This window comes from Radiobacillus sp. PE A8.2 (genome assembly GCF_045635475.1).
Classification (GTDB): Bacteria; Bacillota; Bacilli; order Bacillales; family Amphibacillaceae; genus JBJGXI01.
In genome coordinates this window covers 1-47887 of record NZ_JBJGXI010000042.1, presented here as the reverse complement: position 1 = coordinate 47887, position 47887 = coordinate 1, and the positions used below count along the sequence as shown (strand labels likewise).

Genomic DNA, 47887 nt, shown 5'->3' with positions numbered 1-47887 from the left:
ATACTTCCGTCATTAACTTTCTCTAGCATATCCGCTATAAATCGGTTATCATCCGCCCAAATCTGTACATTATTCCAAACCTTAGAAGATGTGAAATTGCAAAAAAAGTCTGTTACAACCGGAATAATTTCTTCATCCGTATACTGTTCTTTTTTAATTCTTTTAAATTTTTTTTGCATTTTGGAGTTCATTGCATTTTTAAAATCCTTTAATAATAAATCGCTAAACTCTACAAGATTACCATCTGGATATTGAAGTACATTTGCTTCATAAGGATGTCCCACAGATACTACTATGTAGCCTTTACTTGCTAAATCTGAACATAAAACTGTATTTTGCATCGGATAACCAAAATAACCATGATTGAAAAAAATCGCAGGAAAACTTTTTTGTTTTGAAGAAACCGTCACATCTTGATAACAATGCGTTTTTATTTTCCGTACCCTTGTAGAACCAAGTGTGAACTTTTTCAAATGTTTTATTTGTTTTGTAAAGGTATAAGGATACGGGGATTTTTCATCCGAGCTATCGGCAGGATAAAAAACTGTAATAGGAATATTTCTAGGTTCATCCTTTGCAAATTCAAATACCCCCTTTCTATCTTCATCCATAAAAGCCATTTCAGTTATCCCAACTGAATATTTGCCTAGTGGTTTGGGGAATTCTTTAACATTTTTAAACACGTTCATTCCTCCATTGTTAGTTATTTAAATATTTAGAAAATATAAATTTCAAGTACAATTATAACATCTATTATGATTAATAGCGGTATTATTAATTTAGAGTATAATCTAAAGTGGAATTCCTTTATTTCCCCGCCCATAATAACATCAGTACCATATAAAAGAGGCATAACCAGCTGTTTTTAGCCGATCATGCCTTTGTATCATTTGGTCTTTTCTAGTTTATTGTCCCTCATTAGTCAACTTACACTCTATACTCTCAGTTCGCACCACTTGTCAAATAAGTGTTCTTTAATTCAATTATTCTTTTAACACTTTCGTTAATTCGCTCTTCCGTTATCTCGTTGTTCTGCACAGCCTTTTTAATATGCTCTATCACTTCAACAACATTATTATAATCGTGTGCAACGATAGCAACGTCACTTCCAGCTTTAATTGATTGAACGGCAGCCTCTCCAATACCGAAATTATTCATGATTGCTCCCATCGTCAAGTCGTCGGTCATCACAACCCCTTGAAATCCTAACTGCTGACGTAGGATATTTGTAATAACGTTTTTGGACATAGATGCTGGATATACTTCGTCTAGGTTGGGATTTAAAATATGTGCAACCATAACTACATCAGCCCCATGATCAATCGCCGCTTTAAATGGAACTAATTCCATTTTATTTAGCTCTTGAAGGGTCTTCGTAACTTTAGGAAGTTCCACATGAGAATCTACAGACGTATCCCCATGACCTGGAAAATGTTTTACAACGGAAATAATATTTTGTGATTGTATACCAAGCATCGTTTGAATCCCAAGTTTACTAACTAGACTAGCATTTGCGCCATATGATCGATCACCGATAACAGGATTATTCGGATTACTATTAATGTCTAGCACTGGTGCAAAATCAACGTTAAAACCTACAGATTTTACTTGTTGCCCTAATTTCTGACCAATGTTATACGCATAGTCCGGGTCTCCTTTTTCACCGATCTGTTGATTAGTCGGGGTAGCTTCAACACCAGGTATCCTTGTTATCCTTCCACCTTCTTGATCAACACTAACAAAAAGCGGCAAAGGATTCGCACTGTTTTGATTCTTATAATCCTGAATTAATGCCCTTGTCTGTTCATGCGTCACCAAATTGTTAGCATAAAATATTATTCCACCAACATAATATTCCTTTATTAACTTTTCATCATTTGGTTGAAGTGAAGTCCCTTCAACACCGGCAATGACCATCTGTCCTATCTTTTCGCTTAAACTCATGTTAGCAATTATATTAGATTGTGATTGTTCGTCATCATCATTACCATCTTCTTGAATACTAACAATAGAAATATGATCGACCACAGGATTCTGTGATTCATCTGTCGGCTTCGGTAAAATCCACTTTAACTGATAATCTGAATTAACGGCATATTGAAGTATAATTTGGTCGTTTACATCGTCATGGTAATAATTCGTTTCATCCGCATCACCAAGCGTTTCCGTGATTTCCTGATAATGAACCTTTTTTAAATCAGATGTAAAAGACCGCAAATCTACAATTACATCATTTGTGATACCGATCGTTGTTTTCCGCTCTGGAAAATCCTCATAAACCGTATCATCCAGTTCTGTCTTATGTTCAGGGTTTCCCCACGCTTTGGTTACTTCACTTTCCATCGTTTTCCCTGCGATAAAAGGAGAGTTATCTATTTTTCCTTTTTTCGATAACGAAACAATATGATCGATGATATTTTCTCCAGTTTGACTATTTCCATTAGCAAACGGATTATCTTTTTTAACTATTTCATGATGAGACGCTACATGATTATTTCCGAATAGATTCATTTCATCTTTATTGTTAATCGCATAGATGCCTAAAACCGTGACCACACTTAAGACTATTACTGAAAAAATAACTAAAACACGCTTTTTACCTTTTGGTTTATGTCTTCTATTTATTCTATTATCGTTAACCAATGATTTCCACCACCCTTTCGAGGTATATTTAGGCAGCTGAATGAGCCGTCTACTAAATAAAACAAACATCGGATTTTAATCATAGTTTGATTAAAAATCGATGTTTTACTCTTGAATTTTAATGCTCTCTCTAAAATGGTCTGCCACCAACAATGAAGTCTACGTATCTAATCCGAATGGTACCATAGCGATTAAAGAGTAGAATATTAATAAGTATCTGTGTAACGGATTAATTTGCTACTATGGGCAGCTTTTTGAAATAGTACATTTCATGAATTCATTGAATATCAACAAGGTTAACTACTAGTATAGCATTATTTTATAGGAGGGATAGATTATATGTCCATTCGAGTAATAACTATTCACGGACTCAATAAGCTTTTCTTTTGTTTCTTAATGTTATAGCTTCACCCCATATCAATTGTGTACAGCTTTGTATCCTTTTATTTCGGACATTCTAATTTTTGATTACCTTTCATTTGTTTACCATAATCAGCTACAAATGAATGATATAGCGCCTTAACAGCTAATTTTTTTCTCTAAGTTCACCTCGACTTTAGACAAATTATATAATTCGCAGTGTTGGTTACGTATTTTCTTCTTGCGTGTTTTTATTGTATCTCAACCTTCGTTCAGCCAATTTCATAATACTGATTTTCATCTATTCTTATCCACATAAAGTTGAATTAACCTGTTTCCGAACTAGATGTGGATATCAATAGCAATGTAAGTCAATTATGAAATTGACTCAGTTCATTACTTTTATAAATACTACTTTTAAATAATTAAATTCCGGATAGTTATGTGGTACAGTAAAATCTTCAGGCAATTGGTACTCTTCTAAAATTTTGTAGCGTATGTTAGCGTCAGAAAATGCTTTATCAATAAATATTTTAAACTTTTTCATATTAAAGCTTGCATTATTTGTAGATGCAATTATTATTCCACCATCATTGGTAATTTTAAGGGTATCTTTTAGTAGCTTTGGATAATCTTTTGCAGTACTAAATGTCATTTTCTTTGTCCGTGCAAAGCTTGGTGGATCCAATACGACAACATCGAATTTCAAACCATGGCGTGCTGCATAGCGAAAATAATCAAAGACATTCATCACTTTAATGTCCTGGGCTTCATAGTCAATTCCGTTGACTGCAAATTGTTCAATTGTCTTTGGTAGGCTACGTTTTGCCAAGTCCACACTAGTTGTTCCTTTCGCCCCCCCAAGAACTGCTGCTACTGAAAACGCACCTGTATAAGAAAATGTATTGAGAACCGTTTTCCCTTCTGAATAGTGATCGCGTAATGCTTTTCGTACCTTACGTTGATCTAGGAATATCCCCGTCATTGCCCCATCATTTAAATCTACGGCATATTTCATCCCATTTTCTGAAACAATTAGAGGAAATTCCCCCTTTTCACCTAACACGTAATCATCCTGTTCTAGGTATTGTCCATTATGATTAAAACGTAACTTCTCATAAAGGCCACGAGCATCTATCACTTCACTCAAAACTTGGTATATATCATCACGGAAAGAATAAATACCTTCACTATACCAACTCACCATATAAAAGCCGTTAAAGAAATCAATAATCAATCCTCCAATACCGTCTCCTTCCCCATTAAACACACGGAAAGCAGTTGTATCTTCTGTTTCATAAAAACTAGCTCGCTTTGCAACTGCTTCACTAATTTTCTTACCAAAAAACTTCTTATCGATCTTTTCCTGTTCCTTAAGAGTTAACACCCAACCTATTCCTTTATTTTGCAAACCATAATATGCTGTTGCAATATACCTACCATTGGAATCAATTAAGCGCAAGATACTCCCCTCTTTCATCGATACTCCTGAAATTTCAATAGCTTCTTTTGAGAGTAACGGATAACCATTTGTTATCTCTTTAACCACCTTCGATTTTAACTTTACATCTAATAACTGTCTCATATAGTCCTCCTTACTTTTAATATTTGAGTAAATTTCATAATTAACTTACACGTGCTATTCAAATCCTCTTATAGTTTTGGAATCGGGTTGTTCCAACTGTATGTGGATTTGAATAGTTGAAAATCAGTATTATGATATTGACTAATTTATTTTAATTATGACATTATTTTATAAAATAGGCGAAAGTAGTATTATATCCATCTATTTGGCTAAGCGCTTCCCTAAAAATCACAACAACAATGAGTATGGTGAATCTAGACCGATTAAGGCGGAGAAGCGAAATTACGTAATAGAAGTGTTACTCTAATTTAGGAAAACTGATCATATTGAAAATCATTAATTGTGGTACATGTCATAGGCTGCATCCAAGATCGATAAAACAAACAATAGATTAACCATTACCGGTTTGAAATTAACCAGAATTAGCAATAAGAATAGATCATGGGCTAGAAACGTAGATTATTATGCCATTATTATTAATTTTCATCACTTTAAATCAAATCCAGTAAAAGAAAAAGGCTTCTCAAAAGTTTAATCAACTAATGAGAAGCCTCTTTTAAATATCTAATATTAAGCAATTGCTTCAATAAACTGCACATAATCCTTATATATCAAGGGTTGGGAGCACTTATTACATCATGCCGCCCCTATGGTGGGAGTGTGTAATATCGTTAACTAGGTGTGCGCAGAGTGCGTAATATCAAGGTTTTGTTAAATTTTCACTGTAACATCTTTAACGCGGTTTAACCGTTTTTTACCGGATTGCGTTAGCAAAATGTTAGCATTACTTAGTTTGTTGCCAAATTTTTATGTCTGTAATGTATTAACTGGCATTATACTCGATTTATTAATGTCCCTATTTTGTCCCTATTTTGTCCTTATTTTCCTATTAGAACCTTATAAAGCAAGGGATTTATTCCAGTATTTCCCCCTTTTGTCCCTATTTTTAAGGAGAATAAATATATTTGGTTCCGGCCCCCTTGCCGACAATCTTAACACCATCTGGCTCCAATTCTTTAATCAAACGTTGTACTTGCTTTTGGTTCATCCCTGTCAATTTCCTTATCTCCTTATTAGTTAAGCTTCGATCTGTTTTTAATATTGATAAAATGCGAATTTTTACTGCTTCCTTATCCAAAATTTGTTGGCGCTCATATTGTAATTCGCCTTTTAATAACTCATATGCAGTTCGGGAAAGAGTAAAGTATCTCCCTTTACCACGACCAATTGATTCTAATAAATTGAACTCATTTTGCATCTTACTAAGCAATTCACGCGCTTGCTCCATACTCCTTTGCGCAACTTCCGCAGCTATTGAGGTGTCAATTTCTTCATGTCTAATTAAATATTGCAATATAAGTAGGTGATCAACATCAATGTGATTATTTTCATGCGATAAATGATTAATTAAGTTTTTAAAATCCTTGTTTAATGGAGAAGAGATAAAGGTTAGCTCCACGTTACTACCAACTTCTCGATAAATCGGAGGTTCTTTCCCCTCAATTAAAAGTGATCGAAATATCCTTGATACACCGAGATTAGATCGGTTCACTAATTTTAATCTATCTAACAGATCCATCAAGTGATTATTTCTTGCCACTGGGGGATGGTGTAGAATATTTTTAGGTGTAATTCCACCAACAAACTCTCCAGGATTGGTTAGTATTAACTTATCTTTATATTGCTTCAACATGATAGTACCATTCATTCGATAATCCCTATGACCAAATGCATTCAACAAAGCTTCTCTTAAAGCAATTGTCGGATATGTACTAAACTCTGGATGTACCAGTCCAGATTCTACAGTTACCATTGGATTATCCACAGCTATGTACCGTTCCAATTCATACAATGCTACTGGAATAGCATGAGTTCCATCATCTCTATGAGAATAGTCAGTATCACTGATCATCTTTCTAAACGACCACTTATATTGTGGGATAAATTTAGAAATAGCTTCAGGCTTTCCAACAAGTAACAGTGAGCCTTTAGTAAAAAAATCTCCCTTTAACGCTCCAATAGACCTCAATAAATCTTCATCAGATAAAGTTAAAAGACTTTCATCAACTCTTTCTCTAGACATAATTTCACGGACCCGCTCCATGGCCGAATGCGAGAATAGATTTTGCCAGTCCTCATGGATTATTTCAGCAGTAAAGTCCAACTGTGATGAAGTATCCATCATTTTACGTCTTAACGACCCGGTATAAGGAATACAATCCTTCCCCTGTCTTATCGTTGCAGAGCCATCAGTAGTAGTATAAGGCGGCATACCCGGAAACACATTCATCAACAGTAGACGTGTTGAGCCTTCTAGTACGGTTATATCCTCGAAAACTGGTGTTAGATGCGGATCAGTTTTTTCGTATATCCTTTTTTGAAGTAGCGCAGTATCAACCTCTTTTGGAACACCTAATATAGCATTAGACCTTCCTTTGACTTTATCTGCAACACCAAATATAACACTTCCGCCTCCACCGTTTGCCATACATACTGCCATTTTTAACATTAACTTTATGTTGTCATCAAAACTTCTGGTTATCCACTGCTTAAAATCTAATTGTTGTGATTCCAGTTCATCAGCTACACTTGTTTCTAACTTATTTAGCAGTATCTGTACCTCTTCTTTAGATATCATAAAATTTCACCTCCATAAATAAATGAGATTTGACCCTTATCATTTAAAGAAATTATAACTCATTACTTACTAAGAATAATACCATCGTTGCCTCAATTACCTTCTAGACAAAATTATAATCAAGTATTTGTTAAATTGTGTATATCGCTTTATATATTTTCAAACTACTAGAATAATTGAATTTGTTGGCTTTTCTCTTTATTTTCACCATTTAGACTATAACCAATATTTTTATATCCCTTTAACCGCTTCTGAAACATTTTCTGTAAAACTTCCACATTCGAGTCTACATAATCAAACACTTTTACTTCATCCTTATTAAGATGGTCCCGGTGGAGACGCCCAACATATTGCTGCAACGTTCCTTTCCATGAGATTGGCATTGTTAGAAAGAGTGTATCTAATCTAGAATCATCAAACCCTTCTCCAACATATTTTCCAGTTGCAATCAACAATCTCTCCTCACTATCCGGGAGTTCGATTAACTTTTGTATTTTTTGTTGTCGTTCTTTCTTTTTCATAGCTCCAGTTAAAATAATTATATTTTTAGCAAAGCCTTTAAAAAGTTCATATAGCTCATCAATATGATCTAAGCGCTCCGTTAACACTATAGGCGATCTCTTTTCATCTAGCGCTTGTAAAACATCGTTAAAAATCATACCATTTCGTTCTTTATTATTAGCTAACATAGAATATATAGCTTGTATGTCCGTTTCATTCGTTTTTAAGTCTGTTTCTCTTTGTACGAGTGTTTGTTTAAACGAGCGAATACTCGCTTGTATTTTTTTATTGGTTTTATACCTTATTGGTCCACACTGCATAAATATGATCGGGTGCAAACCGTCTTTTCTAACTGGGGTTGCTGTTAAACCGTAAACTTTTTTTGCTCGAATTGCTTTTAATACCTTTTCAAAGCTAACGGCTGAAATGTGATGACATTCATCCACGATAATTTGCCCATAATGATGTAACTCAGGTTTGATTTCACCATTATGATTAAGTGATTGAATCGTAGCTATATCTATATGATAGCTTGGTTTGTTTTTTCCACCACCAATTTGGCCAATTTCTTTTACTGGGATGTTTAGAAAAGTGGATAATCGCTCTTTCCATTGTTCAACCAACTGTGTTCGATGCACAATGATGAGTGTATTGGTTTTACTTCTACTAATTAATGCTGCAGCCGTCACCGTTTTCCCAAATCCTGTATCTGCTGCTAATACTCCATTATCATAATTAGCCATTGATGTAACAGCATCCTCTTGTTGGATAGAAAGCTGACCGTGAAAATTTCCATCAATTACTTTTCCTATATTTTGTTTGTTAAGTGTTTTAAGAGATATTTTATATTTCAAAAAAATATCCTCTACTTTTTCTATTAATCCCCTTGGTAATAGAAGCTTATTGCCATTTATTTGTGTACAATCAATCATTCTAGGAATCCGATGTGTAGAAAACCGTTTTGCTTGGGCTTTGAAAAATTCTGGATTTCCAAATGTCGCAAGTTTTTGTAACTCAATTAGTATCTTACTAGGTAATAAATCCTTAGGAATTTCAATACCATGATTTAATTCGATAGTAATTTCTTTTGGCAAGTTAATATTCTCAACTTGCTCTTTTACCATAATAGGATTCTCTTCAATGGATAAGTTTTTCACTATTTGTAAGATATCTTTTTCAGATATCTTTTTAACCGTAGATAAATATTGCCATTGATCGTCGTATTCCTGAAATGAATCGTTTACGAATACACTATTACCTTTCATTTTTGCTTGTTTTTGTAATGGGAGGGCAATTAAATTGCCAAAACCACCTTTAGGTAATATGTCTTGGTTAGGGAACATTCTATCAAAGGAATCCATACCAACTTCAAAGCGTTTTTCACTTGTTTTGGATAATAGAATCCTCCCAAACTTCCTAGCTAATGAAGCACTTATTGCCTTCTCGAAAAACAACCATACATGAGCCCCTTCTCCTGATCGGGAACGTTCGATGTGATATGGTAGCCCTAATATTTTACAAGTTTCACTAAATGCTTGTACGTCATCTTGCCAATGTTTTTTATCAAAGTCCATTGCTAGAAAATAACACGTATTGTCTTTAAGTAACGGATATACCCCTACCGTTTTACTCCCACTTAAATGTTCGTAAATAACTTGGGGGATTAAGGTATGAAATGATTGATTAGAGCAATCCTGACATTTGATTTTAGGTTTTCGACAAAGCTCTTTATCCCACTCGTTAGCACATACAGGTGAATAACCAGATTTGCCAGTAGTGCTCGATTCCCACCTTTTTGCAAAAACGTCTGATCTTCCACGAAAAAGGTTCATGAATAGCAAAATAGCCGCTTTTTCCTTAGGAGAAAAAGCAGTCTTTGTTTTCGGTTGAGATGTTCGAGTGTAAGAGTTACTAAGACCTTCTGCTTTATAGAGATCCTTTTTTAATTGCGCATTCTCTTTTTTTAATCTATCAATTTCTTTTAAAGCAGACCTAAGTTGTTCTTGAATATCCATAAGGGTACTCCAATCACTAAAAACTTTAACTCTAGTTTAGCCAAATGGACTTGTTTAACAGTGAAAGCCAAAACTATATTATGAGAGTCTAGATTACTCATTGTGATTCTTTTCTGTCGACTGAACAACGTTCTCCATATCTCAACTTGTTTTTTACTTTAAAGAGAATAATGAGAGACCAACACAATTGTGTAGCAATAACTCTTTTATATATGTCTCCTCTACTACCGGCAGAAATAACATAAATTATTAATTCCTTGTCCTTAACTTCGTAAATTATTCTAAAACCTCCAATACGCAAACGAAAAGCACTGTCTACACCTTTTATGAACTAATGTCTAAAATCCCTATATGATAGAGGTCTTCAGCTAAGGTGAGCAGTGCTTCTCTTATTCGTTTTCTAGTTGGCTTATCTTGTTTTTTTATATGTTTTGCCGCCTGCTTAGAATATAGCATTTCCTACATAATCATCTTCTTCAAAAACATCTTCATGCGTATAAGATTCACCATTTTGGAATTCTTTTTTCGCTTTTTTAATAGCTCTCAAAACCTCATCAGTAGGATCTATAGATGGAAAAGAGTCTTTATTAGGTCTTTTATTATGCTTCTTTATATAGAGCATTTTTTGGATGACTTCTGGTATTTCCTCTTCCTCCAACTCATCTAACATTTCATGTGCTAGCTTACGAATATCCTGCATCGCCATTCATTACACCTCCAAAAAACACATCTTGTTTCCTTCATTGTATAATATTGTTCTTACTATAGTCACTCTCACATAATATGCAACATTCTATCATTAAGAATAACCCTTAACGACTATAAAAGGAAAAAGGCTTCTCAAAAGTTTGATTAACTAATGAGAAGCCTTTTCTATATATCTGATGTTAGCATTTTGTTAGCAAATCATTACATGAACCCTTATATATCAAGGATTTGGGGCGATATTACATCATGCCGCCCCTATGGTGGGAGTGTGTAATATCTTTAACCTGGTGTGCGTAGAGTGCGGTATTTTAAGGTTTTGCTAAATTTTGTCTGTAACATCTTTAACAGGGATTTACCATTTTTCACTGGATTGCGTTAGCAAAATGTTACCATTGGTTAATGAGTGATTTTAATAATATCTTACCCAGTTGGGCTGATAGCTTTTTGTTGTTTTCTCTAAAGCATTAATCCAATCACCTATATCCTGTAGCTTAATTTTCAATTCCTTAAAACAGATACTAGTAGAGTCCGCCGTTTTCCACAAAGTTTCTAGTGCATACCTCCATTATAAGGATATTGAATCATGGGCTAATATGCTATAAAATCCGTCCTTCTTCACTCTAATTCATGTGCCATCTTTGGAACAATCAACATCATATGATAAATGCTTGAAATTCCATCCTTATATAGTTCTTTTTACATAGTAGGTATCAAATTGCCCCCATCTAGAAGAGAAATCCCTCATTTTCAGTGGGGAATTTAAGTTATAATTTTTTCTATACTATTCAATTTCTCCATTTTCAAATGTTACTCTGTACAAATACTCAATAGTATGAAAATGATTATCAACAGTGTTACACAATTTTAGCAATAGAATTTGCACCACATTGTATAAAGGTGAACGCGATTATCCAAGGATTCTTTCCAGCAGAACAAACACGCAAAATCTTAAGTGAAGAACGCATCGAATCCATCATGGGACATAGCCCATTGGAATGGCAGGGAACTTTCAATCAGGTGATATACCTGGTAAGGTTCAAATAGGAACAGTTTGGTGGTTCAATGATCATATCGATGGCATGGAAGAGCAAATGAAGACTTTAGCAAACATCGGCCTAATTAGTAACTTTATTGGAATGTTAATGGACTCAAGAAGTTTTCTGTCCTTTTCACGTCATGAGTACTTATCTCTAGCGTTAAGCGAATACAGAACCGTTTTCGGTAACGCGTCTTTCTTATCTAATGCATCAAGGAAAAGTGCTAACGGTTCCGCTAAAAGAGGATCTCCAATGGAATCAAAACCACTATCAGAGCCAAGTATTTCAAACATGCGAGAATTATTATTGCGCAATGGACTCAAGTGCAATTGCATAACCCAACCTTTTACTGCATACAGTTCACCCAATTTAATTAACGTATAAGTTTTAAATTGATTCATTTCTTTATTCGTTAGGTTACCACCTTTTAAACGCTTTTCAAATACTTTTGTTACCTCCTCTTTTGAGGTATCTTCAAAAAACATAACATTTATACCATGGTCTGAACTTCGGCACCCCTGTTCGTCAAAATAGTCTATTCTATCAGCAAGAGCGGCAAAAAAATCATCATAAGTGGTTATTTCTTTATTAGAAATCTTGGCAAGCTTTTCTATCCAGGAAAGGAAATTGCTTGATTTAATATCCAATCCTTTATCCGGTCGAAAAGATGGTGAAACAGTAGTAGAAAAATCTTCCTTATCTAATAAAGAATGATATGCCAAATTATCTGTTGGATCATCAGTTGTTCCCACAAACACAACATTATTCTTTTTTAAAATAGACCTTACTGACAATTCAGATGATGCGAGTTTTTGATTTGCCTCTTCCCAAATTGCTGGGGCAGTTTCTTCATTTAATTGATAATTAATATCGAAATACCGTAACAATTCCAGATGTGTCTAATGATATAACGGATTTCCAATTGTGTTAGGAACCGTTCTAGCCCAAGCTAGAAATTTGTCATAGTCACTTTTGCTCCCTGTTATATATTCTTCGCTTATTCCGTTAGCTCTTAATGCTCGTCACTTATAGTGGTCCCCACTAAGCCATATCTCCGATAGATTGCTAAAATTTTTATACTGAAGAATTTCTATTTGATTCAAATGACCATGGTAATCGATAATTGGTAATTGCTTCGCGACATCATGATAAAGTTCTCTCGCTGTGTCATTATAAAGAAGAAAGTCTTCAGTCATAAATGTTGTACTGATTGCCTTCATATTTATCTCCCTTAGATCTTATAATTCAATTTAAATTTTCAATAAGTATCATAATTTTTTTCTTCAGTTAAAGCTTATTAAGTCGTTTACCCTTATTAAAGCATTCCTTTTTTCAATTTATAAGGTTATCACTGTGCAAACTCCTATAATTCAGACTATATAAACCGTCTAATCTTACCAATCTAGTAATTTGTAACTTGGTTTATTAACCAAAAGCTGCCCAGTTACTCACGATGGTTTTTTACCATACTACTTCCCAATGCTAAACTCTAAACTGCATTAAAGTAATGTTTATATAGCCCTTGTATTTTTCATATGGTAGATAGCTTGTAAACAAGCACAAATATTTATATAGGAGTAGTCAATATATCCTGCCAAAACGTCCGTATTATTTGCCTAAACTTAGATCCGGTCTGGAACTCACCTGGTCAACATTCTTATAGGTATCCATTGCTTCCTTTCTACTCATACCTTTAGAAATAGCCTTTTTACGGACCGCATTGATTGACTGAATTTCTTCCATTCGTTTACCGTTAAGTGTATAAAATTTCATTGCAATAAGAGAAGCTATCCATGCCAGCATAGGCACGACACAGAACAAGATGATAACGGCAGTTTTCATTCCATCTACATAAGCTGTATCCACATCCGGCAAATTTTGCATACTTAAGACCACTAAAACGACAACGCCCACAATTGTTGATGACAGACTGGATACCATCTTGTCAGCAAGACTGAGTAGCGTACCAACCATACCGGGGACATACCTTCCACTCCGATAAACTTCATAGTCTGAGCAATCGGCAACCATAGGAATGGACATATCAGCAGTAGAATAGAAGGCACCGAAACCAATCATATAGAATAAGATGAATAGAATCGTGTATAAATTAATGTTGGTTAATGACAAGGTTGTAGATGGATCGCCCTGCTGCCATAGCACAAGAAGGCTTAGAACACCTGTGTACATAATCACGGCTATTGCATTACAGGTAATCATACCAAGTTTCTGCCCATGCTTTTGAGACAATTTCAAGTTGAGTAGGAAAAACGGCGCCGCACCCACAAAACCAATGATATATATTGGAAGATATAACTCATTGAAATCACCCATCATAATTCCAAACAGCATTATACTTATAGCAGAATTCTGAGCAATTGAACTAGCCAGTTTACTTCCTCCGGCAGCAATGATAAGCATATTCAAATTCTTGTTGTGTCTTATAATATCAATGTAATCTCGAACCTTGTATTTCTGTGGTTCACCTCCATCTCCAAAGTACTCTGGCTGATCTTTATCCTTGATCCCAATTACTGCAAGTATCGCCAATAACATGGAGACTATAATAACCATAGGTACGACAAGGTTGAAAAACGCTACCGTTCCAAATCCGACACGACCACCCCAGAGACTGGCGACACCCATTATTAGACCCATTCCTATAAATGAGGCAACAGTGTTGAAAATATTGAACATCGGACGTTGTTTCGGATCATTTGTAATACATGTCTGGCCACCACGTGTACAAGAAGTTTGGAATGTATATCCAATAACGAATATGGCATAAAACAGGATAAATAACCCATATCGAAGTCCCATCATGCTCTCTGGGATATACCGTGTACCAAAGAACATCAATAATGCGCTCACCGCAAGAATAATGTTTCCCCCTAGCATAAATGGACGAAACTTACCAAATTTTGTCTGTGTTTTATCAATCAATGCACCAATTATTGGATCGGTTACCGCATCAAAAATACGCATAATAGTTACAATCATCGTTGCAAACAATAATGTAAGACTCAACACACCATTAGCATAGTATGCGATATAATTCATAGTTAAAATAAAATATGCGTTAGTAGAACCATTATTTAAAGCAAAAAGAAGCATCTGCCAGGACTTAGCTTTATGTACAGCATTTGATGCATTTAATTCCTCACTCATCTGTAACTATCCTCCTTAATCATTCATTTACCTATATTTCTACTTCATTGAATGGTAATTACAAGCACTGGAATGAACACCTAAAAATTCCGGACAAATCTCTTCAGAACAATCAAGATAAGGTGGCCAGAGAAAGGATTTTTTTAGATACAGGATCCTCGGAAGTAATTATTAACTCCATCCTGTCCAGTTAGTTAAAGCCCACAATTTTTTGTGACAACTTATATGCTGCTACAGTTACCATTTTTCCGACTCTTCCCGGAATATTGGTTAATAAGCCCAATAAACTGATACGCAGTTTCCAAAATAGTATAAAATCTTTTTTTCTAATAAACTTCCATAACTCACTTTTTTTCTTATAGTTTTCTTTCATCCCAGAACGGATTAAAAAAACTGAAGAAATCACCGTTGTTATTTCCAAATGATTGAACATGTATTTGCGTAACTTTTTATTATCTAGTTCACTTAAATCTACCAATTCCATCATTAGTTTATTTACTTTAATCTGCTGATCTATTCTGTCAATCATCATTAATTCATTTACAGATTGATCCTGTCTGCCAATATAATATCTATAAAAATCAACATTTAAATAGAAGATTTTCTTAACATAAGGTAATGGTAGATATACAAACAAGTTGTCAACATAAAATGTATGCTTGGGTAATACCAAATTCGATTCACGAAGTATTTTAGTTCTATATATAATGGAATGCATCAAAATATATTTACCTTTTCGAAAACTGCCAACATCATCCCATGTAAATATTTCGTTTTCGGGCAATATATTTTCATAATTCATAATTGTTGATTTACTGATGCCCACTTTTTCATAAACATAATTGCTGATAAACATATCAACAGGTTTATTTGAATTAGTTAATTCGAGAAGTTTTTCAAGAACTTTGGAATATGCCTCTGGTTCTACCCAATCATCACTATCAATCACTTTGAAATAAAAGCCAGATGCATTACGTAAACCAGTATTGATAGCATCTCCATGTCCACCGTTTTTTTGATGAATAATCTTCACAATATGTGGATGGCAATTCGCATATTCATCTGCAATTCTTGCGGTATTGTCTGAAGAACCATCATTAACAATTATGATTTCTATTTTCGCTCCACCTAGCAGAAGAGAATCTATACATTTCCTCATATATTCTTGAGAATTATAACAAGGAATAACAATAGTCAATAATTTCATAGCTGCAATCCCCCTCATATAATTGGAGAGTTATAGTCATTTGCTAAGTGCCAAAATGCGTTTTCTATACATCAATTTAAAGCCTCACAGGATATAGTAAAAGTAAATCATCTAGAAATAAATCCACCAATCTGAAAGGAATTGTATATGATTTTGATACCACATAAATAGCTTTCTCCAGGAGAAATTAATTCCAATTGCTCTTATCATATTGCATATGAAAAGCATCTTTTTGTGCATTCGCTTAACCGATATTCCAAAGCACTAGCCAACATGAAGATCCCTTTATCATTTTGGTATCGAAGCTTTAATCACCGCGAATAAACCACAATATGCCAACAAGTTCATCAAGCAACTCAAAAATTTAAAAAAGCACATAATATTGCGACTCCTATGACGCTTACAATGTAGTTTCTAGGCCATCACCTTTCCGTCTTCCTATAATTTTACATTTGTATATCAGTGAGCATTTCTAGTTGTTCTTCTATATCGGTATGGTTAAAAATGGCCTTGGCAACGTTCGAAATATTTCCTTCGTTAATTAAGATTTCATGGATTCTCATCCAGATATTACAGTGGATAAGAAAACGGATTCTCTAGACGAAAATAAATCGGTTCACGATACCAAAGCTCTTATACTTGCGTTGAAGTTTTTTAAGAAACATCTTCTGATTATTAAGAAAAATTTAGTTGGTGACACTACTGAAAATGCCACCACCATCTATAAAACATCTTTGCAGAATTAGCATTTAAAAGGCTTACATCTCACTTATAGTTGTATAGGAATCCACCAAAGACTTCAAGTAAAGTTTCCGTATCCACAACCACAAGGCACAGAATGCTACATTGCATCATGCTGATTTACTGGTTGTTTTTTACGTTGAATATTAATTAATGTAATTATCGTCCAAACAATTGAAGCAGCAAGTAAAATGCCAAGTATAATATCGGTCCATTTTAGTAAAGATTGCCACCATGGTGTCACGTTTATTATCTCAGCATCCGGCGAAATACCGTTCATAGCATTGGAATGAACAGTAGTATAAAGAATACGATGCATTGCTTCTCTCATCGCCCATGCAACATCGGCATGACCCGTACCAGGCTTAGCTCCGTCAAGGTGCTCTGGATACATTATTCCATCTACCAAGTTACCTCCAGCAACCAACAATGCCGGCAAATTCATATAAGGAGACGCGGTACCATACCACATGTCGGTTACAATGATCCCGTCCATGCCTAATTCCTTGCGAAGAAAATTGGTGCTAAGACCTTCATTCATGCCGCTCCAGTATAGACCCATACGGTTGAAAGCAAGCATTACGCCACTTGCGCCATCAAGGGTAACAGTATCTCCGTTATAATTGTACTGAGTTCCTTCAATTGTTATCGGTAATTCAAACGCGCGCATATAGATTTCTCTTATACTTTGCTCGTTTGCCCATACGGAGATACCACGGCGTAAATCTTCCTGGTCATTAAGTCCAATATGTTTATTGTATAAATATAAGCCATGACCTTCCATAGCGGCCGCTTCATATGCAACCATCTTACCGGTGAGGAACCCGTCTTCACTGTAATATTCAAAGTTTCGTCCAGAATAAGGAGTGCGTTGTATGTTAGAGCCCGGTCCGTACAATCCGTTATAACCTGCCCAAAGTGCATCTTCACCTATCATATTTCCAACTTCATACATCAAGTCAATGTTGAACGTTGCCGCTAAAATGCCATTCGAAGGATAATTCATTGGTTTGGAATTTTTATCTGGATCTTCTAATCTCGTAGCTAATCCGGATGGTCCAGCACTATATGGCTCTGTCAATCCTGTAGGTCCATTATGATCAAGAGTTTCAGGTTTGCTTATCGAGTTAATTTGTCCCGTTCTGCGCATACCTGTAGGAATTAGGTTGGCATAATCTTCCCAAGAAAGCTGATCGAGCAGCTGCTCCCAACGTTGATCATCATATTCAATCTTGTTGCCATCTGAGTCTACACGTAAATCCATCAGTTTCAGTTTGGTCTTTTTGCCATTTTCGTTTAAATCATAAGTTTCATATGCAGGATATTCTGTATCTACAGTAGGAAGTTTGATTTCACCTTGTCTACCTAAAGCATCCAGATCCTCTTGCATGTGTTCGTTCCAATGAAGAACAACGCCATCACCCCAACTTTCAGGTGTTGTACCAACCCAATTACTACGCGTTATATAGGTTACGCTTTCGTTACCCCTATTTTCATACTTATTGTAATCTGCAAAATCGAATTGATTTGTAATTTCTGCATTAGTAGCAACTGAATGCGTATATTTTGTAGTGTCTAAATCATATTGAAGCGCTGATGATACCAAGTCTTTATTTCCATCTGCATCCATTCTGTTCGATGTATTTGACTTTGTATATCCTTTCTGGGCCAGAATATTATTTATTGCATCGTGAGAATCCCTAGCAGCAGTTAGATAATAATCACCTTCCGTTAGGATATAAGTTTTAGCATTCTTAGAATCATAAGAAGCAAACTGTCTTTCATCAACAACAACATGCACAGTTTCCTTTTCATTAACATCTAAATTTGTAGTTTTAGCGAATCCTACAAGTTCTACGGACGCTGCTTCGACTCCATTTTGCTTATTATAAGTACCGTATGGCTTCTGGAGATAAATTTGTACTGTTTCTTTACCAGAATATGGTCCATTATTTGTAACATCAACACTGACAGTGTATTTGGCATCCGAACCTGTACCACTTTTTTCTGTTTTAAAATTCGAATACTCAAAATCAGAATATGACTTTCCATAACCGAATGGATAAGAAACTGTGTTAGTATAGTCATATTCCCCAGAATTTTCAACACCCATAGCATAGTCTTCATACCTGGTTTCCGTATACTTATAGCCGAGATAAATACCCTCTTGATATACAACATAAGCCGTATCCTGATTAGGTGAACCATCGTTATTCACTGCATTAGGAGCACCTTCATAAGCAGTTACACCGAAATTAGCAAGCACAGGGTTTTTATCATGTGACTTCCAGAATGTAGTTGATAATTTGCCTGAAGGATTAATATTTCCGGCAAGAATTTCGGCGACGCCGTAAAGACCTGTTTGTCCTGGCATGCCAATCCATAGCGCTGCATCTATACCATATTCCGAATCGTCAATAAATCCAGCTTCTACTTGATTAGCATAGTTAAGCAAGACAATTATTTTTTTGAATATACCAGCGTCTTTTTTCATCTTTAGCCCTGAAAGCAACTCTCTTTCCTTCGGTGACAGTTTTAAATAATCCCCGTCAGTTGAATCGCCAGCAGATCCGTCAGAGTCATCAAGCGTGCTAAGGGACAGAGTGCCGCGTGGCAAATCTGAACCTTCTCCGCCAACACGGGTAAGTACGACTATCGCAGCATCGCCAAATTGAGTAAATGAAGAACCATTTGCCTCATCGACTTCTGACCAAGGTGCTTCACCAATAACTTTTATCCCAGTTACACCTGGACCGGTGGAGCCAGACTGTCTCTTGTATTGTGCTTGTTCTGAAGCTGAATACCAATCCCACAGCGTATCATTTACATCTAATAAATTTTCTCTTTCAAATGCTTGTTTAAATGTAGGAGCACTAGATGCATCAACATGTCCCGAACCCGATCCACCGTATGCCGGATCAACAGATGAAATACTAAACAGACTAACCGAGCGTTCATCAGAATTTAAAGGAAGTGCATTATTTTGGTTCTTTAAAAGCACGGCCCCTTCACCCATAACTTTTTCAACGAGTTCTTGTCCGGCTTTCTTTAAATCTGCAATATTTTTGAATTTTGAAGGATAATATTCGTAATCTTTCCCAGAATCACCATCGTTAGTCCATTTAAAAGTTGGAGTATTCAACGAACTGTTTATTGCTGGAGCGTTCTCAGTAGCAATAGTTGTTCCAACCAACATGATACCAAGCAACACAGCTGTAACAGGTACAGATGCTTTTACTAGAAACTTTTTGATAGATGATACCCTAAATACACCAACCAAGTTAACAATCAATCCCACCACAAATAAAATGAGGGTGATAAAGAAAGATGCTTGCCAAGTAGAATCAATACCTACAAACGCAGCAGAAATATATGGGTACATGGCGTACAAGAAATACAAGAATGCCAAGAAATGGAACAGCGACATGATCACTGGTACTAAAACCCGCTTAATATAAAGAAATGCACCAGCTAATACAATACCTACGATTAACAGCCAAAACGCTATCCACGACATGCTATCCATACTAGTATTGGCCCTGCCATAATAAGAGGTATAAACTATTAAAGTAAGTAAAGACAACAAAATGCCGAAAATAGATACTCTATAACCACGCTTCTTGACCACAGAAACATCTTTTTTGTTCATAACGTTTTCCTCCTCAGATCTTACAGGATGATCGGTGTCTAAATAGAGTAACAAAGTTGAACTCCTATTTTACCTTCTCAATTAGAATTTTTTCTTTCATCCTGTAAAGAAAAATATATACCTTTCACATTAAATTCCAAATAACATTTAAATAATGTCAACGTTTGCAAAATTCTGATTGTGATACAGTACTTTTCACTAAAAAAATAATGTTTCATTAATTATTACTTTTGTTTTTAGCCATCATAAACTCTCCGAATAAAAGATAATTTGGTTAATCTTACTGCCGGCAATCATAAGATCAACAACTTTTTTATTTATATCAACCACTAAATGGTAGATAACAAAATTAGTTAGTTATCATATTACATCCAATTGTTACTATCTGATTTTTTGAGCTTATATGATTTGTCAAACTTTTGTACTTTGTTTACATGAATACGATCTTCGCACTTTCCTGCTAATACTTGGATATCGTTTTCATCTTCTAAAGGCACTCTAAATTTAAATACTTTATCTGCCCTCTTTGATGCAATAAGCTCCCCATTATTGTAAATCTCTACAACAGGTTGGTTAGAGTAAACTTTCACTGTCGTGACTTTTTCAGCCCTGTTCTTATACCTTCTTCCACAAATGTGAACAAAGGGCTCCTCACTCCACCACGCTTTGTAAATATAAAAACTATCTTTTTTGACTTCCCTATCAAAAGTGACTAATCCTTTGTGATTCATTCCTGGTTCTCCACCTTGGTCTCTTGCATCTGCTGCAAAGTCAAACATATTCCACACAAATGTCCCACACAAATATGGATGACGCTTGAAGCATCTTAGCATGTACTCATGATACTTCGCTTGATACTCTTCTGTATGGTCACCTCTTCGCCCTTTTTTGGAGTGAAGATTAGGCATTCCCTCTGCACCGTATTCTGAATAGCTGAGACAACGGTTGGGATATAGAAAATGAAACATTTTAATAAACAAATCATTCAACCACAGCCCTGGCACATACCACCCAAGATAAAGATTGTATCCAACAACATCTGTAATATGTACAGTAGGATTGGTTACACTACACATTGCATAAGCAGCCAGTGTAGTAGGTCTCGTAGCGTCCAATTTATGACATAAATTGTTCAGAACAAAATGATTGTAATACATACTTTTCTTGTCTTTAGATGAAATGGTTATTTCATTAGATACACCCCATGTAACTATAGAAGGGTGGTTATAATTTTGAATAATTAGTTCCTTCATTTGACTAACTGTATTTTCTACTCCATTAGGCAGATGTGATGAAATATATGGGATTTCTGCCCATACGACCATTCCAACTTCATCGCATAAATCATAGAAATACTGGTCATGCTGATAGTGTGCTAGTCTTATAGTATTAGCTCCGACTTCTCGTATTAGTTCCATATCCCGATCATGATGCGTTTTTTCTATTGCGTTTCCAATATCTCTCCAGTCCTGATGTCTTGACACACCCCTTAGTGGATAAGACTTACCGTTAAGGATAAACCCTTTCTTTGGGTCCATTTTGAATGTTCTTACACCAAATCTAGATTCGACCTTGTCAACTAAACTATTATTTACATACAGTTTTGCTACAGCTCTATAAAGATAAGGATCCTCTACCCCGTGCCAAAGGTGGACATCTGGTATGGATAAATTCAACTCTGTACCGGTTCCACTTGCTATTTCATTTTCATCTCTATCTAGAATAGAGACTTGAACTTCTCCATCACCATCGTAATAAGTCTGAATATCTACTTTTCCAGTAGAACCCTCAACCGTAGGCGTTATTTTCATCCCTGGGCCACCGTAATAATCTAAATCAAAGTGATCCATAGATACCATCAATAAATCGACATCCCTATAGATCCCACCATAAAAAGTAAAATCAGCCATTTGAGGATAAATCGAATCATTGACACTGTTATCCACAATAACTTCTAGCCTGTTCTCATTTCTTAAGTAACTTGTAACATTTATTCTAAACGTCGAATATCCACCTTCATGCTGGCCTATTTCAGTACCATTAAGATACACTCTTGTTGAAGCATTTACGCCATCGAATTGAAGAAAAACCTTTTTGCTTTGTGAATCAAAATTAGGTGCTGTAAATACTTTTTGGTAACTGCACTCTCCCCTGAAATAATCATTACCTCCATCTTGACCGTCATAATTATTCCATGTGTGAGGAATGTTTACGCTTACTTCTTTTTCATTTTGCTTCTTAAAAATCCAATCTTTATTCAAATCAATAAATTTTCTCATTACAACTCCAACCTTTTTCAGTCTAAATGCCTTCCAGTTGATTGCCGATATGTCCAAAGCAGGAATTTGGAATACTTAGCTCCTTATACAATATCCGTGACAATGGTCTTCAGAACAGTTGAGCGCGCGTGATATAAAAAACAATCGCTCTTTCTTTGTTAATTTCCTTTAATGGGCTTCTCCTATTTTTCAAATTGTTTACCTTATCAATTTAATCAATGTACCAAGCCAAAGCAATAGAGATTGAAGAAGTGGTCAATAAATCGTCTTAAGTGGTAACTTCCCGAACAACAGGGAGAAATACTTCATTTCAAATGAGAAGAATGTCGCTTCGGGTAGTTCTTTTTCCTCATCCGTCGTAAGGTTAATCGTGTAGTAATCTTGTTAATTTCTTCAACTTGTCCATTTTGTTCATTTCATATTTAAGGATAAAACTCATTTACCAAAAGATGATTTTCGTGTATTCTTGTCCCAAACAGTTATCCTTTTTCAGTGGATTTGCAAAGGAATTGGTACACTCCCTTCGAGCAGTCAAGCTTCTAGGTAAAATCAATAGCCCAAAGTTCTGATCTTATTAAAGTTACATGATTAGGCAAAACGAAAGGAGACGAGGGTGTATTTGCTTCTAAATACACATTTCAAGTATGAAAATGTTACGTGTTGCAATTGTAGAAGATGATTCTAACTATAGGTCGGAAATTAAACGATATATAAATCAATATGCATTAGAAACTCATTGTGAATTTGATATTATTGAATTTGAAGATGGGGCTGATATTGTTAAGGATTATAAACCAGATTATGATATTATACTTTTTGATATTGAACTCCCTTCTCAAAATGGCATAGAAGCTGCTAGAGAAATTAGAAAGTCAGATAAGGATGTCGTAATTGTATTTATAACTAATATGGCACAGTATGCTATAAAAGGTTATTCGGTAGATGCTTTAGATTTTATTTTAAAACCGATTAATTATTATACTTTTAAAATACGATTTGCTAGAGCTATTGGTAGAGTTAAAAAGACGGAAATAAAGCAAATTTTAATTAATACTAAGCATTCTGTTAAGAGGCTAAATATTGACGAAATTTACTATGTTGAAAGTCAAAACCGCTTTTTATATTACCATACAGAAGATGATGTATTTTCCGCTCGTGGAACAATGAAGAGTATTGAACAGGAATTGGAATCCTTTCATTTTGTACGTTGCAATCATTGGTATTTGGTGAATCTTAAACATGTATTAGAAATAAATGGCGATAATGTATTAGTAGGTAATAATGAGCTTGAAATTAGTCGAAGAAACAAAACAAGCTTTACGAGAGCATTTACTAATTATATTGGAGGGAATCTATGAAAACATTCGTACTAGAATTACTCCCCTACTTACAGATTTACTTTCCTTTATGGTTTATTAGCCATGTTTTTTTAATGCCTTTAAGGCATAAAGATTTATTCTATTTAAGATTTATAGTTATTATATTTCTATATATTTTAGCAAGTTATCTTTCAGTCAAATTTTCATTTAATGAATTTATCTTAATCTTAATAGACTATATGTTGGCTTGTTCTGTATTTATTTTTTTGACAGAAAGTAAATGGAAGGAAAATGTATACTGTACCATTTGGTCCGTGATCACAAGCAAGTTGATGGTGGAGATTCTGTTATTTTTGAGGACAATTACTGGTAATACTGAACTACTAACAAGTTTGATGCAAATAGTTATATTCTTTGTTTTTGTTATTACCTTTGGAAGCATAGTTGGTTTTACAATAGCTAGAACAATGCCAGATGAAAGTGGTTATCACATTGGACCACGGCAATTTATATCTGCAGGTTCCCTTGCAATCATCTTTGAAATATTAACTTATATTTTATATCAAAATCATTTTAAAAATGAGAACTTGTTTTATTTTGGATTGATTTTAATATCACAGGTGTATTGTGTAACAGTTTTGTATTTACAACATGCATTATTTAATAAAAGTGCTATACAACAAGAATTAGAGAAGATAAATTATCTTTGGTACCATCAAAGATCACAATATAATCTAACGAAAGAAAATATTGCGCTAATTAATCAAAAGTCTCATGATTTAAAACATCAACTAGCAGCTTTTCGCAAAATGTCTAAGACTGAGGGGATAGAAGAATATCTAAAGGAAATCGAAAATACGGTGGATATATATGAATCAATAGTTAGAACGGATAATGAGGCAATGGACATTATCCTAACAGAAAAGAGCCTTTATGGACAGTCTCATGGAATACATATAAATTGTGTTGTAGATGGTAAAAAGATGAAATTCTTAGCACCAATAGACATATACACTATTTTTGGAAATGCCTTAGATAACGCAATAGAAAGTGTTATGAATATTAGTGACAGAAGTAAACGATTTATTGATGTCATTATTTATGCTAAGGGTCAATTTTTAATTATAAATGTAATTAATCCATTAGAAGAGACTTTAAAGTTTGAGAATGGTTTTCCTATAAGTACGAAGCCCCAAAATGGTTACCATGGGTTCGGGTTAAAGAGCATTAGACATACCATTCAAAAATATCAAGGGTATGTAACAATTGAAACAAAGAATAATTGTTTCAATCTTTGTATTGTAATTCCATTTCCAAAGTAGTTTTATTAAGGAAGGTTATCAAACATTTTCTTTTTTTGCCTTTGCCATTTGTTTCTATGGATTAGGTTTTCTAATCGGACATATGAAATGATATTTTTTGGTTTTCGTCCTTTCATGAAGCTCCGTCCAAATTCGATCATCCGACCAACTTTTGATATCATCATCGATTCTGTGTTTCTGTAAGTTTGAATCGAGCCATTTTGATTAAAACCAGTACCATCGTCTAATGTGAAATTTCAAATCCCGTTTAAATCGATTACTCCACGAGTTTCTGTACTTATTGGATATAACATGATTTAACCTCCCCTAATAATTGTTAATATAACAATAGACAAAAATATATATGTCTATAGCTATCATTAATGAAAACGATATCACATCATCATATTTTATAGGGTTGAAGAATGTACTTTTTTTACATTCTCATAAGATTTTTTACTCTTTTACTCAAAAACTTACTTACTCCTGAATTATTCATAGAAATTCTTAGATAACTTACGAGTTGAGAATGCCTATTTTAAAAAGCTAATGATGCTTCGAAAGGAGGGAAAATCCTAAAGGCAGCTGATAAATATGAATTCATTTATTCTTTTTCTAAAATGTTTTCCGTAATTGATCTGTGTGCTGTTATAGAAGTATCACGTAGTAGTTATTATAAATTGCTCAAAAAGAAATACCAACCTATGACAGATAAATAAAAAGATGATGAAGAACTTAAATCTATCATTCTAAAAATCTACAATTATACAGGAAAGACATATGGCTATCCTAGAACCAGTGATGAATATTTAAGCGCAAATATTTAAGAAAAAGAAGCAGTATAAGCATGAAGGATACAAAGCATGTAATGTATTAAATCGGGAATTCCAGGCAGATGAGATGCTTCGAAAATGGACTACAGACATTTCATATCTCTACGTTGGACGTACCCGTCTCTACCTATGTGCTATTTTGGATTTATTTAATAATGAAATCATTGCTTATAATATTAGCGATAAAAACGATAATGAATTAGTTATGGATGCTTTAAATATGACTACAGAGAAAATTGATGTAAAAGGGATACTTTTGCATAGTGACCAAGGCAATTAATTCACATCTCATGAATACACGAATTATTTAGAGTCCTGTGAGATGATAAAAAGTATGTCCAGGAAACCAAACTGCTGGGATAACGCGCCGATTGAAAGCTTTTTTGGCCGTCTCAAAGAAGAATCAATTCGTATTCAAAAGCCACGCACCATTAAAGAAGTCTATCAACTGATAGACTGGTATATGGATTTTTATAACAATAAAAGAAGACAAAAAGGTTTAGGATCATTAGCACCAATACAATACAAGCATAAATTGGGAGCTTAACCCCAAACCTTTTATGTCTACTTGACAGGGGTATGCTCATACACCCCATTCTTCTCCCAATTTCCCTTAGCGACAGGCCTTCATCCATATAGGCCTCTATATTACCTCTTTCCGTTTCGGTCAAATGTGCAAATGACCGTTCCTTCGTGTTAAAATGGCTATGAGTCATCGTGAATTACCTCCGTATGGTTTGTGTTTTAGTCAACCGTAATTATACGTGGTTTCACGATGGCTTTCTATTTATTTAGCTGTTGCATTTCATTTTACAATGAACCTAATTTTTTCAATTCCTCTGTCAATAAGATCATTTAAATTGATATCCTCCTTACAGTGGGTTAGTTCAAAAAAGGTATGAATATTCCTCGTTTAGTAATTCAGACAACTCACACAATAACCTTTAAATATTTTGCTCATGTTGGAAATATTTAATTTTCTTGTCTACGTCGTTGAAAGTAATACATAGATACTCCAACCCCGAATAGTAACACGCCCAGAATCAAATACATAAACATATTTAATGCAGTATTTGGTAATTGGTTTTCTTCTTTTGAATTCATGTTTTTTTGTTGGTCTTGGGATAACTCTTGATCATTCATATTATCAACTGTTCCACTTGTTGCATCTTCATCATTTTCAGTATTATCCATACCATCTGTTGAATTTTCTTCCTTATCAATTGGATCTGTAACCAAATCATCCTTAACTTCGACTTCAAATAATGTGAACGTACTAAACTTATCTACCGAAAACTTATATCCAACTGGCGTATCATTCTCATAAGTGATAGTTCCCTTTTGAATTTCAATCGTTCCATCACTATGCTCGATATAAACATGGATGTTATCTAAATCTATATCTTCTTGATAAAATTCTCCAATAGGTAAGATAATATCTGTTTTATACCCTGAATAATTCGTTTCAATTTCTTTTGGAGTTCCTAATATCTTCACATTTCCTTTTCGGTTGATAGACCTGACAACGGATTGCACAGATTTGTCATCATGCATTCGTTTTGCAAGCTCTTCTTGAGATAATTTATCACGCAAAGATACCACTCTAAAATAAAGATCTAAGCCATTTTCGTTTAACCTTTCAATTTCTTTTTTAGCTAGTTGAATTATGGCTTGGTCTGTCTTCACTTCTAGGTTACCTAAAACTTTTTTCAATGCTGCTGAGTTGATTTCTACAGCTAGTTCATTCGCTAAATCATTAATATCATCAGATAAATAAACTGAAAAATTCTTGTTTGATTTTGTTGTTATTAGTTCTTTGTCTACAATAATTTTATCAATTTTATTTATCACGTTGTTATTGCTGTCATACAAATTAATTCGTTCAATCAGATTGCTTTTTGAATTCAATTGATCGGAATCAATACTTGCTTCCCTTTTAATAGACTCACTTTCTTTTTTGGCAATTTTATTGCTTTTTGCAATTAATAGGAATGGTTTCTCAACAGAGTAGCCTGCTTTGGATACCGTCGCTTTCAAAATCACTGATTCATCATTCTCTTGTCTATATGTTGTTGCCTTACTACCTTCCATTGCGATCACATTTGGTTTGCTTGATTTCCAATTAATTGTTGTTTCATACATGCCAACCCTCAACATTAAGAATTGTAATGTAATACTTTCCCAAGTGTCATCTTCACTAAAATCAAAGGCAGTATCTATTGTTAAGTCATTCACAGCTTCATTAAGTTGATCTCTTATTTCCTTTTCTGTCATTTGTTCATATATTGCTAATATAGTGACAGGTTCTGACGGCATCGTGAACGTCGTTTCGATCGATGTGCTATCTGCGAACTCTACATTCTCACTTGTCACTTTCCATTCCTTAAATCGCTTACCCTCTGGTGCTTCTGCTGCTTCAATCATTACCGTGTCTCCTGCTTGATAGTCGCCAGTGCCACTTCCATCTTCTACGGTCAAACTATAGCTTGGAATGTCTTCATAATTGGCTGTAACTTCCACTCCCTGGGCTGGCATCGTGAACGTTGTTTCAATCGATGTACTATCCGCTAACTCTACATTCTCACTCGTCACGTTCCATTCCTTAAATCGCTGACCTTCTGGCGCTTCTGTCGCTTCTATCGTTACCGTGTCTCCTGCTTGATAGTTGCCTGTTCCACTTCCGTTTTCTACGGTCAAAGCATACGAATAAATCGCTTCTATGGTTACTGATCCCTCTGGCATTGTAAAAGTGCTACTAGGTTCACTTGCTTCTATTAATGTTACTTCTCCGCTAGTAATCTTCCACTCTACAAATTTCTTACCATTTTTTAAATCTTGATCCGCTTCTATATTCACGGTGTCTCCTACCCCATAGTCACCAGTTCCACTTCCATCCTTTACCTTCAAGGAATACGTATATATTGCTTCAATCGTTATCGCTTCTGACGGCATCACAAATGTTGTAGTTACCTGACTTGGTTCGGATAGTGCTACTTTACCGTTTGTTATGTTCCACTGCTTAAATTTTTTTCCATTCTCTACATCTTCATTTGCACTTATTTCAATTTCTTTACCCGCTTGATAGACTCCTGTTCCATTTCCGTCCACAACTGTTACTTCATATGTTGGAATGGCTTCATATATAGCTTTGACTTCCACTGCCTCCAACGGCATCGTGAACGTTGTTTCAATCGATGTACTATCCGCTAACTCTACATTCTCACTCGCCACTTGCCATTCCTTAAACTGCTTGCCTTTTAATGGTGTATAAGCTTCTATTCTGACTGTGCTACCTGTTTGATAAATACCTGATCCAGTACCATTTTCAACTTCCACTTGATTTCCGCTATCAGAAAATTTAATTATTTTTTGATCAGATACCTGAAGTTGCTCCACGTGATCGGTAGGTAACCCTCCGTATTCGACCAAATAACCATCTACTGGACTCTCCTCAGCAAAATCATTCCAATAACCGATGGCGTTCGTAGCCCAACTAGTAAATTGATGACCATAGCCAAAGATGTGTAAATAATCCTCGCCATTTCCATCATTATTAGGTTCAGACCATGAATTAACATACCAATTTGCATATAAATCATTGGTAATTTCTCCATCACCATCACCTTGCCAGAATTGCTGTCCACTCTCAGGACCAGTTACCCATTCCCAAACACCCTCATTATTTTCATCACTAGCTCCTAACCAGCCAGCTCCTCTTGATTTTTCTGTCACAAAATTATTTTCTTCTGCCGATGTAACGGTAGCCAAGTATCCTTCTCTACCATAAAAACTTTTTTTAGAAGCAGCCGTTTTTGCATCCTGCCATGAAATGCCCTCTGCTGCTACAAACTCATAAAAATGCTGTGTTGGATCAAAATATAATGCCTTACCAATCGTAAAGGATATTTGGCGTTGTGTGGATTCTATTTCTGTCGTATCAAATGTAATCGATTGAAGCGCATCTTCATATTGTTCAACGGACGCTTCACCACTAAGTGTTAAAACACCATTATCCTCATTATAACTACCAGAAATACCATTCTGATTACTAAAAATGAGTGAATCACCTAATTCAAAATCATTAATTATAATGGAGGCACAATCTAGAGCTTCATAACTTTTCATTTCAATTTCTAAATTTAGGTCAATTACAACACCAGAAGTATAATTCGTTATTCCGTCTGAGGTTTTAATCCCGATATCTTCCTCCATAACTTCATCATCAATTAATACCTCAATATAGGCTCGATCACTTTCAATCCCATTTTCTTTCACAGAATAATAATAACGCTTTTCATTCGTATTCATATTGCTATCAATTATAAATTCAGATCCACTCGAAATTGCTTCAGTATCCGTATCATTTTCATAAAAATAATAGGTAGGACCAGGTTCCGGTGTTACGGTATAGGCTTGATCTATATCTTTCGTAATCGTTATTGGACTCGGTGCATCTGGTTTAGGTAAATATAACATCGAAGTATCAGACGCGAAAGTTGTTACAGTTGTCTCACTGTTCTCCCCAACTGGTAAATTTCCGAATTCAACAAAATATCCTTTTGCATCCCAGGTTGAACTGTTGGTTGGATTGTTTGGACGATCATTCCACCAAAAATCTGTGCCTTGTCTACTGACACGATCCAAGGAAGGGTCACTTAGTGTTGAGAGAACCATTTCGCGCTTATTAGCTGGAATGTCTGTCCCACTTAGGCTATCCTCATTGGGCCCAATTTGTGTATTTGGTTCACGCCAATCATTTTTGTCTTGTTTAGTTGATTGGTCTTCCCAACCTTCTTTTTCTCCCCAATTAAAATAGTAGCCTTTTTCTAGTGATGAATCATCCAAGTCAGCAACAGGTTTATCAAAGTTATTCTCTGTATCTCTTGTACCTGTACTTGCATAAAATTTCGTACCTATTTCTGGGCCATTCATCCAATACCATGCATCAGTGGTTTGATCTGTATCAAACCCTTCATAATACAAAAGCGCACCTTCCGTTCCTCCTGACGCATTTACCTTTTGATCAGAAGTCGGTTTTAAAATTGCACCACCAAGCCAACCTACCTCTCCACCGGAAAGAGAATTAACATAAATATCTTCCTCTTTACTCATGATAGTCGCAAGATAGCCAGTTCGCCCCATATAATTCATATCTTTCGCTTTCTGATAGGCATCTGTCCATGACACTTTATCCGTCACATACTGATAATAATGTTCTGTATCAATACTATAATATGTATCATACTGAACATCTTCTGAAGTGAGAACTACTTGGACCGATTGTTCACCACTTTCCAGTTGATAAGCAACCTCTTGCAAGTAATTTTGAACATCCGTTGTTGTCACAGATTCAGATAGGTTAATACGTTTAGTATAATTGTTTGCCTTAGAGCTATCTGAAACGGTAAAGCCAGCTGGAGAAGCTGGCAGAATGATCTTGTCATTTTCCGACACTGCTTTATTAAAACTAATTAAAATCGTTTTAATAGCCGAACCCTTGACAGTTAAATCTTTAAAAAAAAATTTACCTTCTTCACTAGATTCTTCATTTAATGAGATTCCGACCTGTTCTGATGCAATTTCCACATCAATTGCTGCTCTTTCACTCTGTACACCATTTTCGATTATAGAATAATAATACGTTTTTCCATCCGTATTCATGCTTGCATCGATGGTAAAAGAGGAACCAGATCCCAGTGGTTTTACAGCTGTTTCATCTTCATAAAATACATAGTCCTTCCCTTCTTTAGGGGTAACAGTTAGTGCTTCATCCTTTGTTTTAGTAACCGTCATATCTGTAGGTGCTTCTGGTTTAGGTTCTTGCTTATAACTATCATTTTCTTTAATACCAGATGATGTATACTCACTATCAAAAAACACACCTAAAATTTCATGTTTCGAGTAGGAACCACCTGTTGCGGATGAAAATCCAACAAAAACATCTTGCGTATTGCCAAAAACATCTTGCAAGTCAATAGCTTGATCTAGATATGGATCTGATGGTTTTGTTGTATTCCCATCTGAATCTTTTGCAAAATAAACTTTCATATTACCCGCAGTGTAATCAACCCACACGGAGTATAAGTTTGTATCTTGATCAATAACTCCTAGATCTTTAGAAGCTAAATGATTGGTATAATCTCCATTTTCCATAATTGCAATGTGGCTTGCTGATGGGTCAATTCCTGGGTTTTCATAGGTATCTATTTCCACAACAACACTAGGATCAATACCACTATATCCCATCCCTTCACCTTCAGCACCCGCTGTATTGCTATCCGCTTGTATAACAAAAGCAATACCATCTGCACCAAACTTGTCTGATTCCGAAATTTCAAACGTATATTTCGCATTAAATGATAAGTCTTCACTTAAACGAATACTATCATTGAAATAGGCAAAACCTTTCTTCCCCTTAGCTGGAGGTGTTAATTGAATACGGTCTAGGTCTGAAGAAATGCTAGCATCATAACCAACATTCCAAAAGCTAGGATCAAATTGATCATTAATACCCAAACTATCATCACCCTGTGCAATCGTAATTGGGTCAAACGTTGCTGCCTCTGCTTGATTTGGTATAATTGGCATCATCGAAAGAAATAATCCAAAAATAAGCCACACGCTAATCCATTTGTTCCACTGTTTTCTATGTTGCCTGTTCATAAAAACCCTCCAAATTCATTATGTAAGTACTTGTAGATTTCTACATTTTTCTACATTTTTCTACAGTAATTATAATTATTTGCACTTAACATAGACTTAACATAAGTCTATGTTCCTACAGAACTCATATATAATTGGAATAATAATCATAGTAGAGTCAATTTCATAATCACCTTACACATCTATTTGAAACTACATACAGTTAGAAAACGAATCAATTAGACTAAATGTAGTTTCAAATAGCTCGAAATTAGTATTTTGAAATTGATTAAGTAAGGGGAAAGAATCCGATAATTTTGTTCAAAAAAAATATAGCCCCCTATAACCAAAGGACTACATTGTAAATTTAATATATAGATTTATTCAGCTTTTTTTGCCAATTTCGGTACCAACGTTCTATCTTCTTACTCATTGGAGTTACAAGCTCCTTTTGATAGATATACTTGACCTCTTGATAGAATCTTTCAATATCGGCATTGCGATGTTTTAGAGCATACAACTGGAATAACTCGATCATTATTTGCTGATCATAGCTATTTAATTGAAATGCTTGTTCATAATACTTAATAGCCTCATCATATTGCTTTGATTCTGCCAAAAAGCGAGCGATGTCCATTAATCGATTTGTATAACTTTTTTCAAGATAGGCTTGTTCATTATCTGCCCAATTATAATCCAGATTCTGCATATAGCGTCCCTGTTTTAAATGCAGAGCGTCTATACATGCTTTGATGTTAACTGATGTCACAGTAGGATATTGTTTTAAATGTTCATACCATTGATCAACGTCAACCACAATCGCTGCTCCTGAACTTAATTGATAGGATTCATCTTGAAATTTAATCACTATATTCAATTGATGTGTTTGTAATAATTGCCGCAAGCGATAAATGGTCATATTTAAGTGAGTAAAAGCTTTCTTATCTGAAAAATCCGGCCAAATATAATCAATAATATCGAATTTAGAAATCGGTTGCTGGCGGAAATGCAACAAAAGAGCAAATAACTCCTTAACTCTACCAGAACGCCATTTCAAATCAATATCCTGATCTCCTTTTTGAATGGTCAAGTTTCCTAATAAATGAATGATAACCTTTTCAAAAGATTTTGCCATCGACTTTTTCTCTTCCAATCTAGTATAGATTCGATTTAATGTCGTTAACATTCGCTCAGGGCGGACTGGTTTAAGCAAATAATCTAACGCATATAGTTTAAATGCTTCCACCGCATATTCTTCAAAAGCTGTGACAAATATAACCTCCAGATGAGGCTGAATGGTTTTCAATTTTTCTGCTAAAACCAATCCATTCATTTCCGGAATTTCAATATCCACAAACGCTATATCAGCTTGCTCTGTGTGAGCCCACTGTAAAGCGTCGCTTGGTGATACAAAAGTTGCTAAGTCATTAACTTCCACTTGCTGACTTTTTTCAAGAATTGTTTTTAGATGCTCCATGGCCATTCGTTCATCGTCAATCATGAGTATTTTCAATTTGATATCCTCCGATCAGGTATTATTACTGAAATCGTTGTTCCTTCTCCTAGTGAACTCTCAATTTGTAATCCCTTCCCGAATAAACGATGCATACGATTTTGAATATTTTGCAATCCAATTCCATCCTTATTTGAAAATGCTTGATCTAATATATCTCGTATCTTTTCTCTAGTCATTCCTACTCCATCATCACTTACCTTGATCAGATGACCTTGTGTTATTTTGGTAATATGAATGGAGACAGTGCCTCCTTCTTTTTTCATATTGACACCGTGCCTTATAGCATTTTCAACTAACGGTTGAATTAATAATGGAGGCACAACAAAATCTATATCATCGTTCAACTGAACGTCCACCTTTAATCGTTCTTCAAAACGAGCCTGTTCGATATCAAGATAGGAATAGATGAAACCTAATTCATCTCTAATACTGATCCATTTCTCTTTATTATAAAAATCAAATTTCGCACGCAAATAATCGCTCAATGATAAAACTAGCTCGTATGCTTGGTCTGAACGCTTTAATATCATAGAAGATATCACATTTAAGGCATTAAACAAAAAATGCGGTTTAATTTGAGCTTGTAAAAACGCTAATTCATTTTCCTTAACCTGATTAGATTTCTCAGTTAATACTTCTAAGGTTTGAAGTAATTCTATCGAGAGCTCTTCACTTTTTTTGTAGTAAAGGGTATAACGATAAATTAGTAGCGAGGCTATTGCGAGGCTAAAAATCGCCATGCACAAAAAAGCAATTTTCATATCTGCTTTAATGCCAAAACTATAGAGCATAACATCAAACCAAAATAAAAATACAGAAAATATTGCAACAATAAGTGTGACATGCTCAATTTGTTTCATTCCCTTATCTTGTTTTTTAAAGAACGTAAGGAAGACTTTTATCCAAATCCATAAAAATACACCGACGACGAAAATCATATAAAAAGTTAATGTGCTCAAATACACTTCCAGCGGTAAGGTTAATACAAAAATAATGAAAACACCAAACATGACCGAGATAATAGATTTCATGCGGTTCGACAGAAAATCATCATTAATTTTATTAACAACATTCAACACAAATATAACTGATAAAGCACTGACGATGTGACCAAATCGGAAGGTTGTATTCAATGTGAGGTCTGGAAACATAACGGTAATAATTCGTTCACTATACATACTCCCCATAGCACCAAAGCATAAGCAACTTAGCGCTAGCACAAAAGTTGCGGGTTCCATCCTACGGTAGTATCTGCTTGTAAAGAATAAAATAATATAAAATACACCGACCATAAACACTACTAATATCATAGCAAATTCAAACATAATATTTTGTTGTTGATGCCTTACTAAATCTTGTTGCAAACCAAATAGAAGTGGTCTGGAAATACCACCTACGATATATTCATGATTAGACGCTTGGATAATAATTTCCGCCGTTTCATCATGCAATTCAAAATAAGTAATGTCCGAATTATTCCCTGGGATACTACCTTCCAAGGATTTTGAAACATGCCCATCTTCTAAAACGACTTCTCCATTTATGTAGACTTTACTGGCATTACGAATATTTGATTTTTTAAAGCCGAAATATATGTCATCAGGAATATCATTTATTACCATTCGGTAAGTCGCAAAACCTTTATTTTCATACTGATTACCATGAAGATCTCGACTCCAATTTCCTGGAACAAGTGTATAATCTATATCTTCATTTTGTTGCTCGAAATCTTTAGGTTCTAACAATTCTCGCCAGTAAAACTCCCATTCTCCATTTAGTTCAATGTACCCTTTCTCAAAAAATTCTGATTGCGAGAGGTTAACCTCTCCTCTTTTGACTACAGTATCTTCATTTAAAACGTTCCAATAATAGGCGACCAAACCAATAATTAAAACAACCGTGACCAATATAAATAGATTCTTTGACCAACTCAAGTCACAGCTCCTCTCTAGTTGCATAACCCATATCTATTGATAATAAGTATGTTCACTTTTATGTTTAATGTTAATGGTTTCAGTATATTTTAAAGAGTGGATATGGTCAATGTGGTTTACTGTAATCGCCAAAGATTCCACACATTTTTAGACTTGTTTATTCATGCGATAACCTTCATAGAAAATGTCTAGGAGTTATACGACAGCTCAAACTAAAAAAAGAATAAATCGGAAAACGGGATTTGATGCATGGATAGCCAGTTGTTTTACGCAGGGATGCTTGAATAGGACCTATTATTATGACGTTCAAAAAGTAATGGTTTGTCAGCTATTCTTGGTTCAAAAATGGTTGAGTATTTAGAGCAATAGGACTAAAATATTTTCTAGTAGATATGATAATTGAAAATACATTTATAGATCATGTTTCGTTTTATGCATCTCATGCAACAGTGACTACAAACATAAATCGGTTACCTGTCACCACCCGTGAAATGCAGTATCTTGTCGATTATATGATGAAGTTGTTTTTATACTTATGGTTTTAACTAGCACATAAAAAAAGAGGCTTCTCAAAAGTTTAATCAACTAGTGAGAAGCCTCTTTTATATCTATCTTAGCATTTCAAGGGATTGAGCGGTCATCACATCATGCCGCCCATGCCACCCATACCGCCCATATCAGGCATTTGAGCAGAACCTTCTGGCTCAGGTAAATCAGCTACTACAGCCTCTGTAGTTAGGAACATAGCTGCAACAGATGCTGCGTTTTGAAGTGCGGAACGTGTAACTTTTGTTGGATCCACGATTCCTGCTTCTACCATGTTTACCCATTCGCCAGTTGCTGCGTTGAAACCAACGCCTACTGCTTCGCCTTTTAGACGTTCTACGATGATAGAACCTTCTAGGCCAGCGTTATGAGCGATTTGGCGAACTGGTTCTTCTAATGCACGAAGTACGATGTTTGCACCAGTTGCTTCGTCACCAGTAAGATCTAATCCTGCTACGTTGTTGTAGATATTTACTAGTGCAGTACCACCACCAGCTACAATACCTTCTTGTACAGCCGCACGTGTAGAGTTCAATGCGTCTTCGATACGTAGTTTACGTTCTTTTAATTCTGTTTCTGTTGCTGCGCCAACTTTAACTACGGCAACACCGCCAGAAAGTTTTGCTAGACGTTCTTGTAATTTTTCTTTATCGAATTCAGAAGTTGTTTCTTCTGATTGCGCACGGATTTGTGCAACACGTGATGCGATTTGTTCTGGATTACCAGCGCCTTCTACAACAGTTGTGTGTTCTTTTGTAACAACAACTTTAGAAGCGCGGCCTAATTGTTCCATTGTAGTGCTCTTAAGCTCTAATCCAAGATCTTCAGTGATTACTTGACCACCTGTAAGTGTTGCAATGTCTTCTAGCATTGCTTTACGACGATCACCGAATCCAGGAGCTTTAACAGCTACTGCATTGAATGTTCCACGAAGTTTGTTTACTACTAATGTAGCTAATGCTTCGCCTTCTACGTCCTCAGCGATTAATAGAAGTGGACGGCTTTGTTGAACAACTTTCTCTAATACAGGAAGTACTTCTTGAATGCTAGCGATCTTTTTATCTGTAATTAGGATATATGGATCTTCTAGTACTGCTTCCATTTTATCTTGGTCTGTAACCATGTATGGAGATGCATATCCACGGTCGAACTGCATACCTTCTACTACTTCTAGTTCAGTAGAGAAGCCTTTAGATTCTTCGATTGTAATAACGCCATCGTTACCAACGCGCTCCATTGCTTCTGCAATTAATTGACCTACTTCGTCATCACCAGAAGAGATGGCAGCAACTTGTGCGATTGATTCTTTACTTTCGATTGGCTTAGAGATTTCGCGAAGAGATTTAATAGCAACCTCAACTGCTTTCTCGATACCACGGCGTACACCAACAGGGTTTGCACCAGATGCAACGTTTTTCAAACCTTCACGAATCATTGCTTGTGCTAATACTGTTGCCGTAGTTGTACCGTCACCAGCTACATCGTTTGTTTTTGATGCAACTTCAGATACAAGCTGTGCACCCATGTTTTCGAAATGATCTTCTAATTCAATTTCTTTTGCAATTGTTACACCATCATTAGTAATTAGTGGTGAACCGTATTTTTTATCTAATACGACGTTACGTCCTTTTGGTCCTAAAGTAACTTTTACAGCGTTCGCAAGCGTGTCTACACCACGTAGCATAGCACGGCGAGCTTCTTCACTAAACTTGATTTCTTTAGCCATTTAAAAAGTCCTCCTTAACGTACTCATTTTATGATATAAATGGATTGTCCTTCGCAAACTTAACCAACGATAGCTAAGATGTCACTCTCACGAAGAATTAAGTATTCTTTACCTTCATACTTTACTTCTGTTCCAGCAAACTTGGAGTAAACCACAACATTACCTTCTTCAACTTCAAGTGCTACTTTTTCTCCATTGTCAAACACACGTCCAGATCCAACAGCAACAACTTTACCTTCTTGTGGTTTTTCCTTTGCAGAGTCAGGAAGTACAATACCGCTTGACGTTTGTTCTTCTTTCTCTACAACTTCAATAATGACACGATCACCTAGTGGCTTTAACATGTTTTAAAACCTCCTTAATAGTATTCGATTGTTCTTTTTTATTTTTAGCACTCACTAAGTTAGAGTGCTAACACAACTATTATAATAATGAATTCTATCTTAATTTGCAAGCAGTCTGATTAATTTTTTTTCGACATTTCTAGCAACCGCTTTTTATAGCTTGTTTACAAGTTTCGCCTAAAGCAACTATACTTTATTCACCTTTCTCTACTTTCCTTAAAGTGCGTATTCAAAAAGGTCCGTTTTTAGCACCGTGAAGAATGGATGAAGCTAAAAAAAGAGGACCGGAGCGTAGACAGAACCTACGTGAGGAACGGATTTTTCGGCTAGATCCAATCTTCAATCTCTATCGGCTACTTGAGTAATCATTGTGATTTTTGAACAACCTCTTAAAATAAGGTTTTCGTTAAAATAGTGGACTTCCTATACGAGTCTATTCTAAAATTGATATAAAATACGTACAATAATACAATTGATGCAATTAATTTTAAAAGGAGTCGTTGCTTTTTGCCGAAAAGATATTGGTACGTAATTCTAACTTATATCGCCATGCAGATGTCCGGTGCTTTGATTATTCCGTTTATCAGGATATACGATATAGACCCAATTTTTGCTTCTGGTGTTTGGAGTGTTATTAGTTTTGGTGTTGGACTTGCTGTAATTATTTATTTGTTACGGGAAGACATGAAGCAAGTTGATATGCGTAGCAGCAGTGAAATTGGTACAATTGCCTTATGGGCTTTACTCGGCATGCTACTTGCTTATAGTGCACAAATTGCCTCTATACTAATTGAAACATATATTTTACATATTGAACCTGGTTCACAAAACACCAGCAACATCATGGACATTGCCCGAACAGCACCAATCTTCATCATTGTTGTTACTGTATTTGCTCCTGTATTGGAGGAACTGATTTTCCGTAAAATTATTTTTGGTAGTATTTATAAACGGACAAACTTTATCATCGCTGCTCTGGCGTCCGCGTTAATTTTCGGACTCGTTCATAACGATAATCCACATATTCTAATTTACACAAGCATGGGTATGGTGTTTGCCTTTCTCTATGTACAAACAAAACGGATTATTGTGCCGATTATTGCGCACATGGGCATTAACACCTTTGCGGTCGTCATGCAATACAGTGTAGACCCTGCAGAATTAGAAAGAAGATTAGAGCAATTTGAGCAACAAATACAAATGATTTTTTTAGGAGGCTAACTAACCGATGCGAATATCTCCACTGTTAACGGCTTCCTTATATTTTGGATTAGGAACTCTTTTCACTTACATTGCCGTCGTCTCTGCTCAAGATACATTATGGAACATTTTTACAATCGCGCTAATTATATTTGCAACATTGGATTTTGGCGTTGCCATCCGTCTCATCGGAGTGCATATTAAAATCCAAAAGCAGAAAAAAAAGTGATGAATTTGGATGCGAGTCTTGAGTCTATGTTTTACTTGGTTAGGCGCGCATTGATTTACTCGATCTGTTACTGAATTGGTATGTCTTCGGTGATATGGGTTTAAATATACTCGTTCAGCAGCTGAATTAGTATGTTCTTCGGTTAAATATGTAGAACATACTTGATCAACTGCTGAATCATTACGTTCTCCGTTTATATGGGTGTAAACATACTAGATCAGCCGCTGAATCAGTATGTTTTTCGTTGATATGAACTTAAACGTACTTGATTAACCGTCGAATTAGTAGGTTCTTCAGTGATATGTGCTAAAACGTACCCGATCAACAGCTGAATTAGTATGTTCTTTATTGATATCCACTTAAACTTACTCGATCAGCAACTGAATCCAATATCAATGTGACATCTAGCATAATCGACTCTCAAGATAAAAAAACAGCTTAACCCAGATAATCCGGGTAAGCTGTTTTTCATTTATTCTTCGTGATCCAGCGGGTAATGCTTCAGGAAGTATGCTAACGATTGTAGTTCAGCAGCCAAATCAATATGATGTACGCGGATCCCTTCTGGTACTGTAATTCTGGCTGGTGTAAAGTTTAATATACCTACGATGCCTGCTCCTAGTAATCGGTCCGTTATGCCTTGTGCTTCAGCAACTGGAACGGTCAGTATTGCTACTTCAACCCCACCTACTTTTTCCTCTAAGTCATCGATGTGATAAATCGGAATACCATCAATGACAGTGCCGACTTTATTCGGGTCTGCATCGAAAGCCATTTCGATTTTCGTGTTATTGTTTTTCATAAAATTATAATGCAAAAATGCTGTACCAAGATTACCAACACCGATAAGTGCCACTCGTGTAATCTCATCCTGATCTAGCGTTTTTCTAAAGAAGCTTAGTAAATATTCAACGTTGTATCCATATCCTTTTTTACCAAGTGCACCAAAATAGGAAAAATCGCGTCGAATTGTTGCAGAATCAACTTTCACTGCATCACTAAGCTCTTTAGACGATACGCGAAGCTTTCCTTGTAAATGTAAATTATTTATAAAACGAAAATAAAGTGGTAATCGTTTAGCTGTTGCTTGTGGTATTTTATTTTGCTCACTCATAATCATCTATTCCTCCGTATTTCGTTATTATCTAGGATAGTCCAATCCTTGTTTGTTATCCACCTAGAAAACTTATGATAGCGCATTCATTTTTTTAGCACTATAAAAAATTGTGGTTCTCAGTCACGGTTCTTGTCTTTACTGGTTGACCATGTTTTACAAGCTTGTCTATATTTTAACAAAAAAATGTGGAACTGTCGTGAATTAATTCACTAAGTTAACAAAATTTGTTAGCTTTCTCCTCGTTTACTAAAAGAAGATGCTTGCTACTTTTAAGATTATTAAGCTACACTTAATATAATGAGGTGAATAGTATGATTTTAATGCAAGTAAATCAATTAACAAAACGATATGGGGCAGAACTCATTTTATCGAATATAAAACTTGAAATAAAAACGAGTGACCGGATCGCGATTGTAGGTCGTAATGGGGCTGGTAAATCTACTTTGTTAAAAATTATGGCCAATCAGCTGGCCTATGATGAAGGGAAGATTCACAAGCCTAAAGACGTTACAATTGGTTATTTAGAGCAACATACGGGGCTTGAGTCTAATGAGACGATTTGGAATGAAATGCTTCGTGTATTTCAATATTTAGTTGATAAAGAAGCTGAATTACGAAAAATTGAACAAAAGATGGGTGATCCTGATTTAATAGAAAATCAGTCTGCTTATGCGCAGTTGTTAGCTGACTATGACCGAAAGCAACAAGCTTTTCGCACAGAGGGTGGCTATCAATATGAGGCTGAAATTAAAGCCGTGTTAAACGGTTTGCATTTTCAGCATTTCGACTGGGATACACAAATTAATGCATTAAGTGGTGGCCAGAAGACACGACTGGCACTAGGAAAACTTCTATTATCAAAACCAGACATTTTAATCCTTGATGAACCTACGAACCACTTAGACATTGAAACACTCTCATGGCTAGAAGGTTATTTGAATAACTATAAAGGCGCTGTAGTGATTGTCTCCCACGACCGTTATTTTTTGGACAAGACAGTTAATATCGTTTATGAAATATCTCGTAACCAGTCTGCTAAATTTCATGGTAATTACAGTAAGTATTTAGATCAAAAAGCCGCGAATTATGAGCGCGATTTAAAGCAATTTGAAAAGCAGCAGTCAGAAATTAAACGTATGGAAGATTTCGTGCAAAAAAATCTCGTTCGTGCATCAACAACGAAGCGTGCGCAAAGCCGTCGAAAGCAGTTAGAAAAAATGGAACGGGTTGATAAGCCTAGTGGTGATGAAGCGTCCGCAAAGTTTTCATTTGCTATTGACCGTCGCAGTGGCAACGACGTATTAAAAATTTCTAATTTAGCATTTCGTTATGACGATAGTAAAGATCATATATTTTCCAATTTGACATTCCAAGCTTCTAGAGGAGATAGCATTGCCTTAATCGGTCCTAATGGTGTCGGAAAAACTACGTTACTTAAAGCAATCGTCGGACATTTGCAGGCAAACAAAGGAACCATTCAACTCGGTACTAATGTTCAAATTGGTTATTATGATCAAGAACAAACGAGGCTGCATTCCAACAAAACGGTTTTAAGTGAGCTTTGGGACGAATATCCGACAATGAATGAAAAGGATATCCGTACTGTGCTAGGAAACTTTCTATTTACCGGTGATGATGTTTTAAAATCTGTATCATCCTTAAGTGGCGGAGAAAAAGCGAGACTGTCACTTTCCAAACTAATGTTAGAGAAAGCTAATTTATTAATTCTAGATGAACCGACGAACCATTTAGATCTCGACAGTAAGGAAGTATTAGAAGCTGCATTAATCGATTATCCTGGAACGATTTTATTCGTTTCCCATGACCGTTATTTTATCAACAAAATCGCCACCGAAATTGTTGAAATGAATTCGCAACAATCCACCGTTTATTTAGGTGATTATGATTATTATTTAGAAAAAAAGCAAGAAGAGTATGAAATTGAGTTATTAGCTGAGCAAAAAGATAGCCGTGAAGATAAACCTGCCGAATCAAAAGTATCATTTGAACAAGAAAAAGCAATGAAAAATGAACAACGCAGACGGGATAGAAGAATAAAAGAAATTGAACAAGAAATAGAAGCTGTTGAGCAAGATATAGAAAATGTTGAGGCATTATTATGTGAACCTGATGTATTTCAAAACCATGAGAAAGCATTAGAGTTAACAGAAAGAAATGAAGCGAACCACAAACAAATTGAGGCATTAATGGAGGAATGGGAATCACTTCATGAATGAGCTTATACACATTATTAAAAAATCGCTTATTAACGTTGCTTGTTAATAAGCGATTTTTTTTACAAAATATACACACCGATATCCACATCCAAAAGCTTAATATAACAGTTGTCAACAGAGTTATACACACTGTCCACAGACAACAAATTACTTATCCACATTTTTTATCCCCATCACAACCCCTTTATTAGCAGGTAATATACAATTTAATCCACAATTCGCACATTATCCTGTGTATAACTTAATAGAAATGTTAATAAGTAGCACAAAACTGCAAATAAACTGGGAATCACTGCTTGACTATCCCCATTTTTACGGTACCTATTCAATGCAGCTTTAGTACAATTACTCATTCAATCCTAATTAAAAGAAACTATGGATAATATCCCATAGTCTCCTTGAATTACTTATGTTGTTGATCGTTTTCCATATTGCTCTAAATCCAATGCAGGATTAGCGTTTAAATCCCATCCGGCACGATGACCTTGATTATAGGCGATACTTCCGGCTGCACCGATCATCGCTGCATTGTCGGTACACAAATGTAATGGCGGAATCAGAAGCTCGATCGGTTCATTCTCAAATTTATCTGTTAGTGCCTTTCGTAAACCTTGATTGGCTGCTACACCACCAGCAACGATCAATTGTTTCACATCATAGGCTTTTGCTGCTCGATATGTTTTCGTTACGAGCACATCAATTACACTAGCTTGAAAGCTCGCCGCAATATCTTCGTTTTTTAATACTTCGTTTCGTTGTTCTGCATTATGCAGTTTATTAATTACGGCTGATTTTAATCCACTGAAACTAAAATCATAAGACCCTTCCTCAAGCCAAGCTCGCGGAAACGCAATCGATTCGTTGCCTTCTTTGGCAAGGCGATCAATATGAGGTCCACCTGGATATGGTAACTGTAGCGTTCTAGCCACCTTGTCATAGGCCTCACCAGCAGCATCATCCCTTGTCTCTCCAATGATCTCAAACGAGCCGTGCTCACGCATTAAAACAAGTTCAGTGTGTCCACCTGATACTACGAGAGCAAGTAACGGAAAAGCAAACTCAGTTAACAGCCGATTCGCATAAATATGTCCGGCAATGTGATGAACACCTATTAATGGCTTCTGTTTCGCAAATGCTAACGCTTTTGCTGTATTCACACCGACTAATAAAGCCCCAACTAATCCAGGGCCTTCCGTAACAGCAATCGCATCGATCTCATCAATCGTTAGTCCTGCTTTGTCAAATGTCTCTTCTAACACCACCGTTATTTGTTCCACATGGTGTCTTGATGCAATCTCAGGCACCACACCACCAAATCGTTTGTGACTTTCGATTTGAGAAGCAACAACATTAGAAACAATTTCGACGCCGTTTTTTATGATTGCTGCAGCTGTTTCATCACAGCTTGTTTCTATAGCAAGTATGTATTCATCTTTTGTCATAATTTCACCCACATCACTAATGCATCTTCTTGATTATCTGTATAATAACTTTTTCGTATTCCACCTGGAACTAGTCCAAATTTACGATAAACACGTTGTGCAACAATATTGGATACACGCACCTCAAGGGACAGCCTTGCAGCACCTAATGCAATCGCTTGATTTAACACATATTGAAACAACATCTGACCAAATCCCTTGCCTCGAAATTGTGGAGATATAGCTATGTTTGTAATTTGTGCCTCATCTATAACGATCCACAATCCACAATACCCGAAGATTCTATTGTCGTGTTCGATCACAAAATAAATAGCATAGGGATTTTCCGTTATCTCTTTTTCAAACACTTCTTCCTTCCACGGTACTGCAAAAGAGGCATTCTCCGTCAGGATCACTTGTTCTATATCTTCTAGTACCATTTGTCGCATAACAATTTTAGTCATTATTCTTTCCCCTGTTGTTCCATCCATTTCGCTTCTGCCTCTGCTAACCGTAGATAGTTTGGTGTGAGCTTATGTAGCTCATCTGGTTGTTTGTTACCGCCGATATAAGCTAGTACAGAAGGACGTGAAATTTGATTAATTGGATCAATTATAGCACTCATTCCCATGGTTTCTTCAATTGCAGATTGGTGGATTGCCATGTCTGGACTGAAAAACAATACATGTTGCTGTCTGTCTCTAAGCTTTATAAGCCACTCTTGAAACAGAACATTCGTCTCTTTTTCGACTAATTCTAGCTTGCCCTTAGCATCTGCTTGATACAATCCTGTGTATACTAATCCCCGACGCGCATCGAAAAATGGGCATACAAGGCTATTAGATAGTACTCCTTGGTAGGCAAGTAGTTCTAGACTGGATACGCCCACAACTGGTATTTGCAAAGCCCAGGCCATTGTTTTAGCTGTTGATAAGCCTATTCTTACCCCAGTATAAGAACCCGGTCCTTTGGCAACTACTATTTTGTTAAGATCTTCAGGTCGTACGTTCGTTTCTTTCATTAATTGATTGATTGCAGGCATTAGACGAACCGAGTGATTTCTTTTTACATTCGTTATCAGTTCACCGACCAATTCACCATCTCTAGTAATTGCTATGCCCAGTACTTGATTGGAAGTATCGATAGCGAGTATATTCATCGTGCTAGCCCCTCACAAATCTTTTCAAAATAATGACTTCTCGGAGTAAAAGTAATAATTCTACTTTGCTCATCTTTTACATCTATCCGGATATCCAATCTTTCTTTAGGAAGATAATCTTCAATAAATGAAGCCCACTCAACCACTGTGACCCCATCACCATAAAAGTATTCATCAAAACCAATGTCTTCATCACTATTTTCAAGACGGTACACATCCATATGATAGAAAGGGATTTCACCTTGGTATTCCTTTATAATCGTAAAAGTAGGACTATTAATTATTTTTTTGACACCAAGACCTGCGCCAAGACCTTTCGTGAATGTTGTTTTCCCTGCTCCTAAATCACCTTCCAAAGTGACAACATCGCCAGGCCTGAGTAAATTAGCTAGCTTTTCAGCAAGCTTCGTCGTTTCCAACGTTGTTTTTGATTCTAATTGTATTTGATTCATCATATCACCTATTTCAAATGAGTATATCCAGCTTTATCAAGCTTTGTTATCTTTCCTGCTTTTTCTAAAAAGACCGTACCGTTTTTCTTAGGTTCGTGCTTAACATAACCAATTTGTTTCACTAATGTACCTGTTTTAATCGCTGCCTCTTCTACCATAGGCCAGTCTTTTCGTGCAACTGTACCGATTAATTCAAAATCTTCCCCGCCAAACAACTTCCATTGTATTTGTTGTTCATTTGAAAACTGTAGTAATTCATTATGAACTGGTATCTTAGCTTCATTAATATAAACAGTAACTCCCGATGCTTCTGCAATTTCGGCAGCCTCATTCCCTATCCCGTCGCTAACATCATTGAGCGTAACACGATTGATACTTTTTAATGCAGTTGCAAAGGCAACTCTTGGTTCGGGCATCCGATGTCTGTTAATTAAATAGGGGGATGGTGAATGATCGTTTTCCTTTTGTAACAAGAAAAATCCTGCTGCAGCGTCACCCAATGTACCCGTAACAAATACAATATCATCATCTTCAGCGGAACTTCTTAGTCGCGCACAGTCTTTATCAACAAATCCGATAATCGTTACAGAAACTACTAATTCTTTACCAGATACCGTATCGCCACCAATTAAATCCATCCCATATTGTTTGGCGATATTGTGCATACCTTGATATATTTCATGAAGTTCTTGATCAGTCCAATGCTTCGGAATCACAATTGATATTAAATAATATGCCGGATCACAGCCCATCGCAGCCATATCACTTATGTTTGCGGCTAATACTCGATATCCAACATGAAAGGCATTCATTGTTGATTTTGAAAAATGTACATCTTCAACAAACGTATCAACAGCCGTCACTATATCTTTATAGGATTGGCGAAATACCGCCGCATCATCCCCTACACCCTTAATTAAACCTGATTGGATGTAATTTTTTTGTTGGATCGACTTTATAAATTCAAATTCATCCATTTAATGACCCTCACTATGTATTAGTTTCTAATTACATCATAGCAAAAACCATTATAAAATGAAAAAAAGTTGGATAAACTATATCTTTTAGACATAAGAAAAGGCCTAGGATATTCTCCTTAGGCCTGTATGTATAACATCATATAAAATTAAAGTGGCGGTCCGGACGGGACTCGAACCCGCGACCTCCTGCGTGACAGGCAGGCATTCTAACCAACTGAACTACCGGACCAAAAAATTTTCACAAAGCGAAAATATCTTTCATTAATATTCTCTGAACAAATGGATCTTCATTATTAATTTAGATATTCCCCAAATGCTTTTAAGCGTCACTTTTCTTGCTTTAAAACTAAGGAAATTTATTTTCTAACGCAGGTGATTATTCAACGAAGTTAGAAAAAAT

The 47887-nt window shown here is 35.6% G+C and carries 30 protein-coding genes, 1 tRNA gene and 4 pseudogenes; 11 read left to right on the top strand and 24 right to left on the bottom strand.

Annotation, left to right across the window (positions count from 1 at the left end; translation table 11 throughout):
- The 6 genes from ACI6MV_RS19035 to ACI6MV_RS19010 all read right to left on the bottom strand — a co-directional run.
- Positions 1 to 683, bottom strand: a 683-nt coding sequence (locus tag ACI6MV_RS19035) for an alpha/beta hydrolase (protein ID WP_483880221.1), incomplete at its 3' end; no start/stop codon positions are given.
- A gap of 259 nt (positions 684 to 942) precedes the next feature.
- Positions 943 to 2643, bottom strand: a complete 1701-nt coding sequence (gene nagZ, locus ACI6MV_RS19030) for a beta-N-acetylhexosaminidase (protein ID WP_407271898.1) — start codon at positions 2641 to 2643, stop codon at positions 943 to 945.
- A 748-nt stretch (positions 2644 to 3391) separates the two neighbouring features.
- Positions 3392 to 4588 carry a class I SAM-dependent rRNA methyltransferase gene (locus ACI6MV_RS19025; protein WP_407271897.1) on the bottom strand — a complete coding sequence of 399 codons (1197 nt, stop codon included), beginning with the start codon at positions 4586 to 4588 and terminating at the stop codon, positions 3392 to 3394.
- A 946-nt stretch (positions 4589 to 5534) separates the two neighbouring features.
- Positions 5535 to 7226, bottom strand: a complete 1692-nt coding sequence (locus ACI6MV_RS19020; RefSeq protein WP_407271896.1) for an RNA-binding domain-containing protein — start codon at positions 7224 to 7226, stop codon at positions 5535 to 5537.
- Positions 7227 to 7393: 167 nt separating this feature from the next.
- Positions 7394 to 9742, bottom strand: a complete 2349-nt coding sequence (locus ACI6MV_RS19015) for a TOTE conflict system archaeo-eukaryotic primase domain-containing protein (RefSeq protein ID WP_407271895.1) — start codon at positions 9740 to 9742, stop codon at positions 7394 to 7396.
- A 442-nt stretch (positions 9743 to 10184) separates the two neighbouring features.
- On the bottom strand, positions 10185 to 10448 hold the full coding sequence (locus ACI6MV_RS19010) for a hypothetical protein (protein WP_407271894.1): 264 nt from the start codon (positions 10446 to 10448) through the stop codon (positions 10185 to 10187).
- Positions 10449 to 11294: 846 nt separating this feature from the next.
- On the opposite strand from ACI6MV_RS19010, the pseudogene ACI6MV_RS19005 reads away from it, so the two are divergent.
- Positions 11295 to 11443: pseudogene (locus ACI6MV_RS19005) on the top strand (gluconate 5-dehydrogenase); the annotation flags it as partial.
- A gap of 2 nt (positions 11444 to 11445) precedes the next feature.
- A pseudogene (locus ACI6MV_RS19000) lies at positions 11446 to 11655 on the top strand (glucuronate isomerase); the annotation flags it as partial.
- Here ACI6MV_RS19000 and uxaC read toward each other — a convergent pair.
- The 3 genes and pseudogenes from uxaC to ACI6MV_RS18985 all read right to left on the bottom strand — a co-directional run bounded on the left by uxaC (position 11625) and on the right by ACI6MV_RS18985 (position 15862).
- Positions 11625 to 12683: pseudogene (gene uxaC / locus ACI6MV_RS18995) on the bottom strand (glucuronate isomerase). The pseudogenes ACI6MV_RS19000 and uxaC sit on opposite strands and share 31 nt — an antisense overlap.
- Positions 12684 to 13095: 412 nt before the next feature.
- Complete coding sequence (locus ACI6MV_RS18990) at positions 13096 to 14655, bottom strand: MFS transporter (protein WP_407271893.1); 1560 nt, start codon at positions 14653 to 14655, stop codon at positions 13096 to 13098.
- 190 nt (positions 14656 to 14845) lie between these two features.
- Positions 14846 to 15862, bottom strand: coding sequence for a glycosyltransferase family 2 protein (locus ACI6MV_RS18985; RefSeq protein ID WP_407271892.1), 1017 nt, complete (start codon positions 15860 to 15862; stop codon positions 14846 to 14848).
- 551 nt (positions 15863 to 16413) lie between these two features.
- On the opposite strand from ACI6MV_RS18985, the gene ACI6MV_RS18980 reads away from it, so the two are divergent.
- Positions 16414 to 16608 carry a hypothetical protein gene (locus tag ACI6MV_RS18980; protein WP_407271891.1) on the top strand — a complete coding sequence of 65 codons (195 nt, stop codon included), beginning with the start codon at positions 16414 to 16416 and terminating at the stop codon, positions 16606 to 16608.
- Between the two features lie 95 nt (positions 16609 to 16703).
- Here the strand turns inward: ACI6MV_RS18980 and ACI6MV_RS18975 are convergent, their stop codons facing one another.
- Entirely contained in the window at positions 16704 to 20252 is a 3549-nt protein-coding gene (locus ACI6MV_RS18975) for a glycoside hydrolase family 3 C-terminal domain-containing protein (protein WP_407271890.1), read from the bottom strand.
- A gap of 365 nt (positions 20253 to 20617) precedes the next feature.
- On the bottom strand, positions 20618 to 22531 hold the full coding sequence (locus ACI6MV_RS18970) for a glycoside hydrolase family 2 protein (RefSeq protein WP_407271889.1): 1914 nt from the start codon (positions 22529 to 22531) through the stop codon (positions 20618 to 20620).
- Between the two features lie 644 nt (positions 22532 to 23175).
- Here ACI6MV_RS18970 and ACI6MV_RS18965 point away from each other — a divergent pair.
- The 4 genes from ACI6MV_RS18965 to ACI6MV_RS18950 all read left to right on the top strand — a co-directional run bounded on the left by ACI6MV_RS18965 (position 23176) and on the right by ACI6MV_RS18950 (position 26531).
- Positions 23176 to 23889, top strand: a complete 714-nt coding sequence (locus ACI6MV_RS18965) for a LytR/AlgR family response regulator transcription factor (RefSeq protein ID WP_407271888.1) — start codon at positions 23176 to 23178, stop codon at positions 23887 to 23889.
- Complete coding sequence (locus ACI6MV_RS18960) at positions 23886 to 25172, top strand: ATP-binding protein (RefSeq protein ID WP_407271887.1); 1287 nt, start codon at positions 23886 to 23888, stop codon at positions 25170 to 25172. The genes ACI6MV_RS18965 and ACI6MV_RS18960 overlap by 4 nt, the downstream gene beginning before the upstream one ends.
- Before the next feature lie 879 nt (positions 25173 to 26051).
- Positions 26052 to 26264, top strand: coding sequence for a DDE-type integrase/transposase/recombinase (locus ACI6MV_RS18955; protein ID WP_407271886.1), 213 nt, complete (start codon positions 26052 to 26054; stop codon positions 26262 to 26264).
- A 54-nt stretch (positions 26265 to 26318) separates the two neighbouring features.
- Positions 26319 to 26531, top strand: a complete 213-nt coding sequence (locus ACI6MV_RS18950; protein WP_407271900.1) for an IS3 family transposase — start codon at positions 26319 to 26321, stop codon at positions 26529 to 26531.
- Between the two features lie 52 nt (positions 26532 to 26583).
- Here the strand turns inward: ACI6MV_RS18950 and ACI6MV_RS18945 are convergent.
- The 4 genes and pseudogenes from ACI6MV_RS18945 to ACI6MV_RS18930 all read right to left on the bottom strand — a co-directional run.
- A pseudogene (locus ACI6MV_RS18945) lies at positions 26584 to 26700 on the bottom strand (IS30 family transposase); the annotation flags it as partial.
- Between the two features lie 256 nt (positions 26701 to 26956).
- Entirely contained in the window at positions 26957 to 32647 is a 5691-nt protein-coding gene (locus ACI6MV_RS18940) for an InlB B-repeat-containing protein (RefSeq protein WP_407271885.1), read from the bottom strand.
- Positions 32648 to 32993: 346 nt separating this feature from the next.
- A complete protein-coding gene (locus ACI6MV_RS18935; protein ID WP_407271884.1) occupies positions 32994 to 34139 on the bottom strand; it encodes a response regulator in 1146 nt (381 codons plus the stop codon).
- Positions 34136 to 36076: a sensor histidine kinase gene (locus tag ACI6MV_RS18930; RefSeq protein ID WP_407271883.1), complete on the bottom strand. Its 1941-nt coding sequence runs from the start codon at positions 36074 to 36076 to the stop codon at positions 34136 to 34138. The genes ACI6MV_RS18935 and ACI6MV_RS18930 overlap by 4 nt, the downstream gene beginning before the upstream one ends.
- A 392-nt stretch (positions 36077 to 36468) precedes the next feature.
- On the opposite strand from ACI6MV_RS18930, the gene ACI6MV_RS18925 reads away from it, so the two are divergent.
- On the top strand, positions 36469 to 36621 hold the full coding sequence (locus ACI6MV_RS18925) for a hypothetical protein (protein ID WP_407271882.1): 153 nt from the start codon (positions 36469 to 36471) through the stop codon (positions 36619 to 36621).
- A gap of 95 nt (positions 36622 to 36716) precedes the next feature.
- Here ACI6MV_RS18925 and groL read toward each other — a convergent pair whose 3' ends face one another.
- A complete protein-coding gene (groL, locus tag ACI6MV_RS18920; RefSeq protein ID WP_407271881.1) occupies positions 36717 to 38348 on the bottom strand; it encodes a chaperonin GroEL in 1632 nt (543 codons plus the stop codon).
- 59 nt (positions 38349 to 38407) lie between these two features.
- Positions 38408 to 38692 (bottom strand): co-chaperone GroES, encoded by a 285-nt coding sequence (gene groES, locus ACI6MV_RS18915; protein ID WP_407271880.1) that lies wholly within the window; start codon positions 38690 to 38692, stop codon positions 38408 to 38410.
- A 507-nt stretch (positions 38693 to 39199) separates the two neighbouring features.
- Here groES and ACI6MV_RS18910 point away from each other — a divergent pair.
- Both ACI6MV_RS18910 and ACI6MV_RS18905 read left to right on the top strand, forming a co-directional pair.
- Positions 39200 to 39913 (top strand): CPBP family intramembrane glutamic endopeptidase, encoded by a 714-nt coding sequence (locus tag ACI6MV_RS18910; RefSeq protein WP_407271879.1) that lies wholly within the window; start codon positions 39200 to 39202, stop codon positions 39911 to 39913.
- 7 nt (positions 39914 to 39920) lie between these two features.
- Complete coding sequence (locus ACI6MV_RS18905; protein WP_407271878.1) at positions 39921 to 40121, top strand: YdiK family protein; 201 nt, start codon at positions 39921 to 39923, stop codon at positions 40119 to 40121.
- Positions 40122 to 40593: 472 nt separating this feature from the next.
- Here the strand turns inward: ACI6MV_RS18905 and ACI6MV_RS18900 are convergent, their stop codons facing one another.
- Entirely contained in the window at positions 40594 to 41235 is a 642-nt protein-coding gene (locus ACI6MV_RS18900) for a redox-sensing transcriptional repressor Rex (RefSeq protein ID WP_407271877.1), read from the bottom strand.
- 314 nt (positions 41236 to 41549) lie between these two features.
- On the opposite strand from ACI6MV_RS18900, the gene ACI6MV_RS18895 reads away from it, so the two are divergent.
- Positions 41550 to 43475: an ABC-F family ATP-binding cassette domain-containing protein gene (locus tag ACI6MV_RS18895; protein WP_407271876.1), complete on the top strand. Its 1926-nt coding sequence runs from the start codon at positions 41550 to 41552 to the stop codon at positions 43473 to 43475.
- Between the two features lie 407 nt (positions 43476 to 43882).
- Here the strand turns inward: ACI6MV_RS18895 and tsaD are convergent, their stop codons facing one another.
- The 6 genes from tsaD to ACI6MV_RS18865 form a co-directional block, all read right to left on the bottom strand.
- Positions 43883 to 44917, bottom strand: coding sequence for a tRNA (adenosine(37)-N6)-threonylcarbamoyltransferase complex transferase subunit TsaD (tsaD, locus tag ACI6MV_RS18890; protein ID WP_407271875.1), 1035 nt, complete (start codon positions 44915 to 44917; stop codon positions 43883 to 43885).
- Positions 44914 to 45360 (bottom strand): ribosomal protein S18-alanine N-acetyltransferase, encoded by a 447-nt coding sequence (gene rimI / locus ACI6MV_RS18885; protein ID WP_407271874.1) that lies wholly within the window; start codon positions 45358 to 45360, stop codon positions 44914 to 44916. Before rimI ends, tsaD begins: the two co-directional genes overlap by 4 nt.
- Positions 45360 to 46055, bottom strand: a complete 696-nt coding sequence (gene tsaB / locus ACI6MV_RS18880; RefSeq protein ID WP_407271873.1) for a tRNA (adenosine(37)-N6)-threonylcarbamoyltransferase complex dimerization subunit type 1 TsaB — start codon at positions 46053 to 46055, stop codon at positions 45360 to 45362. The genes rimI and tsaB overlap by 1 nt, the downstream gene beginning before the upstream one ends.
- A complete protein-coding gene (tsaE, locus tag ACI6MV_RS18875) occupies positions 46052 to 46507 on the bottom strand; it encodes a tRNA (adenosine(37)-N6)-threonylcarbamoyltransferase complex ATPase subunit type 1 TsaE (RefSeq protein WP_407271899.1) in 456 nt (151 codons plus the stop codon). The genes tsaB and tsaE overlap by 4 nt, the downstream gene beginning before the upstream one ends.
- Before the next feature lie 8 nt (positions 46508 to 46515).
- Positions 46516 to 47484, bottom strand: coding sequence for a thiamine-phosphate kinase (gene thiL, locus ACI6MV_RS18870; RefSeq protein ID WP_407271872.1), 969 nt, complete (start codon positions 47482 to 47484; stop codon positions 46516 to 46518).
- 155 nt (positions 47485 to 47639) lie between these two features.
- Positions 47640 to 47716: transfer RNA gene (locus tag ACI6MV_RS18865), tRNA-Asp, on the bottom strand.
- Between the last annotated feature and the right edge of the window lie 171 nt (positions 47717 to 47887).

Coding starts and splice junctions, on each gene's coding strand:
- ACI6MV_RS19025 (WP_407271897.1), bottom strand. CDS start 4,588: ATGAGACAGTTATTAGATGTAAAGTTAAAATCGAAGGTGGTTAAAGAG.
- ACI6MV_RS19020 (WP_407271896.1), bottom strand. CDS start 7,226: ATGATATCTAAAGAAGAGGTACAGATACTGCTAAATAAGTTAGAAACA.
- ACI6MV_RS19015 (WP_407271895.1), bottom strand. CDS start 9,742: ATGGATATTCAAGAACAACTTAGGTCTGCTTTAAAAGAAATTGATAGA.
- ACI6MV_RS19010 (WP_407271894.1), bottom strand. CDS start 10,448: ATGGCGATGCAGGATATTCGTAAGCTAGCACATGAAATGTTAGATGAG.
- ACI6MV_RS18990 (WP_407271893.1), bottom strand. CDS start 14,655: ATGAGTGAGGAATTAAATGCATCAAATGCTGTACATAAAGCTAAGTCC.
- ACI6MV_RS18985 (WP_407271892.1), bottom strand. CDS start 15,862: ATGAAATTATTGACTATTGTTATTCCTTGTTATAATTCTCAAGAATAT.
- ACI6MV_RS18980 (WP_407271891.1), top strand. CDS start 16,414: ATGGATTCTCATCCAGATATTACAGTGGATAAGAAAACGGATTCTCTA.
- ACI6MV_RS18975 (WP_407271890.1), bottom strand. CDS start 20,252: ATGAACAAAAAAGATGTTTCTGTGGTCAAGAAGCGTGGTTATAGAGTA.
- ACI6MV_RS18970 (WP_407271889.1), bottom strand. CDS start 22,531: ATGAGAAAATTTATTGATTTGAATAAAGATTGGATTTTTAAGAAGCAA.
- ACI6MV_RS18965 (WP_407271888.1), top strand. CDS start 23,176: ATGAAAATGTTACGTGTTGCAATTGTAGAAGATGATTCTAACTATAGG.
- ACI6MV_RS18960 (WP_407271887.1), top strand. CDS start 23,886: ATGAAAACATTCGTACTAGAATTACTCCCCTACTTACAGATTTACTTT.
- ACI6MV_RS18955 (WP_407271886.1), top strand. CDS start 26,052: ATGCTTCGAAAATGGACTACAGACATTTCATATCTCTACGTTGGACGT.
- ACI6MV_RS18950 (WP_407271900.1), top strand. CDS start 26,319: ATGTCCAGGAAACCAAACTGCTGGGATAACGCGCCGATTGAAAGCTTT.
- ACI6MV_RS18940 (WP_407271885.1), bottom strand. CDS start 32,647: ATGAACAGGCAACATAGAAAACAGTGGAACAAATGGATTAGCGTGTGG.
- ACI6MV_RS18925 (WP_407271882.1), top strand. CDS start 36,469: ATGATAATTGAAAATACATTTATAGATCATGTTTCGTTTTATGCATCT.
- groL (WP_407271881.1), bottom strand. CDS start 38,348: ATGGCTAAAGAAATCAAGTTTAGTGAAGAAGCTCGCCGTGCTATGCTA.
- groES (WP_407271880.1), bottom strand. CDS start 38,692: ATGTTAAAGCCACTAGGTGATCGTGTCATTATTGAAGTTGTAGAGAAA.
- ACI6MV_RS18905 (WP_407271878.1), top strand. CDS start 39,921: ATGCGAATATCTCCACTGTTAACGGCTTCCTTATATTTTGGATTAGGA.
- ACI6MV_RS18900 (WP_407271877.1), bottom strand. CDS start 41,235: ATGAGTGAGCAAAATAAAATACCACAAGCAACAGCTAAACGATTACCA.
- ACI6MV_RS18895 (WP_407271876.1), top strand. CDS start 41,550: ATGATTTTAATGCAAGTAAATCAATTAACAAAACGATATGGGGCAGAA.
- tsaD (WP_407271875.1), bottom strand. CDS start 44,917: ATGACAAAAGATGAATACATACTTGCTATAGAAACAAGCTGTGATGAA.
- rimI (WP_407271874.1), bottom strand. CDS start 45,360: ATGACTAAAATTGTTATGCGACAAATGGTACTAGAAGATATAGAACAA.
- tsaB (WP_407271873.1), bottom strand. CDS start 46,055: ATGAATATACTCGCTATCGATACTTCCAATCAAGTACTGGGCATAGCA.
- tsaE (WP_407271899.1), bottom strand. CDS start 46,507: ATGAATCAAATACAATTAGAATCAAAAACAACGTTGGAAACGACGAAG.
- thiL (WP_407271872.1), bottom strand. CDS start 47,484: ATGGATGAATTTGAATTTATAAAGTCGATCCAACAAAAAAATTACATC.